This window comes from Acidimangrovimonas sediminis (assembly GCF_002871005.1).
Taxonomy (GTDB): Bacteria; Pseudomonadota; Alphaproteobacteria; order Rhodobacterales; family Rhodobacteraceae; genus Acidimangrovimonas; species Acidimangrovimonas sediminis.
The window spans coordinates 110,753-168,053 of record NZ_PHSN01000008.1 but is presented as its reverse complement, the minus strand read 5'-3'; the positions used below and the strand labels follow the sequence as shown (position 1 = coordinate 168,053).

The window sequence follows — 57,301 nt, the reverse complement described above, 5'->3', positions numbered from 1 at the left end:
CATCGCAACACGCGATTCCCCAGGCAAAACCTCCTTCGGTGTTCCGATCTTCACGACGTGCCTCCCGGCTTGACCGGCTGGAGGAAGGCGAAGTCGCACCCCTCGTCGGCCTGCAGCACCTCGGTCGCATAAAGCCGGTCGTAGCCGCGCCGTTCCTCGGGCGGGACGATGTCGGAGGTCCACCCGGCCCGGCGCCGGGCAAGTTCATCCTCCTCGACCAGAAGCTCCACCCGTTTCTCGGCGACGGAGAGACGAATGCGGTCGCCGGTCCGCACGAGGCCCAGCGTCCCGCCGATCGCGGCCTCCGGGGCGACATGGAGGATGATCGTGCCGAACGCCGTGCCCGACATCCGCGCGTCGGAGATGCGGATCATGTCCTTCACCCCCTTCGACGAAAGTTTCTTGGGGATCGGCAGGTAGCCCGCTTCGGGCATGCCCGAGGCAGAGCGGGGGCCCGCGTTCTGCAACACCATGATGTCGTCGGCGGCAATGTCCAGATCGGGGTCGTCGACCCGCGCCGCGAGATCCTCGAGCGAGGAGAAGACGACCGCCCTCCCCTCCGTCTCGAACAGCGTCTTGTCGGCGGCGGAGCGTTTCAGGATCGCGCCGCGCGGGGCGAGGTTGCCGAAGAGCGCGATGAGCCCCCCCACCGGCTCCAGCGGCGCGTCCGCCGCGGCAATCACCCGGCGATCGACATAGCCCGGATCGACCTCCAGCCGGTCGCCCAGACGCTCGCCCGTGACCGAGATCGTGTCGAGGTGCAAAAGAGGCTTCAGCTCGCGCAGGACGGCGCCCACGCCGCCGCCGTGGAAGAAATCCTCCATGTAGTTCTGGCCGACGGGCTTGAGGTTCACCAGCACCGGGGTGGTGTCGGAAAGTTCGTTCAGCCGCTCGAGGGAGATCGCGATACCCAGCCGCCCCGCCACTGCGGTCAGGTGGATGATCGCGTTGGTCGAGCCGCCGATCGCCAAGAGCACCCGCAGCGCATTCTCGACCGATTGCCCGGTAATCACCTCGCTCGGCCGGATCGGATTGTGGATCATCCGCGCCGCGGCCAGCCCCGAGGCCTCGGCCGCGCGCAGCCGGTCGGCATGGACCGCCGGAATCGCCGCCGTACCCGGCAGGGCCATACCCAAAGTCTCGGCGATGCAGGCCATGGTCGAGGCCGTGCCCATCACCGCGCAGGTGCCCGAGGTGGTGGCAAGCCGCCCCTCGACCACGTCGATCTCCTCGCGGTCGATCTCGGAGGCGCGAAACTTGCCCCAGAAACGGCGGCAGTCGGTGCAGGCGCCCAGCCGTTCCTCGCCGTGGCGCGAGGTCATCATCGGCCCGCCGATCAGCTGCACCGCCGGCAGGTCGACCGAGGCGGCCCCCATGAGCTGCGCGGGCACCGTCTTGTCGCAGCCGCCCATCAGCACCACGGCGTCCATCGGCTGGGCACGGATCATCTCCTCGGTGTCCATGGCCATCAGGTTGCGGAACTTCAGCGAAGTGGGCGAGAGGAACACCTCGCCCAGCGAGATCGTCGGAAACTCGATCGGCAGGCCGCCCCCCAGAAGGATCCCGCGCTTCACGTGCTCGACCATCTCCGGGAAATGGCGGTGGCAGTTGTTGAAACCGGAATAGGTGTTGGCGATGCCGACGATGGGCTTTTTCAGCATGTCCTGCGAATAGCCCATCGACGAGGCGAAGGAACGGCGCAGGTAGACGGAAAAGTCGTGATCGCCGTAATTGGTCAGGCCGCGGGAAAGCCCGCGCGGGTCATCTTGGGTCATCGGGTCTGTCCTGTCAGGCCGTGGGGGCCAGCTTCATCTTGACGTACTTGGGTTCAAGGTAATCGCGGATGCCGAACGACCCGCCCTCGCGGCCGGTGCCGCTTTCCTTGATCCCGCCGAAAGGGGCCTCGGCAGTGGCGAGAAGCATCTCGTTCACGCCGACCATGCCGACCTCGAGGTCCTCCCAAGCCCGGGTCGCCCGGCCAAGATCGTTGGAAAAGACATATCCGGCAAGGCCGAAGGGCAGCGCATTGGCCCGCGCGATCACCTCGTCGTAGTCGCGGAAGGTGGTGATCGGGGCGATCGGGCCGAAGGGTTCCTCGGACATCACCAGCGCCTCGTCGGGGACATGGCCCAGCACCGTCGGCTCGAAGAAATACCCCGCGTTGAGGTCCCGCGGACGGGATCCGCCGGCCAGAACCTCGGCACCACGGTCGACCGCATCGGCGACCATGCGCTCGATCGTCTCGATGCCGCGGCGATTGGCCATCGGGCCCATCTGCACGCCCTCCTCCAGCCCGTTGCCCAGCTTGAGGCCCCGCGCCACCTCGGCGAAGCGGTTGGCGAAAGCCTCGTAGCGGCTTTCGTGCACGTAGAAACGGGTGGGCGAGATGCAGACCTGCCCGCAATTGCGGAACTTCGTCGTGGCGCAGGTCTCGGCCGCGGCGACCGGGTCGACGTCGTCGAAGACGATGACCGGGCCGTGGCCGCCCAGCTCCATCGAGACCTTCTTCACCCCGTCGGCGGCCAGGTGAAGGATTTCCTTGCCCACAGGGACGGAGCCGGTCAGCGACACTTTGCGCACGACGGGGGAGGCGATCAGGTGGCGCGCGATGAGCGAGGAATTCCCCGTCACCATGTTCACCACCCCCTCGGGCAGGCCCGCCTCGGCGCAGGCGGCCACGAGGGCGGCGCAGGAGGCCGGCGTCTCGCCTGCGGGTTTCACGATCACGGAACAGCCCGCCCCCAGCGCCGCGGCGATCTTGCGCGCGGGCAGAAGCGCCGGGAAGTTCCAGGCCGAGAAAGCCGCGACCACGCCCACGGGCTGCAGGATCACCTGCATCCGGCTTTCCGGCGCGCGGCTTTCGATGGTCTGGCCGTAGATCCGCTTGGTCTCCTCGGCGTACCATTCGAACTGGTCCGCCGCACCGCCCACCTCGCCGCGCGATTCCGCCAGTGGCTTGCCGGTCTCCAGCGTCATCAGGCGGGCGATGTCATCGGTGCGCGCGCGGATGATCTCGGCCACCCGGCGCAGCTTGGCGCCGCGTTCCCATGGGCCGGTCCGGCGCCAGACCTCGAAGCCGCGCGCGGCTGCCGCCAGCGCCGCGTCCAGATCCTCGGCCGTCGCCACCGGGATCGTACCCAGCGCCGCCTCGGTCGCGGGATCCGTCACCTGCCGCGTCGCCCCGTCCGAGGCGGCGCGCCACTGGTTGGCGATGAAAAGATTGATGTCCTGGTACATGTCGCGTTCCCTCAGATCTTCTGGCGAAGGTAGTCGGCCTGGACCGCCTCGACCCAGTTGCCGACGTTCCAGCTGCCGTAGGCCCCCATCCCGGCAAAATCCTCATGGCTACCGTAGACGGGGATGTGAACGAGGCTCAGCCCGTCATGCGCGCGCGCCTCCTCCAGTGCCGCGTCCAGCGTTTCGGCATCGAAGCCGCCGTGGATCGCCCGCACCCCGGCGATCGCGTCGGCAAGCTGGACGTAATCCACCGCGACCCGGTCGTTGGTGCGGAACTCGCGCCCGTATTGCGCCAGCTGCAAGCCGGTGATCGCCGCCATCCGCCGGTTGTCGAACAGCGCGATCATCCCCTTCACCCCGTGCTCGACCGCATCGATCAGGACCTGCGGGTTCATCATGAAGGAGCCGTCGCCGGTGAAGGCGATGCCGTAGCGCGGGTTCTCCGCCCCCGCCGCGCCCAGGAGCGCCGAGGTGGCGAAGCCCATATAGGAGGCGCCGGTCTCGGTCACGCTCTGGTTCGGGGCGTCGTCGCGCACCACCTGAAAGCCGTTGGCCTGCACATCGCCCGCGTCGAAGAACTTCACCGCACCGATGCGGCGGGCGAAATCCGCCACCCGGTGGATCGCCGCGGGCTGGGTCAGCACCGGGCGGCCCCAGACGGCATCCTCGACCGGCGGATGCTCGACCCGGGCGCGCCAATGCGCCTTCCAGCGGTCCTTGGCCTCGGCGCAATCGCCCTGCCACGCGCCCGCCTTGCGCCGCGGCGTGGCCGAGATCAGACGGTCGATCACCGCGCCGATGTCGCCGGTCAGGGCCAAGGTGTGGGCGTAGTGGCTGACGTCGTCGATATCGCCGTTGATGTTGATCACCGCCCGCGCCGAGGGCCAGCCGGTGCCCGAACAATCCGCCTGACAGACCCCGCGGCTGCCAATGAAGATCGCCAGATCCGCGTGCTCCATCGCGTAATTCCCGCTGATCGAACCCTTGGAACCGCCGACATGCATGTTGAAAGGGTGGTCGTCCGGCAGGACCCCGGTCGAGCCGGGCGAAAGCACCGCCGGCGCCTGCAGATGCTCGACCAGCCGGCGCAGCGCATCGGCATGGCCCCGCGTCCCGCCGCCCGCCTTGATCGCGATGCGCTCGGCCGCCGCGATCCGCGCCGCAGCCTCGGCAAAGGCCGCCTCGCCCGCGGGCGACAGCGCCGGCAGGTCCAGCCGCCCGGGCAGCGTGTCGAGCGACAGGCGCATCTGTTGCGGTTGGGTGTTGATCGGCGCGAGGATGTAGAACGGCCCGGCCTTGTAGGGGTGGTGCACGCAGGCGGTGCCCCGGCGCAGGCATTCGCGCAGGGCTTCGGGCGTGTGCAGCACGTAGCTCTGCCCCATCAGCGCGGTGATCTGGCCGAACAGCCCCTGCCGGGGTTTCGGGATCTGCTGCATGTTGTAGCCCTCGCCCCGCGTCGTCTCGTCGCCGTAGATGTGGTAGACGCCGACCCCGTTCGACGCCGCCGCCAGCGACCCCGCCATCGCCTGCAATGCCCCCGGCCCGATCGAGGTGACGACCGCCGGCGTCTCGCCATAGACCCAGGCATGGGCGGTGGCGGCATGGGCCATCTCCACCTCGTTGCGGCAGTTCACGACGGTCACGGCCCCTGCCTCCTCGTAAAGGCGCAGTACCTCGCCCAGATCGGTGGAGCCATGGCCGAAGATCGCGAACCAGGTTCTCACCCCCTGCCCCAGCAGGCCGATCACCAGCCCCTCGCTCAGCGTGACCGACAGCGTGCCGCTGCCCAGCCCCGCGATGCCCTGACCTGCCACGAGGGCTGCCCGGGCCGCGATCTGGCGGGTCGTCTCGGTCGTCGCGGCGGGTGCGGTCTCTGCGGGGCTCTTGTCGGCGGTGCGTTCAAGCATTCTTGCTCTCCAGTCGTTTGGAAGCCCGCTCGCGCAGCGAGGTGGTCGCCTGCATCAGCACGACCAGCGCCGACAGTCCCAGGAAGAACATCGCGACGGGCGAGGTGTAGAAGATGTTCAGATGGCCGCCGGACAGCTGCATCGCGGTCCGGTATTCGCTTTCCATGGTCGGCCCCAGCACCATGCCGAGGATCACCGGCGTGATCGGGATGCCGGCCCGCACGAGGCCCCAGGCAAGAACCCCGATCACCCCCATCGAATAGACGTCGAAGGCCGAGTTGCGCACCGTGTAGGCGCCGATGACGCACAGCACGAGGATGATCACTGCCAAAAGCTGCTGCGGGATCTTAAGCACGTAGACGAAAAGCCGGATGCCCAGCAGCTGGAACACAAGGATGAAGACATAGGCCACGACCACGGCGATGTAGATCGCGTAGACCGTGGTCTCGGATGTCATGAACAGCGCGGGGCCCGGCGTGATGCCGTGGATCATCAGCCCCGCCAGCACGATCGCCGTCGCCGGATCCCCCGGCACGCCGAGCGACAGCAGCGGGATCAGCGTGCCGCCCGTCACCGCGTTGTTCGCGGTCTCGGGGGCGATCACCCCCTCGATGGCGCCGCGGCCAAAACGTTCGGGCGTCTTCGAAAAGCGCCGCGCGTGGGAATACGCAAGAAAGGCCGCGATCGCCCCGCCGGTGCCGGGAATGGCCCCGATGCCGGTCCCGATCGCCGCACAGCGCGCCATCAGCCACGCGTTGCGCCACATCAGCCCGAACGATGGCAGGTTCGCCTTGAGGCTGCCGGTCGCTGGCGCCTCAAGCCCGCCATGGCGGTGCTGCAGGAAGGTGTCGATGATGAAGGGCACCGCGAAGAGGCCGATCATCGCCACCAGCAGGTTGACGCCCTGCAGCAGGTTGACGGAGCCGAAGGTCATGCGGTTGTCGCCATCGATCTTGTCGATGCCCACCGTCATGATCAGAAGGCCCAGCACCCCGGCGATCAGCCCCTTCATCAGCGACCCCGACGAGAGGCCGCAGATCGTCGACATGCCGAAGAGGACGAGGGCGAAGATCTCGGCCGGGCCGAAGTCGATCGCCACCTTGCTCACGAGGTTGACCGAGACGATCATCACGATGAGCGAGAAGATCCCGCCCACCGTCGACACGATCACCGCCGTGCCCAATGCGATCGAGGCGCGGCCCTGTTTGGTCATCGGGTAGCCATCCAGCACCGTGGCCGCAGCCGAGGGGGTGCCGGGAATGCCCAGCAGGATGGCCGAGACGGATCCCCCGGTCATGCCGCCGATATAGGTGCCGAGCAGCAGCGCGATGGCGGGCACCGTATCCATGCCGAAGGTGACGGGCAGCGCCAGCGCCAGCGCCACGGTGAAGGTGAGGCCGGGGATCGAGCCGAAGATCAGCCCGATGATCGTGCCCAGACCCACCGCGCCGATCGCGTAGGGCGTCAGCGCCATCTGCAATGCTGTGAGGAAATGGTCCATGGTTCAGCCCAGATTGATCCAGCTGCCGGTGGCCAGCGGAATGCCGAGGATCACCTCGAAGATCAGCCAGGTCGCGGCGGTCACCCCCACCGCCATGCCGGCGACGACGACAGGACGGCGTTCGCGCAGCACCACCAGCGCCGCGAACAGCACCACCGCGAAGGTCGCCGTCAGGAAGCCCACCCGCGTCATCAGCCAGCCGTAGAGCAGGACGACGAACAGCGTCAGCGCCAGCGCGACGACCCTGGCCCGCGGTGTATCGCCCGCCTCGGGCGTGGCGTCCTCCTCCGTCGCGCCGGCAGCGGAGGAAGAGGGCTGTGCGGGACGCGGCGGCGGCGCCTCGGCCTCCTCCCCCGTCAGCAGCAGTCGCGACAGGGCCCAGCCTGCCGAAAGCACGATCAGAAGCACGCCGTAGAGCAGCGGAAAGGCCCTTGGCCCCACGTCGCCGCCCCCGGTTCCGGCCGGGATGGTCCGGACGACTTCCAGTGTCCAGGCGAGGCCGATCAATGCCAGCACGGTGCCGATCGCCACGTCCACCTTGCGCGAATGTTCCATCATCTTGAACTCCGTCGGGCTGGGGACCGGCCCGCCGGGGGCCGGCTGTCGGAAGGGGCGGTTACTGCTGCTTCAGACCAAGGTGGCCGAGCAGCTTGGCGTAGAAGGCGTCGTCCTTGGCGATCTCCTTGCCGAAGGCGGCGCTGTCCTCGTAGCTGATCTCGAAACCGAGGGTCTTCGCGGCCTTCTCGAAGGCGGGATCCTCGGTCGCCTTCTGCGCGGCCTCCTGCAGCGCCTTGACCACCTCGGGCGGGGTGCCCTTGGGGGCGGCCAGCCCGCGCCACATGGTGATGTCCACGTCATAGCCCTGCTCGATCGCGGTCTTGGCCTCGGGCAGCAGCGCCACGCGCTTCTTGCCGGTCACCGCCAGAACGTCGAGCTGCCCGGAATCGACATAGGACTTGTACTGCCCCGGCCATTGCACCGCGGCATCGATCCGCCCGGCCATGAGTTCGACCGGCGCCTTGCCGTCGCCATAGGAGATGTAGGCGATCTTGTCGCCGATCCCCATCGCGTCAAACAGCGCGGCCGAGACCAGCTGCGTGAACGATCCCTTGCCCGAGATCCCGACCTTGAGCTTGCCGGGCATCTTCTCGACCGCGGCCTTCAGGTCGTCGAGCGATGCCCAGCCCCGCCCCGCCTTCACCGCCAGCGCCGGCACCTCGGAGGAGACCATCGCGATCGGCGCGAACTTCTGGTAGTCGAACGCGATCTTGCCGGTGTGATAGGCCGTGTTGATGGAATTCGAGTTCCAGACGATGTTGTAGCCGTCGGGCCGGGTATCGGCGACATAGGAATAGCCTACCGCGCCCCCGCCGCCTGGGCGGCTGACCGGCACCACCGGCTTGCCCAGCGACTTGCCCATCTCGGTCGCCAGCACCTGCGCGATGGAGTTCGCGGTGCCGCCGAACAGCACGGTCATCTCGACCGGCTTGTCGGGAAACTGCGCCAGCGCCGGCAGTGCCACGAGGGGGGTCGCAAGCAGCCCCGCCGCGGCAACCAGCGCCCGGATCGTCCTTTTCGGTGTCATTTCGGTCCTCCCTGTGTGCGTACCCCGCTCCCCCGGGGCTTGGTCTTCGCGCGGCGCGGGCCGGGATCCTCCACCCCCGGCCCGCGCCCCGTCTGTCAGGCGGGCGCGGCCTCCTTCGCGGCCAGCGCGGCCAGCACCTTCTCGGGCGTTGCCGGAAGGCTTTTCATCCTGACGCCGATGGCGTCGTAGATCGCGTTCATGATGGCGGGTGCGGTGGGCACCAGCGCCGGCTCGCCGATCCCCTTGGCGCCCAGCGGCGAGTTCGGATCGCGGTCCTCGACGAGGACGGAGGTGATCTCGGGGATGTCCAGTGCGGTGGGAAGGATGTACTTGGCGAAACCATGGGTCACCGGGTGGCCCTTGTCGGTCTGCCATTCCTCCATCAGCGCCTGGCCCAGGCCCTGCACCACGCCGCCCTCGATCTGGCCCTCGACCCCGCGCGGGTTGATCACCCGGCCGATGTCGTGCGCGGCCCAGATGCCCAGCACCTGCACTTCGCCGGTGACGGTATCCACCTCGACCTCGGCGACCTGGGTGCCGAAGACATAAGCCTGCCAAGGGCTGCCAGAGCCATCGACGGGGTCGAGCCCGGTACCATGCGCGGTGAAGCTTGCCGCCCCCACCGGCACCACGCCGCGCCCCTTGCAGATCGCAACCGCCTCGGCCATCGACATCCGCTTGTTCGTGGCCTCCACCCAGATCTCGCCATTGAAGGCGCGAAGCTGGTCGACGGGCACGTCCCAGTGGTCCGCGATCTCGTGGAACAGCTTGCCCCGCGCCTCGCGCGAGGCAAGCGACACCGAGTTGCCGATCATGTAGGTCTGGCGCGTGGCGCCGGCATGGGCCGCCTCGGGCGACCGCGCGGTGTCATTATCGCCCACGGTCACGTCCTCGGGGCGCACGCCCAACTCCTCCGCCGCAACCTGCGCCAGCACCGTCAGGATACCCTCCCCGATCTCGGTCACGCCGGTCACCACCTTGGCGGTGCCGCCGTCGTCGATCTCGGCCCAGGCGCCGGCCCGGTCGATGGTCGCCGTCCGCGCGATGCCGTACCACGAGGCGGCGACGCCGCGTCCTCTCAGCTTGCGTTTCATGACGTCTCCTTCACGGTCGGAACCATCCCCGCGCCCCCGGCCCGGAAGCGCGCGCCCAGGGTGCAGGGCTTGCGCGTGCCCGGCCCGTCCAGATCGCCGCGGGTGGCACCCCGGCCATTCGGCACGCCCGCCTCCCAGCGGCTGGCGGCCTCGGCCGCGTCCAGCACGCGGTCGATCGCCGCCGAGGTCAGGGTCTGCTGCGTGTGGGTGCGCGAGCCGGCGCGCATCATGTTCACCCGCCGGATCTCGAACGGGTCCATGCCCAGCCGCTCCGCCGCCATGTCCATCATGCTTTCGGTCGCGAACTGCGCCTGCATGCCCCCGAAGGTGCGGAACGCGCCGGACGGCGTGTTGTTGGTATAGACCACCCGGGTGTCGACCTTGAGATTTTCGATCTCGTAAGGCCCGCAGGACAGGATCGCGGCCTTGCGCATCACCCCCTCCGACGACATGCCGTAGGCGCCCCCGTCCGAGAGCATCTCGAACTCGATCGCCGTGATGCGGCCGTCCTTCGTGAGACCCATGCGATACCTCGTACGCGAGGGGTGGCGCTTGGCCGAGGCGGCAAAGCTTTCCTCGCGGGTGAAGACCAGCTTCACCGGGCGGCCCGTCTTCATCGCCGCCAGCGCTAGCATGCCCTGGTAGATCATGTCCTCCTTGCCGCCGAAGCCGCCGCCCACGGGCGACATGATGAACCGCACCTTGTTGATGGGCTTCGCGATGATATGCGACAGCATGTGGCGGTGGTGGGTGATGTTCTGGCTGGGCGAGATCACCACCACCACGTCGTCGGGGTCGACATAGGCGATCCCCGCCTCGGGCTCGAGATAGGCGTGTTCCACCTGCTGGGTGGAAAAACTGTCCTCGAGGATAAGGTCGGCAGCGGCAAAGCCCCGGTCGGGGTCGCCCTTGCGGACGGGGATGTGCTTGACCACGTTGTCGGCCGCGTAATCATGGATCACCGGCGCGCCGGGCTTCAGCGCGTCCTCCGGATCGAAGAGACCCGGAAGCGCCTCATACTCCACCCGGATCAGTGCCATCGCCTCGCGCGCCGCGCGCACGCTGTCGGCGGCGACGGCCGCGACCGCCTCACCCACGTGGCGCACCTTGCCGCGCGCCATCACCGGCTGGTCGTGGACGAAGACGCCGAAGCCGTCCTTCCCCGGCACGTCGTCGCAGGTGAGCACGCAATGGACGCCCGGGCAGGCCTCGGCCTCGGAGGTGTCGATCGACACGATCGTCGCATGGGCATGGGGCGAGCGGAGCACCTGAAGGTGCAGCATGCCCGGCATCACCATGTCGCCCGCATATTGTAGCCGGCCGGAAACCTTCGACGGCGCATCCATCCGCCGCGTGTTGTGGCCGATGAAGCTGTTCCCCACCGCCTCGGGGTCGAGCGCGGTGTCGGGCAAGCGCCCGGCGATCACGTCGCGGGCGATCTCCACCGCCTCGAAGATCTTGGAATAGCCGGTGCAGCGGCAGATGTTGCCGCCCATGCGCTCCTTGATCTCCTCGATGTCTGCAGCCGGGTTGTCGCGCAGTGCCGCGGTGGCAGCCATCACCATGCCCGGGATGCAATAGCCGCACTGGCTGGCCCCGGTCTTGTGGAACGCCTTCTGCACCGGGGTCAGGTCGCCCATCCCGGCAAGCCCCTCGACCGTCTCGATCGCGACGCCCTGCGCCTTGGCGGCGGGCATCAGGCAGGACTTGATCAGCTTGCCGTCGACGAAGACCGAACAGGTGCCGCATTCGCCGGCGCCGCAGCCTTCCTTGGTGCCGGTCAGCATCATCTGGTCGCGCAGCACGTCGAGCAGGCGCGCCCCCGGATCGGCCTGAACGCGCTGGCGCCGGCCGTTGACGGTCAGATCCAGCTGGACCGGCGTGATGGTCGGGGGTGTGAGGGTGTCAGGCATGGACGGCCTCCCTTTCTGTCGCATGGGTCCGGGGTGCGCCGAGGGCGACCAGCGCCTCCTCGATCGCGGCCTCGACGAAGCCCTGCACCACGGCGCGGCGGTATTCGACGCGGCTCCGCGAGGCGACGTGGCGGGCGGGCAGGATGCTGGCCTCGGCGACCAGCTCCGGCGTCATCTCGCGCCCGCGCAGCATTTCCTCGATGTCGCGCAGGCGGACGGGGCGCGGGCCGACCCCGCCAAGGGCCAGCCGCACGTCCTCGAAAACCCTGCCGCTGGCGTCTGTCTTCACCAGCGCAGCGCAGCACACGGCCGAGATCACCAGCGACCGGCGCAGCCCGACCTTCTGGAACGAGCCGCCGTAGCCCTCCATCGCGTCGCAGGTGACGGCGGTGGCGATCTCTCCGGGCTGCATCAGCGTGCGGCCCGGGCCGGTGACGAACTCCTCCACGCTGACGGTCCGGGTCGCGACCCGGTCGCCCTCGAGGCGGGCAAGCTCTATCTCGGCATTCAGGGTCAGCACCGGGGGGAAGCCATCGCCCGCGGGCGAGGCGTTGACAATGTTGCCGATCAGCGTGGCCTGCCGCCGGATCTGGTCGTCGGCGAACCACGCCGCGCAGTGGGGCATGTTCGGCAGTAGCCGCACGAGGCCGTCATCCTCGAGAAACTCCTGATAGACCGTCCCGGCATTGAGCCGCACCCTGTCGCCCTCGCGGCGCCAGCCGGCAAAGCCCTCGACCCGGGTCACGTCGATCAGCTGCGGCACGCGGACGTCGCCGCCGCGGCCCTCGCGCGCCCAGGGCAGAAGGTCGGTCGCGCCGGCGACGATGCGGCTGCCCTCGGGGGCGGCCTGCAGCATCCGGAGCGCCTCCAACAGGGTCGCGGGCTGAAGATAGGTATCGCAATAGAGCATGGTCACGCATCTCCTGATGTCGCGGCGCCGGGCGAAACGGCCCGGCACCGCGGGCGGGTGGCGTTACTCGGCCGCCGCGCGCTGTTCGTTGGCGTGCTTGTTGCGCACCACCACCTTGATCGCATCCTCCACACGGTCGCGGGCGTAGCGCAGCGCCTCGGGCAGGTCCGTCATGTCGAAGGTGTGGGTATGGATCAGCGAAGCATCGAAGCGCTTCTGGCGCATGAAGGCCTCGGCCCGGTGGGTTGCGGCCTTGCCCTCGCCGCGGATGCCGTAGAGGTAGATGTTGTTGCGCACAAGGTAGGCGACATCGACCTCGGGCGAGGATGACGGGAAGGCGGCCAGGCAGATCCGCCCGCCCCGGTTCACCATCTGCGCCGCCTCGTTGAGCGCGTCCGGCGCGCCGGAACATTCGACGACGTAATCCGCGCCTTTGCCGCCGGTGTATTCGCGCACCTTCTCCACCACGTCCTCGTTGCGGACGTTGATCACGTGGTCGGCGCCCAGCTGGCGGCCGATCTCCAGCCGGTTGTCGCGGGTGCCGGTCAGGATCACCGGCTGCGCCCCCAGCGCCTTGGCCACCGCCGCCCCCAGAAGGCCGATCGGCCCCGGCCCGGTCACCACCACGCTTTCGCCCGCGACGAGGCCGCCAAGTTCGGTCAGCCCGTACATCGCGGTGCCGGCGGTGACGACCAGCGTCGCCTCCTCGTCGGTCATGCTGTCGGCCACGTGGACCAAGGTGTTGATGTTGTTGACCTGGTACTCGCAGAAGCCGCCGTCGGTGGTGAAGCCGTTGGCGCGGTGGCCCTTGTCGACGTCGCCGTAGTTCTTTCCGTAATTGTGGCACGAGGTGTACATGCCCTGCCGGCAGCGCTTGCACTGGCCGCAGCCGGCGTGGATCTCCACCGTCACGCGCTCGCCGATCTCGTATTCGTCGACCCCGGGTCCGAGGGCCACGACGGTGCCCATGTATTCATGGCCCGGGGTGAAGTTCTTGTTGAACGGCTCGCCGCCCTGGATGATCGCGGGCAGGCCGTGGTTGATGATCTCCAGATCCGTGGCGCAGATCGCCACCGCGTCGATGCGCACCAGCACCTCGGCCTTCTTCGGCTGCGGCACCGGCTTGTCGACCAGTGCAAGCTCTCCCGGGTCGCCCAGAACCCATGCCTTCATCGTTTCCGGAACTGGATAGTCCGGATGCGTCGTGACGCCAGCAGTCATGTATTTCTCCTCCCTGGTCCCGGCCTCCCCCGGGCATGGTCCTCAGTAGCGATTGGCCTTCAACTGGTCCGACAGGCGCCGCGCGGTTTCGGTCACGCCGGTGATGACGTGGGCGCGGTAGGCCTCGGAGTTCTTGTGCCCCGCATAGGTGGCCGAGATCGAGGCGATCACCGCCCCCTTCTCGTCCCGGATCGCGGCGCCCACGCAAACCACGCCTTCGCGCAGTTCCTCGTCGTCGATCGCGAAGCCGTGGCGCCGGACGTGGCGCAGCTCCTCGATCAGGCCGTGCAGCGTGGTGATCGTTTTGGGCGTGAAACGGTCCAGCCCGTTCTCGGCGATCACCCGCATGATTTCGGTGTCCGGCAGCCAGGCGAGGATCGCCTTGCCGGTGGCGGTGGCATGCAGCGCAGTCATCTTGCGGATCTCGTCCGCCTCGGCCACCGCGCTCGACCGGCCGACGCGCAGCTGCGTCACCAGCTTGGTGCCGTGCAGCACCGCCAGTTGCACCGCCTCGTTGAGCTGCTCCGCCAGCACCTCGATCTGCGGCCGCACGATGTCGGCGAGGTCGGCCTCACCGGCCTGAAGCTCCACCAGCTCGTTGAGCCGAGACGACAGCATGTAGCCGCGCTTGCGCCCGACCTGCAGGACATAGCCCCGCCCCACCAGCGTCTGCACCAGGTGGTGGCACGTCGAACTGTTCAGCCCGGTCCGCGCCGCCAGCTCGTTCAGGCCAAGCGCCTCTTTCGACCCGGCCAGGATCTCAAGGATCGTCAGCGCCCGGTCCACGGCCTGGATCGACTTGCCGCTTCGGGCCGTGCCGCTGGGGAAACGGGTCCCCGCCGCCACCTGTGCGGACAGGCTTGCCGTGCCACCGATGGTCGTCTGATCCGTCACACCATGTCCTCCCGATTGGGGCTCATGATGTGGCGATGGGGGGAAACCGTCAACGGATTTTCCCTATATTGTATGGTCTTTCACATGGTGAAATAAATGCCGTTGACCGGGTCGTTTCCTGCGGGTTAGCTGGCATCAGGGAGACTTCAGGGAGGAGACGTCGGGATGTCGGTGCACTACCTCGTCTACGTCAGCCAGGCGGCGCGCGGCACGACCGATGCGACGCTGGCCGAGATCATCGCCGCCAGCCAGCACAACAACCCGGCCGCGGAAATCACCGGGGTGCTGCTCTTCGTGCCGGGCCGCGACAGTCAGGTCGGCAGCTTCATGCAGATGCTGGAGGGCGAGACGGCAGCAGTCGAGGCGCTGTGCAAGAGGATCTTCGCCGATCCGCGGCACCACACCATGGTGGTCCTGGCCCGCGGCGACCGCGAAACGCGGTGCTTTCCCGACTGGGCGATGGCCCTCAAGCGGGCCGCGCGGGGCGAGGTCGACGACCACCCGGTGCTTGCCAATCTCGCCGATACGGATTTCGTCGACCGGCTGGCTTGTGGGCCGGGTGCGCGCGACTCGGTGCAGCTTCTGCGCGACTTCTGGGATGCGGCGCCGCTGGAATGAACGGCGCCGCCTTCAGGGCCGCCCTGCCCTATTTCTTCTTCGCGACTGCGGTCAGCTGAGCCGCCGGGATCGTCGTGCTGCCGACGACCGCCGCCCCCGCACCGATCGCGATCTGAAGCGTCGCCCATTCCTGCGCCGCGTCGTTGCGCGCCGAGGCCGCGCTGATCTGCGCCGACGTGGTGTCGAGGTCGACGGTCACCAGGTCGCTCAGCGTGATCGCACCGTTGCGGTAGTTCTCGCGCTCGAGGTTCAGCGCGGTGCCGTAGGACGAGGCGGAACGGGCCAGCGCGGCAGAGCGGTCGCGGTACTGGTGCAGGTTCGACAGCGCGACCTGCACGTCGCTGACCGCGCTCGTCACCGCCGAGCGCCAGGCGAGCTCGGCCTGTTTCGCCGACGAGATCTGCGCGTCGCGCTTGGCCGCCAGAACCCCCTGGTTCAGCAACGGCAGGCTGAGGCTCGGGCCGAAACCCCAGGTCGAGGTGCCCGCGGTGTCCTCGATCGTTCCGGCCAGCGACAGCGAGGGCAGCATGTCGGCATCGTCGACACCGACCTTGGCCACCTCTTCATGCAGCAGCGCCGACTGGTAGCGGATGTCGGGCCGGTTGCGCAGCAGGTCGGCGGGAATGCCGGATGGGAACGTGCCCGGCGTGCGCAGCTGGTGCGCGCTGCGGTCCATCGTGTGCAGGATCGGCCCGGCCGGCCGGTTCAGCAGCTTGGCGATCGCGTAGACGTTCGACTTGTAGAGCGCCATGTACTCCGGCAGGTCGCCCTCGGCCGATTGCAGCGTCGCGCGGGCCTCGGCCACCTCGTAATTGGTGCCGCTGCCACCCTTGAACTGGTTCTCCGAGATCGTCAGCGTCTGCTTGCGCGCCTTGATCGTCGCACGGGTCAGCCAGACCGCCTGCTGGTAGTAGCGCGCGTTGGAATAGGCCTCGATCATCGAGGCCAGCCATTGCAGCCGCACCACCTGGAGGTTGTCCTGGGCCGCCGCCACCGCCGCCTTCGCGCTTTCGCGATCCCGCCGGATGCCCCCGAAGATGTCGAGCACGAGCGAGGCGCTGAGGGTCGAATTGTTGGCATAATGCGGGTTCTCGCCGCTGCCGCCGACCTTTTCGCGCGCGCCGGTGGCGGTGCCGTCGGCGGCCTCGGCGACACCGGTCTCGCGTAGCGCGGCCTTGGCCTGGACGATCTCCTCCTGCGCCGTCTCGACGTCGAGGTTCCGGCTCAGCCCGGTCTCGATGTAGCTGGTCAGGAGATTGTCGTGATAATCGCGCCACCACGGCGTGTAGGCCACGTTCTTCGCCCGGGTGGCGGTGCCGCCGACATAGGCCGGCGGAAGTTGCGCCGAGGGGCTTTGGAAATTCGGCCCGACGGCGCACCCCGACACCATGAGAAGCGCGACAAGGGAAAGGGGTTTCATCATGCGGTGGTCTCCTTGCGGCGCAGGCGGTGGACGCGGTCCACGCCAGCCATCACCGCGACATAGAGGGCAGGACAGAGGAAGATGCCGAAGAGGGCGGTAAAGATGATGCCCCCCAGCATGCCGATGCCGATCGAGTGCTGGGAATTCGCCCCCGCGCCCGAGGCCAGCGCCAGCGGCGCGATCCCCAGGGTAAAGGCAAGCGACGTCATCAGGATCGGGCGCAGCCGCAGCCGCGACGCTGTCACCGTGGCCTCGAGCAGCGCCATCCCCTCGGCACGGAGCGTCTCGGCGAACTCCACGATAAGGATGGCGTTCCGGGCGCAGAGGCCGATCGTGGTGAGCAGGCCCACCTTGAAGTAGACATCGTTCGACTGCCCGAAGATCCACGAGGCCAGCACCGCCCCCAACACCCCCACCGGCACCGTCAGCATGACCGCGAAAGGCACGGTCCAGCTGTTGTAGAGCGCGGCAAGCGCAAGGAAGACGATCAGCGCCGACAGGGTGTAAAGCAGGGTCTGCTGGTTGCCCGCCAGCACTTGCTGATAGGACAGCCCGGTCCAGGCCACGCCGTAGTTCCCCGGCAGCTTCTTGGCGAGCTCGGTCATGTGGTTCATCGCGGTGCCCGAACTCTGGCCCGGGGCGGCATCGCCGCTGATCTGCACCGCGCCCACGCCGCCGTAACCGCCGATCTGCTTCTGCTCACGCTCCAGGTTCATCGTCACGAAGCTGTCGAATGGCACCATCTCGTCCGAGGAATTCTCGGTGTACCAATGGCCGATGTCATCGGGTTGCATCCGGTCCTTGGCGTCGCCCTCGACGATCACCTCGTGCAGCTTGGTGCCAAGGGTGAAGTCATTGACGTAATTGCCCGCGAAGATCGTTGACAATTCGCTGTTCACGTCGGACAGGGTCAGACCGAAGGCCTGCGCCTTGGCGCTGTTCACGTTGACCTGAAGCGCGCCGGTGGTGGTGTCGCCCGGCCCGCGCACGCCGCTGAGGATCGAATCCTTCTTCGCCTCGGCGATGAGCTTGTTGGCCGCGGCGTTGAGGGCGGTCGTGCCGTTGCCGGCCTGATCCAGCAGCTCCATCGTGAAGCCCGACGAAGACCCCATGCCGGGGATCGCCGGCGGCTGGACAAAGATCACCTGCCCGTACTGCCCCGTTCCGAACACCTTGTTCGCCTGGGCGGCAAGCTGGCCTGCGCTGACGCCCGGACGCTGCGCATAATCCTTGAGCTTGATGAACATCATCGCTTCGTTCTGGCCGCTGCCCCCGAAGCTGAAGCCCGCCACGCCGAAGGTCGCATCGGCGTATTTCGACCCCGGCCCCTTGAGCCAGTAATTGTCGATCTTCGTCAGCGTGCGGTTGGTGGCCTGAAGGGTCGAGCCTTCGGGAAGTTCGATCAGCGTCATCAGCACGCCCTGGTCTTCCTCGGGCAGGAACGACGACGGCAGCTTGCCGAAGCTCCAGGCTGCGGCGCCGAGGACGATCAGCATCACCAGCACCATCAGAAGCGGCCGGCGCACCAGCCGCGTCACGGTGGCGACAAAGCCGCGCTGGGTCGCGTCGAAGCCCTGGTTGAACTTGCGGGCGGGCCAGAACTTCGGATGCCCCACCCCGGGCTTCAGCAGGGCCGCGCACATCGTCGGCGTCAGGATCAGCGCGACGAACAGCGACAGAACCATGGCCGAGATGATGGTGACCGAGAACTGCCGGTAGATGATGCCGGTCGAACCGCTCATGAACGCCATCGGCAGGAATACCGCCGACAGCACCACGACGATGCCGACCAGCGCCCCCGAGATCTCGTGCATCGACCTCTTGGTCGCTTCGCGGGCCGGAAGGTTTTCCTCCTCCATCACCCGCTCGACGTTCTCGACCACGACGATGGCGTCGTCGACCAGCAGGCCGATCGCGAGCACCAGCGCGAACATCGTCAGCGTGTTGATCGACATCCCCACCACGGCCAGCACCCCGAAGGTGCCCAGAAGGACGATTGGCACGGCGATGGTCGGGATGATCGTCGCCCGCCAGCTTTGCAGGAAGACGAGGATCACGAGGAAGACCAGCACGATGGCGATGCCCAGCGTCTGGTAGACGTCGTCGATCGACTTCTGCACGAAGGGCGCGGTGTCGTAGGGATAGACGACCTGCACCCCTGCCGGCAGCGCGCTCTGAAGCTGCGAGATGGTCTTGTGCACCGCGGCCGAGGTGTTGACCGCATTGGCACCGGTGGCCAGCTCGATCGCGATCCCTGCGGCCGGGTGACCATTGTAGCGCGAGGCGATGTCGGTGCTTTCGGGCCCGAGGCCGACCTTGGCCACGTCGCCGAGATAGACGCTCGACCCGTCGGTCGCGGTTTTCAGGTAGATCTTGCGGAACTCGTCCGGCGACGAGAGCATCGAGCGTGCGACCAGCGGCATCTGCACCTGCTGGCCCTTCGTCACCGGCTGGTCGCCGATGTAGCCTGCGGATACATTGGTGTTCTGCGACGAGACCGCCGAGGTCACGTCCGACGCCGTCAGCCCGTACTTGTAGAGCTTGTCAGGGTCGAGCCAGATCCGCATCGCATAGGGCGAGGCGAAGACGTGCACGTCGCCCACCCCGTTGGTCCGCTCCAGCGCGTTCTCGAACTTGTTGTTCAGGATGTCGCCAAGCGCCGTGCTGTCGTACTTGCCGTCGTTCGACACCAGCGCCGCGACCATCAGGATCGAATCCGCACCCTGCCGCACGGTGACACCGGCCTGTTGCACGGTGTCGGGCAGCTTGGTCTCGACGTTCGACAGCTTGTTCTGCACCTCGACCTGGGCAATCGCCCCGGAGACGGAGTTGTCGAACACCAGCGAGATCGACGCGCTCCCCTCGGAGGAGGTGGAGGTCATGTAGGACAGGCCGTCGAGGCCGGTCATGGAATCGACGATCCGCTGGGTGACCGAGTTCTCGACGGTCTCGGCGGAGGCGCCGGAATACTTGGCCGAGACGCGGATCGTCGTGGGCGCGATGCTGGGATACTGCGACACCGCCAGCGTCTGCAGGCCGAGATAGCCGCAAAGCATGACGACGATCGCCAGCACCCAGGCGAAGACGGGCTTACGAAGGAAGAAGGAGGTCATCTGTCAGCCCGCCGGTCAGTTCGACGCCGCGGAGGAAGACGCGTCGGAAGAGGACGCGTCCGAAGACCCCTGCCGCGTCACCTGCCCATCGTCGCCGATGGTCGCCGGCACCGCCTTCACCGGACGGCCCGGCCCCATGTATTTCAGCGAATCAACGATCACCTGCGCGCCGTCGGACAGCCCCGAGGTGACGATCCAGTCATTCTTGTAGGTGCCGTCGGCGTTGATCTTCACCGCCTGCGACTTGCCGTCCTTGACGATGTAGAGGCTCAGCGATCCGTCGGTCTGGGTCTTGGTCGCAAGCTGCGGCACCAGCCAGGCCTGGACGGTGCCAAGCTGCACCTGCGCATGCAGGAACATGCCCGGCAGGATCTGCCCCTTGGGATTCTGGAAACGGAAGCGCACCGACACCGTCCCCGTTGTCGTCGACACGGTCGAGCTGGAGGTGACGAGCTGCCCGGTCCCGGTATAGGTCTGCCCGTCCTCGAGCTCCAGCTTGGCCTCGAGCTTGGTCGAGGGCGTCAGGGTGCCGTTGTCGATCAGCTTGTGGACCGACAGCAGGTTGGAGCTGGGCTCCAGCACGTCGACGTCGATCGGGTCGAGCCGGGTGACGGTGGTCAGCGCCGTGCTCTGCGCCGCGGTCACCACGTTGCCCACGGTCACGGCCGGCACTTCGGCATAGCCGTCGATCGGGCTGCGCACCGTGGTCCAGCCCAGCTGTACCTTGGCGAAGTTCAGCGCCGCCTCGGCCGACTGGACGCTGGCCTTGTCCTCCTCCAGCGAGGCTTTCAGCGTCGCCACCTCGGCTGCGGTATAGCCCTGCCCCTCCAGCTTCACGGCGCGCTTGTAGTTCGCCTCGTCGGTGGGCACCGCGGCCTGCGCCTTGGCCAGCGCCGCCGCGTCGGTGTCGACGGTCGCCTGATAGGTCGCCTGGTCAAGCTGGAACATCGGGTCGCCGGCCTTGAGCTTCTGCCCGGGGGTATAGAGCACCTTGGTGATGATGCCGCCCACCCGTGGCGTGATGCTGGCCTGCTGATAGGCCACCGCCCGGCCCGGAAGCGTCATGATCCGCGGCACCGCCTGTTTCTTCAGGGTGATGACACCGACCGGCGCCGCCTGCTGCGCCCCCTTGGATTGCTGCGCAAACGCCGCCCCGGGCACCGCGACCGCACCGATCATCGCCAGTGCGCCACATGTCGCAGTGACCAGCAGATCTTTCTTGTTCATTCTCATATCCCTCGGATGCGCCCATCGCGCGCCGTTCTCGCGGCGCCCGCGTCCCCGGCGCGGCGGTTAACCTCCGCGAAAGCTACGCCGCCTTCATTGAATGTAAAGTTTGCACGGTGTGCACTTTAATGTGACCATGTCCGGGCTGGCCGCCGGCCCGCGCTGCACCAGTTCTCTTGCCTTGCCGGGGCGCAGGCCGCATCAAGGACCCGGATGAGGAGTCCTGATCTGAGGGAGGCAGGGGAAATTTCGCTTCGTGAACGTCGACGGCTTCAGACCAGCCGGGAAATCCAGAACGCCGCGATCATGCTCTCGCTCGAACACGGCCTCGATGCGGTCACGACCGAGATGATCAGCCACGAGGCCGGGATCAGCCTGCGCACCTTCTTCAACTATTTCCACAACAAGACCGCCGCGATCTTCGGCGAGCCGCCGAAATTCGAGGGCGCCCATGTCGATGCCTTCCTCCGGTCCGGCGGGCCGCTTCCCGACGACCTCAGAACGCTTCTGAGCGATCACCTTCAGCACATCATGATCGAACCCGAGGTGATGAAGAGCTTTGCGATGCTGATGCGCGCCGAACCCAAGCTGCGCGAGGTGCACGATACGATCCTCGAAGGATTGCGCGACGATCTGACGGCGGTGATCGCGGCGCGCCTGCCCGCGGAAAAGGCCCGCGTCGCCGTGTTCCTCGCTGAGGCCCTGATCGGCTTTTGCAAGATCGTGGTGGACGAATGGGCAAACCGCCCGGCCGAGCCTCTGCAACGCTGGTTCGCGCAAAGCTGGCCCAGCTTCACCGCCGCCTGCGGGGCCCTGTCCGCCGACTGACAGCCCCCGAGAGGGCCGCCCCCGTCCGCGTTCAGGTCGGGCATGGCGGCGGCGGTGTGGCGGATGAGGTGGGATTCGAACCCACGGAAGGGTCTCCCCTTCGCTGGTTTTCAAGACCAGTGCCTTAAACCGCTCGGCCACTCATCCGCATCGGGCGCGTCGGCCGCATCGGGCACGATCCGTCACCCTGCCTTCGGCCGCGCTGCCGCGGACCCCGGCCTTAGCCCGCCTCACGCGATTCTGAAAGCGGTTCAGAGGGAATAGCCCCCCGATTGCGCGGTGTTTTCCGCCCATCGCGAGGCTGTGCCCTTTCCATGTGCCCCGCCTGTGTCATAAGATGCGCACGCCGTCACAGGCAGGCGGTACGAGGCACGACAAGCGACAGAACCCCGGCAAGGGGATCGGCAAAGCGACGTCCGAGGGCGCGCAAGAGGGGGCAAGTGATGGCAGGACCCAAGGTTTCGGCTCTGGTTCTGATGGCTTTCGCCGGTGTGGCGCTGGCCGGATGTCAGGACGGGCAGCAGCCCTTCGGATTTCTTAAGAAGAAGGACGGCGCGGCCACGGCCGACGCGGCCGGCACCGGCGACGCGGTGCCGCAGTCCAGCTCGGTCAAGCTCGTCGACCGCGATGTCGAGGCGCCCGACGTGTTCCAGGTCTCGACCAAGGGCCTGTGGGACGGGCGCCCCTCGCTCGGCGGTGTCTGGGTGGCCTACCCCGGCGTGAAGGACCCCGAGCGCGTCATCATCCGCAACCCCAAGAACGGCAAGTTCGTGATCGGCGCGCTGTTCCGGCGCGAGATCAACAACCCCGGTCCGAAACTGCAGCTCTCCTCGGATGCCGCCACCGCGCTCGGCCTCGTCGCGGGCGAACCCGCCAACGTCAGCGTCACCGCGCTCAGGCGCCAGGAGGCCCCGGTGCCTGCGCCGGACGCCAAGAACCCCGCGCTGGCCTCGAACGAGCAGATCAAGACGAAACCCCTCGGCGACGTCGCAGCCAAGGCCGGCGCCGCGATCGACCGGGCCGAGGCCAAGGGCATGGACAAGACCGCCAAGGCGCCCGCGATGAAACCCTCGGCCATGGCGGCGGGCAAGATGGCGGGCGCGACGGCAGGTACGGCGGCGAAGGCCGGCGCCAGGACCGAAGCCAAGGCCGCCCCTGCCACCTCCGGCCGGCGCGAATTTGTCCAGATCGGGATCTTCAGCGTCGAGGCCAACGCCAAACGCGCCGCCGGCATGGTCACGAAAGCCGGCGCAAACGCCCAGGTCACGACCGAGGAAAGCCAGGGCAAGACCTTCTGGCGCGTCCTCGCCGGACCCGCCACCAGCGCGTCGCAGCGTGCCTCGCTGCTCGACACCGTCAAGAAGCTCGGCTTCAAGGACGCCTTCTACATCAGCCGCTAGAACAGGGAACCGCACGCCCCCATGATCCGCAGCCTCGCAGCCATCCTGATCGTCCTCGCGGCCCTCGCCGCGGGCCGCCCAGCCGCCGCCTTCGACACGATCGCCCGGTCCGCCTATGTCGTCGACGTGACGACCGGCACCGTGCTCCTGTCGAAGAATGCGGACGCGCCGGAGCCGCCCGCCTCGATGTCCAAGCTGATGACGATCGACCTCCTGTTCCAGGCGCTGGCCGACGGACGCCTGAAGATGGACGATACCGCGACGGTCAGCCAGGAAGCGGTGGACCTGACCCGCAAGGGCGGCTCGACCATGTACCTCAAGATCGGCGACCGCCCGACGATCCAGCAGCTGATCCAGGGCATCATCGTGAACTCGGGCAACGATGCCTGCGTCGCGGTGGCGGAAAAGCTGGCGGGGACGGAGACTGCCTTTGCCAAGCTGATGAACGCCAAGGCCAAGGCCCTGGGGCTGGATCATTCCTCCTTCGCCAATGCCTCGGGCTGGCCCGATCCGCACCAGCTGATGTCGATGCACGACCTGGCGATGCTGGCGATTCACATCATCAAGACCTACCCGCAGTTTTACCACTTCTTCGGTGAGACCGAGTACGATTACGAGAACCGCGCGCCGGGGAACCGCTTCAACCGCAACCCGATCCTGACCCTCGGGATCGGTGCCGACGGGATGAAGACCGGACACACGGTGGAATCGGGCTACGGCCTCGTCGGGTCGGCCAAGCGCGGCGACCGCCGGGTGCTGGTGGTGCTGAACGGCCTGCCGACCGAGCAGAGCCGCGGTACCGAGGGCGAGAAGCTGATCAACTGGGCCTTCGGCCAGTTCACCGAGAAGACCATGGCCAAGAAGGGCGAGGTGATCGCCCGCGCCCCGGTCTGGATGGGCTCGGCCCCCGAGGTGGCCCTGGTGCCGACCGAGGACGTCAAGCTGCTGGTGCCGGCGATCGGCGCCGACCAGATGAGCGCCAAGGTGATCTACACCGGCCCCCTGAAGGCGCCGATCAAGGCCGGCACGCAGGAAGCCGACCTGGTGATCTCGGCCCCCGGGATGGAGGATCGCCATATCCCGCTCGTCGCCGCGGCCGAGGTGAAGCGCGGCGGCGTGGGCAAGCGCCTCGCCACCGCCGCGGCCGTCCTGCTGCGCGACATCGCGGGCAAGGCCGCAGGGTACTGACGGCGCAGGGTACCGAGGGCGCAGGCGGGGGCCAGCCCCCGCACCCCCGGGATATTTCCGCTCAGAAGAAGACCGGGGGGCTTTCTTGCCGTCCTGCGGCACGGGATCTGCCCCGCCCTGGGCGCGAGAGCCGCCTGCCCCTCCCGCAGGGTTCCGACCGCGCGGCAAACCAAGTATCCACGGTGTCAGGCATGATTCTGGTTTCGCGGGCCGCGCTTCGCCGGCCGCAGGAAGGGGCACCCGGGTGTTCATCAGCTTCGAGGGAATCGACGGCTCGGGCAAGTCCACCCAGGCCCGCCTGCTGGCCGAGACCCTGCGCGCCGAGGGTCACGAGGTCGTCCTGACGCGGGAACCCGGCGGCTCCCCCGGCGCCGAGGAGATCCGGCGCCTCGTCCTGGAGGGCGACCCCGACCGGTGGTCGGCAGAGACCGAGATCCTGCTGTTCACCGCCGCCCGCCGCGACCACCTCGAAAAGACCATCCGCCCCGCGCTGGCCGCCGGCAGGATCGTCATCACCGACCGCTTCGCCGATTCCACGCGGCTTTATCAGGGCATCACCCGCGGCGACCTGCGCGGCACGGTGGACGAGCTGCACCGCCTGATGATCGGGATCGAGCCGGACCTGACCCTGATCGTCGACCTTGACCCCGCTGAGGGGCTGGCGCGCGCGCTCGGGCGGCGGGGTACCGAGGAACGGTTCGAAAGCTTCGGCGAGGGGTTGCAGGCGCGGATGCGGGCGGGTTTCCACGCGCTCGCCGCCGAGTTCCCCGCCCGCTGCGTGCTGATCGACGGCGCCCGGGATCCCGCCGCTGTCGCCGCCGACATTGCCTGCACCGTCCGGTCCCGCCTGTCGGGGGGGCGTGCATGAGCGACGATCCCACCCCCGAGGCCGACCGCGTCGAGGGCGCGCCCCACCCGCGCGACACGCTCCGGCTGATCGGGCAAGAGGCGGCCGAGCGCGCGTTTCTCGACGCCTACATCGCCGGCCGGCTGCACCACGGCTGGCTGATCACCGGCCCGCGCGGGGTGGGCAAGGCCACGCTCGCCTGGCGCATCGCGCGGTTCCTGCTGGCCGGGGAGCCGGCCGGCGACGGCGGACTCTTCGGCGCGCCGTCCGAGCCCCAGGCCCCGCCCGCGACCCTCGATATCCCCGAGGACCACCCCGTGATGCGCCGCACCGCCGCGCTGTCCGAGGGGCGGCTGTTCCTGCTGCGCCGGGCGTGGGATGCCGACAAGAAGCGGCTGAAGGCGCAGATCACGGTGGACGAGGCACGCAAGCTCAAGGGCTTCTTCGGCCTCTCCTCGGCCGATGGCGGCCGCCGGGTGGTGATCGTCGATGCCGCCGACGAGATGAACGTCTCGGCCGCCAACGCGCTTCTGAAGCTGCTCGAGGAGCCGCCCGCGCGCACCACGCTCTTGCTGGTCAGCCACCAGCCCTCGCGCCTGTTGCCCACGATCCGTTCGCGCTGCCGCGAGCTGCGCCTTCAGCCGCTGTCGCCCGAGCAGATGGAGGCGGCCCTGACCCAGGCCGGCTGTGCGCCCGACGGCGACCCCGCCGCGCTGGCCGAGCTTTCGGCCGGGTCGGTGGGAGAGGCGGTGCGGCTGGCGAACCTTGGCGGCCTTGACGGCTATGCCGGGCTCGTGGGCCTGTTCCACGGCTTGCCCGGCGTCGACCGTGCCCGGGCGATCGCCCTGGCCGACGCCTGCGCCCAGCGGGGGCAGGAGGAACGGCTGGACCTGACGATCGGGCTGATCGAGACCTTCCTGGCCCGCCTCGCCCGCGCCGGCGCGATCCGGCAGACCCCGCCCGAGGCGGCCCCGGGCGAGGCACGGCTCTTCGCCCGCCTCGCGCCCAGCGACCACGCGGCGCGGATCTGGGCCGACCTGCACCAGTCGCTGGGGTCGGAGGCGCGCCACGCGCGGGCCGTCAACCTTGACCCTGCCGCGCTGGTGCTCGATATGGTTCTGAAGATGGATACGACAGCGGCCCCGATCGCCGCACCGCGGGGAATGGATGACCGCTGAAATCACGGCCGAAATCGTCGACAGCCACTGCCACCTCGACTTCCCCGATTTCGAGGGGGAACTGGACGCGGTGATCGCCCGCGCCGCTGCGGCCGGCGTCACCCGCATGGTGACGATCTGCACCCGCCTGCGCAACGAACCCGCCGTACGCGCCATCGCCGAGGCCCACGCCCCCGTCTTCTACGCCGCCGGCACCCACCCGATGAGCGCGGGCGAGGAGCCGCTGACAAGCGTCGAGGAGCTGGTCGCCCTGGCCCGGCATCCGAAGTTCGTCGGACTGGGCGAAACCGGCCTCGATTACCACTACACGGCCGAGACGAAGGCGATCCAGCAGGAGAGCCTGCGCATCCACATCGCCGCCGCGCGCGAAACCCAGCTGCCGCTGATCATCCACGCCCGCGACGCCGACGAGGACATGGCCCGCATCCTGACCGAGGAACATGCCCACGGCGCCTACCCCTGTGTCCTGCATTGCTTTTCGTCCGGGCCGGCCCTGGCCGAGGCAGCGCTCGACCTTGGGTTCTACCTCTCGATGTCGGGCATCGCGACCTTTCCGAAATCGGCCGAACTGCGCGAGATCTTCGCGCGCGCGCCGCTCGACCGGATCCTGGTCGAGACCGACAGCCCCTATCTTGCCCCGCCGCCCAACCGCGGCAAGCGTAACGAACCGGCCTATACCGCGCTGACTGCGAAGGTCGGCGCCGAGGTCTTCGACTTGCCCTATGCCGAGTTCGCGGCCCGGACCTCGGAGAACTTCGACCGGTTGTTTTCCAAGGCCGCCGCGTGGAAGGCCGCCTGATGGCACGGCTCCGGTTCACCATCCTGGGCTGCGGGTCCTCCGGCGGGGTGCCGCGGCTTGGCGGCCACTGGGGCGAATGCGACCCGGAAAACCCCAAGAACCACCGCCGCCGTTGCTCCCTGCTGGTCGAGCGCACCACCGCGGACGGCACCACGCGGGTGCTGATCGACACCACGCCCGACATGCGCGCCCAGCTCCTCGACGCCGGGGTGGGAGAGCTTGACGCCGTGGTCTACACCCATTCCCACGCCGATCACGTCCACGGCATCGACGACCTGCGCCAGATCGTCTTCAACATGCGCCGGCGGCTGCCGGTCTGGGCCGACGGCGATACCCAGGAATCGCTGATCGCGCGGTTCGGCTACGCCTTCGTTCAGCCCGAGGGCAGCCCCTACCCGCCGATCCTCGATCTGCACACGATCAAGGGCCCGTTCGACATCACGGGCGACGGCGGCACGCTGACCTTCCATCCTTTCAAGGTGGGCCATGGTTCGATCGACGCGCTGGGGTTCCGGGTCGCGGGCCTTGCCTACCTGCCCGATGTGGTCGAGATCTACGACGACGCGTGGGAGGTGCTCGAGGATCTCGACTGCTGGATCCTCGACGCGCTGCGCCGCAAGCCGCACCCGACGCATGCCCATCTCGACCTGGCGCTGGAATGGATCGCCAAGGTCAAACCGAAGCGGGCGGTCCTGACCAACATGCACCTCGACCTCGATTACGAGGACGTGGGCCGCGAGACCCCGGACCACGTGATCGCGGCCTACGACGGCCTCAGCCTCGACTACGAGGTCTGACGCGTGGAAGCGCTGATCGAGGTCGTCCTGCCCGTCTTTCTGGTCATCGGCTTCGGTTATGCGGTCGCATGGAAGGGCTGGTTCGACGAGAGCCACGTTGACGGGCTGATGAAGTTCGCCCAGCAATTCGCGATCCCCTGCCTGTTGTTCCGCGCGATCTCGACCCTCGACCTCGGCCAGGAATTCAGCCTGCCGCTGATGGTCAGCTTCTATGCCGGTGCGGTTTCGGGCTTTGCCGCGGCCCTGCTCGGCGCGCGCTACATCTTCCGCCGGGAATGGGAAGACAGCGTCGCGATCGGCTTTTGCGGGCTCTTCTCCAACTCGCTCCTCCTCGGCATCCCGATCACCGAGCGGGCCTATGGCGAGGGTGCGCTGGCCGCGAACTATGCCATCGTCGCGATCCACTCGCCGTTCTGCTACGGTCTCGGGATCACGGCGATGGAGATCGCGCGCAACACAGGCGGCGGCATCGCCGTGACTGCCGCGCGGGTGCTCAAGGCGATGTTCCGCAACGCCATGGTGATCGGCATCCTGCTTGGCTTCGTGGTGAATCTTGGCCACATCCCGATGCCGCAGGTGCTGACCGACGGGATCGACCTGATCAAGCGCGCGGCGCTGCCGGCGGCGCTGTTCGGGCTTGGCGGCATCCTCTATCGCTACCGGCCCGAGGGCGACTTGCGCACCATCCTCTTCGTCTGCGTCTGCACGCTGGTCGTGCACCCGGTGGTGACGTGGGTGCTGGGTTCGGGCTTCGGCCTGGGGCAGAGCACCTTCCGCTCGGCGGTGGTGACGGCGGCGATGCCGCCGGGTGTCAACGCCTATGTCTTCGCGAACATGTACGGGGTGGCCAAGCGCGTCGCCGCCTCGACCGTGCTGCTGGCCACCGCCTTCGCGATCGTCACCGCCTGGGTCTGGCTCAGCCTGCTGGGCTGAGCCGCCGCCCCCACCGTCACTTCGCGTCCTGGCCCGACGGGCGGATCACCACGCTTGCAGTCGCGCCGTTGAACAGCGGCACGCGTTTCGGCGGGGTGTCGATCGCGATCTCGACGGGCACGCGCTGCGCCTGCCGAATCCACTGGAACGTCGGTTGCGGCGCCTGCAGCAGCGAGGCGGAGGTATCCTCGGAATAGGAGATGCCCGAGGCGATGCCGATCACCCGGCCCGACAGCCGCTCTCCATCCGACATCAGCTTGATCACCGCCGGGTCGCCGATACGGATCCGCGACAGCTTGGTCTCGAGGAAATAGGCGTCGACCCGGAACGAATTGTGATCGACCATCGCCAGCATCGCCTTGCCCGCCGCCGCCATGTCGCCGACGCTGAGCGACAGGTTGACCACCCGCCCCGACACCGGCGCCTTCACCTTGGTCCGGTCGAGCGCGATCTGCGCCTGCTTCAGCGCGACCTCCCCCAAGGTGACGGCGGCCTGCGCGGCATTGGCGGCAAGCACCGCGTTCTCGACATCCACGGACGAAACCGTGCCGTTGTCACGCTCCTGCAGGGCGCGGTCGCGGTCGGCGGTGCGCTGCTGGATCGCCGCCTTCGCCTTGTCCTGGTCCAGCGACGCCTTGGCCTGGTCGACGGCGATCTTGTAGTCGGTCGGGTCGATCTGGAACAGCACCTGCCCGGCCGCGACCTCCTGGTTGTTCTTGACGCCGATACTGATGAGCGGGCCCGACACGCGGGGCGCGACCTGCACGATATTGGCCCGGACGTGGGCGTCCCGTGTCCAGGGGTTGGTGAACATCATGTTCCAGACGTAGATGCCGCAAAACACCGCCGCGAGGGCGATCAGAGCTGACAGGAAGATTCTCAGGATGATCATGGACGGCCTCAGAGGTCGGGGAACAGGAAGACGACGAGCGCGAGGCTCAGGAAATAGAGGGCAAGCCGCGCGATCGGCGGGTGCCAGAAGAACTGCCAGCCACCGCTGCGCAGCATGAGCGAGTCGACCAGAAGCCAGATCACCCCGGCAATGAGGGCGCAGATCAGCAGGCTGGGGACGAAAAGGCCGAAGGCCGCGAATTCCTGTCGCATCAGTGCCTCTCGAAGTCGGGGGCAAGCTCTCCGCTTGCGATGATGGAGGCGAGCAGGTTCGCAAGCCCGCCGAAGCGGAGCGCGGCGATCCGTGCCTCGCGGGAAAGGTCGTGGCGCCCGGCGTGGCGGCGCACGTAAGCGTCGAGCTCGTCGAAGAAATCGTTGCCGTCGGCCGGCGCCCCGCCCCTGGCCGCCCGCAACGCCTCGCGCCGGAGACGTTCGACGAAGGGGGCAAGGTCATCCGGTGTCTCGGGCGCCGCCGCCAGTTCGCGCAGGCGGTAGAGGCACAGCCCCGTCGCCTGCACCGCCCGGATGCGAAGGATCAGGTGCTGGCCCTCGGCCTCTTCCGGATCGAGGCCCGACCCGTATTCGCCCATGATATCGATCGAGGCGGACAGGAACTCGGCCTGCCTGAGCGACGGGCGCCGCCGCGCGGCCAGTTTCAGCAACCCGTCGGCCGCCCCCTGCGCGCGGCGCTTGAGCCAGGCCGCATTTTCGGGGAACAGCAGCGCCTGGGCGATCAGATAGGTCAGCGGAAAGAGGACGAGGGTGACGGCATAGTTGATCGCGTTGACCGGATCGTAAAGCGGCTGGTCGGTCGGCGACAGCTCCAGCGCAATCGCGACCACGGCCCCGATCGCCAGCGTCGGTGGCCCCTTGGCAGTGTAGAAGATGGTGAAGATCACCACGCCGAGGAGCAGCGCGAAGGCGGGGAACCCCTCGACCAGCGCCAGCGCCGCCATCAGCGGCAGCGTCAGCGCGGATCCCAGGAGCACGCCATAGACCATGAACTTGCCCGCAAGCGGCCGGACCGGGCGCGGCGCGATCGCCGCGATCACCATGGTGAAGAAGCTTGCCACCAGGGAAATGATCTGCCCCGCCTGCCAGCGGGTCGTGATCCAGACCACCGACAGGATCAACAGGATCAGTGCCGGCCGCAGCCCCGATTCCAGGGCCGCGACATGGTCGTGGTAGCGGTGGCGGGTGCGTTTCGGCGTGGTCACCGGCGTGCTGCGGTCGATCAGCGCCGCCTCGGCCTCGAAATACGCCTCGAGCGCCTGGGTCAGGGCCAGGAGCCGCCAGAGCGCGGTACCACGCTTGAAGGTCGTGTGCGTCGGCGTCTTGCCCTCGATCAGCAGGTTGCCGGGGGAGGCCCCCTCGGCCACGGCACGGGCGGCGGCGGCGTTGGCGCGCTGCGCCTCGGCGTCGAGGCCCGGTGCCTCCGCCCGCTCCAGCAGGCCGAAGACCGCCTCCTCGGCCTGCGCGACCCGGCCCTCCCGCTCTTCCGCGCTCAGCCGGTCGAGGCTGTAGCGCGCAAGATCGGACAGCGCGATGATCCGGTTGAGCGCATTGCACACGCCGGTCAGCCGCGGGTACAGCCAGCGCCGTCGCCCACGTTCGAAGATCAGCGCGTCGAGGTCGGTATGCACCCCCTGCAGCGCCGCATCCGCCCCCATCCGCGCCGCGGCCCGGCCCGGCGCGTCGCTGAGCATCGCGCGCGCCGCCTCGAAGGTCTTGGCGCGCGCACCCTTGAGCTTGGCCATCGCATCCTCGGAAACCGAACGCGGGAACAGGATGAGCAGAAGCGCGAAGCAGCAGACGATCGGGATCGCCGTTTCAGTGCCGCGCTGCAGCGCGAGGTCGTAGGCCCCTGCGGGGGCCTGCCCGCCCTCGACCCCCACCAGCATCGCCGTCACCGCCGCGGTGGCGTAGGCATAGGCGTCGATCGCGCGATAAAGCCGGCTGAGATAGCCGAGCAGGAACACCAGGATCACCAGGGCGGCGATCATCGCGACGCGGCTGTCGTTGAATGCCGCGACGAACACAAGCCCGACGATCGCACCGAGGATCGTGGCGGCAAGACGCGCAACCCCGCGCCAGACCATGTTCCCCGCGCTGGGGTTGGTGACGATCGGCGGCACCGTCAGCAGGGCCCAGTAGGTGTGGCTGAGGTCGAACAGGAAGGCCACCCAGAGCGAGAGCACGATCGCCAGCGTCACCTTGAGCGCATTGATCGCCTGCGCCCGGTCGAAACTGACCGCGGCCGGCAAGCGGAGGATGGCGCTCGACTTCGTCATGGCGGTGGCTTGCCCCCGGTCCTGCTTCGGTTCGTGCCTCTCCTAACGGAGCGCACGGCTTCGGCAACGCTAAACCGTACCGTTCAGTTCGCGCTCGCACAGACGTTACCTCCGTCCGGCCGGGCACACCCTGTCGGGCCGTGCGGCCGGACGGGGCCGGGCACGCATCTGTTCGCGTCAGGTTCGGAGTATATTGCATTTACGTCAAAATTCAGCGTCTGCGACGAGAGCACGCAGCCCGGGGCAAAAGCCGTCCCCGGAAAGCGGGGGCGACCACACCGCCGACAGGGGCCGTTACAAGGGTCGCTACAAGGGCCGGAGCGGAGGGCGCGCGGCCTTCTGTGCCCGTCAGGACTCACTTCCCCGAATTCCATCGGCTTCCCGGCGCGCTGGCGTTGACAGGGCTTTTGAAATATCGGGCGCAGGTTCAGAAAGTTAACGCAGCCCGCCTCGTCCGCGCGCTGAAGGACACAGGCAGAGGCGCCGAGATGATGAGCATGACCGCAGGGCTGTCGCGCGACGAAAGTCGCCGCACCGTGCTTGGCTGGACCCTCACGCTGGCGTGCTACCTGGCGCTCTGCTGCGGCGGGCTGGTGCTCAAGCCGTCCTATGCCGATGCCCTTGCCCTGCCCCGCGGCGCGGGCTTTGCGCTGGCCATCCTGATGATCTACGGGCGCAACCGCTGGCCCGCCGTCCTGGCGGTCTCGATCCTGGCCCGCCTGATTGTCACCACCGTCGCGGGCGAACCTTTGGCTTTGCCACAGCTCGAGGTCGCGCTGGCGATCGGCGCGCTGCAGGCGCTGCGCGCCTGGCTCAGCGCCACGATCATCCTGCGGATGTTCGGCACGCCGCTGAAGATTGCCGGAACGGGCCACTTGCTGCGCTGCCTTGCCCTTGTCGGGCCCGTTCTGGGCATGGCGACGGCGGCGATCGGCATCGCGCTTTACATCGCGCTCGGGCAGAGCACCGGTGCGGGCATCCTGGGAAACTGGCTGGTCTGGTGGGTCGGCGACACGCTGGGGATCATCACCGTCACCGGCGTCGTGTTCTTCTGGCCCTCGCGCGCCTCGCCGCAGGTCTACTGGCGCGGCACCCCGATGCCGCGGTTCCGAAGCGCCTCCTTCGCCTATGTCCTCGTGTCGCTGGCGATGACGCTGACGGCCTGGCAGGCGATGAACAGCCTCATGGTGCATTTCCAACGCAAGCAGTTCGAGATGCTGGTGCGCGACAACGGCCGCACCGTCGAGGACCGGCTCAACGCCTATGCCGTCAGCCTGCTGGGCGCCCGCGGCTTTCTCGATAGCTCGGCACAGGTGACGGCCTCGCAGTGGCGGAATTTCGTGCAGGGCCTCGACCTGCCGCTCCGGGTGCCCGGCCTTCGCGGCCTGGGTTTCGCCGCGCCCGACGGGAAGGCGATCCCGGTCAGGCTGATCGAGGCTCACGACGGCGCGCTCGAAACCCCGGGTTTCGACCTCGGCGCCGTCGAGGCCTGGCGCGCGGCGGCGGACGCCGCCCGCGACACCGGCCAGATCCGGATCTCGGATCGCGGCACCGGCCCCGGCACCGGCCCCGGCGGCATCTCGGGCATGATGCTGTTCGTGCCGGTCTACGGCCGCGATCCCACCACCGGCCGGCCCCCGGCGACGGTCGCGGCACGCCGCGCGACGCTGCGCGGCTGGGTCTTCGCCCCGATCGCCACCGCGGCGTTCTTCTCAGACATCGCGTCGAACCAGCCCCGCGACATCGAGGTTTCGCTCTACGCGAGCGGCGGCCTCAGCCCCGGCTCCCTGATCTACAGCGATGCGGAACCGAACCCGAACCGCCGACCGGTCTACAGCACGACGCACCGGATCGAAGCCTTCGGGCAATCGTGGCCGCTGGTGTCCGAAAGCGCCCCGTCCTTCGAGAACGGCATGAACCGGGCGGCGCCCGCCGTCACGCTCGCTGCGGGCATGGCGTTCACCGTGGTACTGACGATCTATCTGCTGTCGCTCGGCCGCCGGGAGGTTCTGATCAACCAGAAGGTCGCGAACCGCACCCGCGAGCTTGCCGCCCAGATCGAGGAGAACCGCTCGATCATCCAGACCCCGAACGCCAACATCGCGCTGCTGGACGAGGAAGGCTCGGTCCTCTTCGTCAACGACTCGGTCAAGGCGCTGCTCGGCCGCACGCAGGATGACCTGTTCGCCCGCCCCTTGTCCGAGATCCTGGGGCGCGAGGCGCGCGATTATTTCGCAATGGCACGGCTGAGCCAGGAGCCGCCGAACTTCCGGCGTGAATTGCGCGCTGCCGACGGCCGGGGCGGCACGCTGATCCTCGACGTCCAGATCAACCCCTGGTCCACCGCCGAAGGCTACCGCCGCTTCACCACGCTGATCACCGACGTCACCGACAAGCGCCGGGTCGAGACCGAGCTGCGCGACGCCCGCAACCGCCTCGACGTGGCGTTGACCGGCGCCAAGATCGGCGTCTTCGAGGTCGACCTGGCCACCCGTCTCGCCATCGTCTCGCCGACCTGGAAGGAGCTTTTCGGCTTTGCCCCGGACGCCCCGATCGACGGCCAGGCCGAGTTCCGCCAGCGCATCCATCCCGAGGATTTCCCCGGTTTCCGCGCCAACGACCGGGCCTGCATCGAGGGCCGCGCGGAGCGCTCGATCAACGAATTCCGGATGCTGCGGGTCGATGGCTCGTGGCGCTGGCTCAGGTCCGAGGCCGTGGCCGGCGAACGCGATGGCCGCGGCGTGGCGACCCGGCTGATCGGGGCGACCACCGACATCACGGAACTGGTCGAAAGCAAGGAGGCCCTGCGCCAGAGCGAGGAACGCTTCCGCTCCGCCTTCGAGGCGGCACCGGTGGGCATGGCGATCATCATGCCCGAGGGGCGGTTCGCCAAGGTGAACGACGCACTGACCCGCCTCGTCGGGATCAGCGCGGAAGACGCCCTCAGAACCCCGTTCCACGCCTTCATCCACCCCGAGGAACGGCCCCGTATCCGCGCGCTCGTCGGCATGCTCCTGACCGGCGAACAGCAAAGCTTCGAGACCGACATGCGCTGCCTGCACGCCGATGGCAGCGACGTCTGGGGACGGCTGAGCCTGGCCATCGTCCGCAGCAAAGAGGGTCAGCCCGAGACCTTCGTGATCCAGGTCCACGACCTGACCGAGCAGCACAGGGCCGAGCGCGTGAAGAACGAGTTCATCGCCACAGTGAGCCACGAGCTGCGCACGCCGCTGACCTCGATCAACGGCTCCCTCGGGCTGCTGCTGAACGGCGTGGCGGGCGCGATACCCGACCGCGCGCGCTCGATGCTGACGATCGCGCAGAAGAACTGCAGCCGGCTGATCCTGCTGGTCAACGACATTCTCGACATGGAAAAGCTTGTCTCGCGCAAGATGAGCTTCGAGATGACCCGCGCCTCGATCCCCCGGCTCGTTCAGCAGGCCATCGCCAACACCCAGCCCTTCGCCGACCAATCCGCTGTGCGCTTTATCTTCACCCCGCCGCGCGGCCGACTTGTCGCCCAGGTCGACGTGAACCGGTTCCAGCAGGTCATGGCGAACCTGTTGTCGAATGCGGTGAAGTTTTCGCAGCCCGGCGCGACGGTCGAGATCGCGACGGAGGCGGAGGACGGCATGATCCGCGTATCGGTCACCGACCACGGCGCCGGCGTGCCCGCCTCGTTCCACGGCAAGATCTTCACCGCTTTCAGCCAGGCCGATTCCTCCTCGACCCGGGCCAAGGCGGGCACCGGCCTCGGCCTCTCGATCTCGCGCGAGATCGTCGAGCAGATGGGCGGCACGATCGGCTTCGACTCGGTCCCCGACGTGGCCACGACCTTCTGGTTCACCCTCCCGCGGGAGGCGCCCCTCGCCGCGCCCGGCATCGCGCCCCGTCCCGCCGCGCCCGCGGCGCCGGACCGTGGACCGAGGATCCTGCACATCGAGCCCGACGGCGATTTCGCGCAGATCGTCGGCGCCTCCTTCGGCACGCGGGCCGCGCTTTTCCAGGCCCGCGACTGGACCGAGGCACTGAACCGTGCCGCGGGGGAAAGCTTCGACCTCGTGCTGATAGACGAGATCGACCCGCCGGGCGGCCTTTCCCCCTTCCTCGACGCGATCGAGGCCCAGCTGGGAACGGTTCCGATGATCGCCCTGGCCGCCGACGACGCGACCGTCACCGACCCGCGGATCCGGCGCCTTTTCGTCAAGACCCGCGCCGGCGAGGAACAGGTCGTCGCCGCCTGCCTTGCGGCTATCGGCACGCCCCCGTCGCGGGCCTGACACCCCCGTGACGTCGCTCCCGGTGCGCCGAACCGGCGCCGCCGGGACATCCTCGCAGCCTCTCGTTGCGCGTCCTCTGCCCCGGCAGGCGCCCTGCCCCATATGGCCCGATTTCGCCTGCGCTTCATTGTTGACTTTTTTTGTAGGAATTGTCACTCCGCTCCGGAGAGACACAGGAGAGCCCCCATGACCCTTGCAGACCTGACCGCGGCAGTGCCGGGCACCCTTGGCCGGATGCGCGACTTCGTCACCATGGGGGGCCCCGCGATGACCGCGATCGCGGTGCTCTCGGTCGTCACCCTTGCGCTGATCCTGTGGAAGCTGTGGCGCCTCGTGCGGTTCGGCGCCTGGTCCGGCGGGCGGCACAGCGAGACGGCGCTGTCGCTTTGGTCGGCGGGGCGCCGGGCCGAGGCGCAGGCGGTGCTGGCCGGGCGCCGGTCGCTGCGCGCGCGACTGGTCGCGACGGCGATGGCGGCGGCGGACGATGCCGCGCTGACCCAGGACGAAGCGCAGGCCGAAACCACCCGCGTCGCCCGCCAGCTGCTGGCGCGGGCCCGGGCCGGGCTGCGCGGGATCGAACTGGCCGCGACCATCGGGCCGCTGCTGGGCCTGTTCGGCACCGTCACCGGCATGATCGCGGCGTTCCAGGCGCTGCAGGAAGCCGGCGCGCGCGCTGACCCCGCCACCCTTGCGGGCGGCATCTGGGAGGCGCTTCTGACCACCGCGGCAGGCATGGCCGTGGCGATCCCCGCGCAGATCGCGCTGACCTGGTTCGAGGCGGTGATCGAGCGGCTGCGCCATGACATGGAAGACACCGCCACCCGCGTCTTCGTGCCCCGCCCCGCAAGGGAAACGGCCCGACAGCAGCGCAAGAGCACCCCCGCCAAGGCATTGTCGGTCGCGGAATGAAGATGGATTTCGGCGCCCCCCGGCGCCCCCGGCGCCCCAACCTCACGCCGATGATCGACGTGGTGTTCCTGCTTCTGGTGTTCTTCATGCTGGCCTCGCGCTTCGCCAACGACACCACCATTCCGCTGGCCACTGCGACCGCCGCGGGGGGAGAGGCCGCCGCGCCGCTGCGTCTGGTCGAGGTGGCGGCCGGCGGTGCGCTGACGCTGAACGGCGCACCGGTGACGCAAGAGGGCCTGCCCGCCGCCCTTGGCGCGATCGACAAGGACAGCGACGCCCCGGTGGTGCTGCGCGGACGCGGCGCGGGGCTGCAGGCGCTGGTCTCGGTGATGGACGCGCTGCGCGCCGCCGGATTCCGGAAACTCGTGCTGGTGAAGTGACGATGGACATTCTGCCCCCCGACCCGCCGCGCGGCCCGAGCGACGGCAACCTGCTGCCGATGATCAACGTGGTCTTCCTGCTGCTGATCTTCTTCCTGATCTCGGCCGAGCTGGCGCCCCCCGAACCCTTTCCCGTCACCCCGCCCGAGGCCCGTCCGCAGGATGCGCGGCAGGGCGATTTCGCGCTCTACCTCGGCGCCGACGGCGCGCTGGGGTTCGAAGGAGCGACAAGCCCCGGCGCCGATGGCGACCCGACGGTGCTTGCCGCGCTGAAGGCCGCGCATGACACATTCTGCGACGCGCATGATTGCGCCGCGGCGCCGCCGCAACTCTTCCTGCGCGCCGATGCCGGGGCCCCCGTCGACCGGCTTGCCGCGCTGCTGCCGGAACTCGGCGGTGCCGGGTTTCCGCAGGCGGACCTCGTGATCCGCAGCACCGGCGACGACGCGGACGGCGCCCCCGCCGGGACGGCCACGCCATGACCGCCCGGCAGATCCTGGAAGGGGGCGTCTTCGGCACGCTGGCGCTGGCGCTTCACCTCGTCCTCTTCGCGGCGGCGCCGGAGGAACAGGCGGGGATCTCGTCCTCCGGCGCGGGCGGCACCGACGTGGCCAGCCTTCAGGCCGCCAGCGCCTCCGTCGCCGAGCAGGTCACACAATACGACCGGATCCCGGAACCCGCGCCCAAGGTCGACGCTCCGGCCGCGCCGCCGCAGGTCCAGATGCCGCAAATGGACGCGCCCGACCTGCCCCGTCTGGCCGAGGCGGCGCCAGAGGCGCCCCCGACACCGGCCCAGCCCGCCGCGCCGACCGCAACGGCCGAGGCGCCGCCCCCCAGCCCCGAGGCCCCGCCCCCGCCGCCGGAACCAACCCCGCCGCCCAAGCCCCGCCCGAAACCCGAACCGCCCCCCAAGGCCAAGCCGAAGCCCGCCGCGAAGGTGCACAGGGCGCAGGATCACGACAGCGCCGCCGAACGCGCGGCGGGTGCCGGCGGCGGTGCCAGCGCGGGGGACCGCAGCAACGCCCGTGTCTCGACCCTTTCGGCCGGGCAGGAGCGCAGCCTGCGCGCCCAGTGGGGTGCGGCGATCCGCGCGCGGATCGAACGCGCCAAGCGCTATCCTTCCGCCGCGGGCTGGGCGAGTGGCAGCGCCACGGTGCAGCTCAGCATCGCGCGCAACGGGCAACTGGCCGGCGTTCGGCTGATCCGGTCGTCGGGCAACCCGGCGCTGGATCAGGCGGCGGTCGAGGCGGTGCAGCGGGCCGGGCATTTCCCCAACGCCCCCGACGGACTGACCGACCGCGCCTATGCGTTCTCCCTGACGATACGCTTTTCGCGCTGAAGACGCCGCCCTCCCTGACGGGGGCGGCCATGCGCCGGGGAAGGATGCCCCGGGGGACGACAGAGGCCCGCCGGGGATCAGGCCTGCCAGGGATCAGGCCTGCCAGTAACCTGCGAAATAGCCCTCGCCACGGCCCAGATTGCGATGGTCGCGGAAATGCGCCTTGGCCCGGCGCGCCAGCGCCTGTTCGCCCGCGACCCAGACGAAGCGGCCCGGGCCCGGCGGCGGAAGCGGCGCATCGGCCAGCCGGTCCCACAGCGCCTCCTCCCCGCGCGTCACCCATTCGACCGCCATTCCCGCCGGCGCGGCCAGCGGCAGGCGGTCGCCCGGATCGGCGGTCTCGAGGATGGCAAGACCGCGGCGACCGGGATCTGACAGTGCAAGGATCCGCCGGATCGCGGGCAGCGCCGTTTCGTCCCCTGCGATCAGCAGATGATCCCCCGGGGGAAAATCGCCGCCCCCGGGCCCGGTCACCCCCAGCACGTCGCCGGGACACGCCGCCTCGACCCAGCCGCAGCAGCGCCCGCCCGCGTGGCGGTAAACGTCGAAGCTGAAGCGCCCCGCCTGCGGATCAAGATCGACGAAGGTATAGGCCGCGCGGTGCAGCGTGTCCGCACCTTCTGGCCAGACGGTACGGCCATCGCCATCCAGCACCGGCCAGACCGGGGCCCGGCCCGCGGGCGGCAGGCAGAGACCGAAGTGCATCCCCCCCTCGCACAGCCGCGCGGTGCCGGGACAGTCGACCTCGACCCGCAGGAAGCTTGCACCGACGGGGCGGACTTCGCGCAGGGTGGCGTGGTGAAAGTTCGCCGGGCGCGCATTGCGGGGCACATCGCCGCTCCAGCGCAGCCGCGCCGCCGTGCCAGGCGCCAGACGGTCCAGCGTGAACACCAGCCCCTCACGCGCCTGCTGAAGCTGGGCCGCGTTGCGCGCGGCGACCCGAGCCTGCAGCCCGAGCCCGTCGCACAGGATCTCCAGCCGCGCCAGCGGCAGGTCGACGACCAGCGCCTGAGCGCCATGGGTCACGGGAAAGTCGTACTCGGCGAAGGCCTCGGCGATCGCCGGCAGCAGCCCCTCGGGCAGACCGCCGGGCACCTGCCCCTCCAGCCGGGCGACGGCTTCCTTTTCGCAGGTCGTGGTCATGTCTCTGGTTCCGTCTTGGTGGCCGTCTGGGTGGCCTTCTCGATGGTCGTCTCGATGGTCGCGTTCCGCGCCGTCTTCCGGGCCGGTCCGCAGGGTACCACCATCGGCGTGCCAGACACCGGATCGGGGATCACCTGTGCAGCAAGACCGAAGGCCAGCTGCAGGGTGTCCGGGGTGATCACCGCCTCCGGCGCCCCCTCCGCCACCAGCCCGCGGGGCCCCAACAGCACCAGGTGATCGGCGTAGCGCGCAGCAAGGTTGAGATCGTGCAGGACGCTGATCACCGTGGTCCCGGTCTGCCGGTTCCTCTGCCGCAGCAGCTCCAGCAGGTCGATCTGGTGGGCGAGGTCGAGAAAGGTCGTCGGCTCGTCCAGCAGCAGGTGCGGCGTCGCCTGCGCCAGCACGAGCGCAAGCCACGCCCGCTGACGCTGGCCGCCCGACAGCTCGCCCAGCGGACGCGCAGCCAGATCGCCCAGCCCGACCGCGTCGAGCGCCGCGGCACAGGCGGCGGCATCCTCGGCCCGCCAGGGGGTCAGCGCGCCGCGCCACGGCGTCCGGCCCCGACGCACGAGGTCGGCCACGGTGATCCCCTCGGGAGCAAGCGGGGCTTGCGGCAGGATCGCCACCTCGCGGGCAAGCTGGCGCGTGTCGTGACGGTGAATATCGCGCCCCGCCAGCGTCACCCGCCCGGCCTGCGGACGGATCAGCCGCGCCATCGCCTTGAGCAGGGTCGACTTGCCGCATCCGTTCGGTCCGAGGATCGCGCTGACCCGCCCCAGCGGCAGCGCGAGGTCGAGGCCCGAGATCACCTCGCGTCCCGGATAGCCAAGGCTCAGCCGCTCGGCGCGCAGGGCGTGGGGCGCGGTGGACGGGTCCGGGGGCCTTCCGGCTAAGGCGAGGGTCATCGGCTTGCTCCTTCGTGTCGTTCGGGGGCTGCGCTCATAGCGCGCCCCGTGCCATGCCGCGCGCCAGCAGCCACAGCAGGTAGGGCGCGCCCAGAAGGCCGGTGGTCACCCCGGCGGGCAGCTGGATCCCCGGCAGCGCCGCGCGGGCGGCAAGGTCGGCCAGCACGACGATCGCGGCCCCGGTCGCGCCCGCGGCCAGCATCTGCGCCAGCGGGCTGCGCGCACCGGTGACCCGCGCGCCCAGCGGCCCGGCCATCAGGGCGACGAATGGCAGCGGCCCGGCCACCGCCACCCCGGTCGCGGCCAGCAGCACGGCGGTGGCGACCAACGCCCACCGCGCGCGACCCGCTCGCAGGCCCAGCCCGGCCGCCATCGCCTCGCCCAGTTCCAGCACCGCAAGCGCGCGCATCTGAACCGCCGCCACCAGCCCGAGGACCGCACTGATGCCCCAGACCTGCGCGGCCTGTCCCCAGTCACGCGCGGCCAGCGACCCGGTCAGCCAGCGCTGCGCCTCCGCCGCCTCGGCTTGTGGCAGCCGGGTCATCGCGAAGGATCCCAGCGCGCCGGCGGTGAACCCGATGCCAAGCCCCACGAGGATGAGCGTGAGCGGCGGCGTATCGTGCCGGGGCGACCACGACAGGGCCGCGACCAGCCCCGCGGTGGCAAGGCCGCCCGCGGCGGCGACCGGCGGCAGCGGCAGGCCGAGACCCAGCGCGATCGCCGCGACCACGGCCAGCCCCGCCCCGGCGGTGAAGCCCATGACGTCGGGCGCGGCCAGAGGGTTGCGAAACAGCATCTGGCAGATCGCCCCCGCCATTCCCAGCGCGGCCCCGGCGCCCAGACCGGTGACCACACGTGGCGCCCGGATCAGCCGGAGGGTCAGCGCCCCCGGCCCCTCGCCGGTCAACGCCCCGTGCCACAGCATCGCCGGGCCGATATCGACCTGCCCCACAGCCAGCCCTGCCAGCGCGGCCAGCAGGATGACGACTGCAAGCAGCACCCACCCGCTCTTCATGCCGGTGCCCCCGGGCGGACACGGCGGGCCAGCGCGATGAACACCGGCCCGCCGATCACCGCCGTCATGATGCCCGCGCGCACCTCGGCCGGGGCCAGCACCAGCCGCCCGGCGGTGTCGGCCAGCAGCAGGATCGTGGCCCCCAGCGCGGCCGACACGGCCAGCTCGGCCCTGAGGCGGTGGCCCGCGATGGCGCGCGCAAGCGGCGGCACCATCAGCCCGAGGAAGGCGATCGGCCCGGCCACCGCGACGGCGGCCCCGGTGCACAGCGTGATGACTACCAGCGCACCGGCCTGCACCCGGCCCGGGCGCGTCCCCAGCCCCCGCGACAGCGCGGCACCCAGCGACAGCGCCTCGATCGCCGGGGCAAGGAACAGCGCCAGCGCCCCTCCGAGCCCAGCGGCCATCGCCATCTCTCCAAGCGGGCGGCGTGTCGCCTCGCTCAGCGAGCCGGCGACCCAGAAGCGCAGGATGTCGAGGCTCTCGCGCTGGATCAGCACGATGGCACTGACCAGCGACAGCAGAAGCGCGTTGACCGCCGCGCCCGCCAGCGTCAGCCGCACCGGCCCGGCGTCGCCCCGCAGCCCTCCGCCCAAGGCGAACACCGCCGCCGCGGCCAGCGCCGCGCCTGGAAACGACAGGAACGCTATCGCCCCTGCCCCCTGCGCGCCCAGCAGGACCGCGCCCAGAACGATGGCGAAGGCAGCGCCGGCGTTGACGCCCAGAAGGCCCGGATCGGCCAGCGGATTGCGGGTCAGGGCCTGCATCACCGTGCCCGCGACCCCCAGTGCACCGCCCGCGATCAGCCCGGCGCAAAGCCGCGGCAGGCGGATGGTGATCAGCGTGATATGGTTGGGATCGGTCGGGTCGTAGGCCACCAGCGCCGGCCACCAGGCTGCCACCGGCACGTCGCGCACGCCCACCCCCAGCGACAGCCCCATCGCCAGCGCGAGAAGCGCCACAACCCCGACGAAACGCAGGCTGCCGCTCATGGCGCCAGCCCCGCCGCCACGGCCGACGGCACCCGCGTTTCGGGATCGCCGTCAAGGGCCAGGGCCATCTCGCCCTCCAGCCGCCGGAGCGCGAAGGGCAGCGACAGGACGCTGCCGAAGGACAGCGCGCCCGAGGTCAGCGCATCGGCATAGACCTCGCGCCCCTGCCGCCAGGCCCGCAGGGTGTGACGCATCGGCAGCGCGGCAAGATCCGCGGCCCCCCCGAAGGTCGAGATCCACAACAGGAGGTCGGCATCCAGCGGCGACAGATCCTCGGGCGAGAGCTGGGCGTAGAAGCCATCGGGCGAGGTCAGGTGCCGGATCTTCTCGGGCGGGCGGAACCCCAGCGCGTCAAGGAACTGCGCGCGATTGTCCATGCCGGTAAAGACACCGGTCTCGCCCGCGCTGTGATAGGCCGCCACGGCGGTCTGCCCGGCCCAGCCAGGGCGGCGTGCCCGCGCATCGGCGAACCGGGCCTTGACGTCGGCGACCAGGCGGTGCGCCAGCGGTTCGTGCCCGGTGGCACGGCCCAGCGTCACCGTCACCTCGTCCCACGGCATGCCGTAGGTGCCATAGCCCCGGCCCTGCATCAGCACCGGGGCGATCTGCGACAGGATCCGGTATTCGTTCCGGCTCAGCCCCGCGCCGATGCCGACAATCAGATCGGGGCGCAGCGCCGCGACCTTCTCCATCGACACCTCGCCGACGATCAGCGCGGGCGCGGCACTTCCCAGCCGGTCCTGCGCCCAGGGCCAGACGCCGTGCGGGTAGCTGCCGTACCAGTAGCGGATCGCCACCGGCACGACCCCCAGCGCCAGGAGCGCGTCCTGCGTGTCGTAGCCCAGCGACACCACCCGCCGTGCCGGGCGCGGCAGTACCGTCTCGCCATAGGCATGGGCAAAACGCAGAGGGCCCTCCCCGTCGGCGTCGTCGCCCGGGGCCGCGGCGGACAGCAGGGCGGGCGCGGCCGTGCCTGCCCCGGCCCCGAACCCCGCCGCTGCCCCCGCCCCGACCGAGGCGACGGCCGCCAACAGCAGGCCGCGCCGTGTCACCACGAGTAGCGCACGGTCGCCGAGATCGACCGACGGGGACCGTAGTATTCCATGCCGCCGTAGGTGGTCGCGATATACTTCTTGTCGAACAGGTTCGACACGTTCACCGACAGGTCGACATTCTGCGTCAGCCCGTAACGGTAGAGCGCATCGACGACCGTGTGCGCCTTGTTGCGCAGCGTGTTGGCATCGTCGGCATAGCTGGTGCCGACGAACCGCACCCCCAGGCCGAAGGTCATGTCGCCGCGCCGCGCATTGCCCGGCAGCGTGTAGTCGGCCCAGAGCGAGGCCACCTGCGTGGGCACAAGCGCCGGACGGTTGCCCAGGTTGGAACCGCTGCCACCGGTGCCGTAGCTGCCATCCGCCGTGATCTTCGCATCCCACCAGGAATAGGCCGCGGTCAGGTTGATCCGGTCGGTAAGCGCGGTCTTGCCCTCCAGCTCGACCCCGCGGACGCGGACCTTGCCGATCTGTTCCTGCACCGTAGGGCTGACATACGTGCTGACGTTGCTCTGCGTCAGGTCGAAGGCCGAGACGCCGAACTGGCCGTTGAAGTTCTGCGGCCGGAACTTCATCCCCACCTCGACCTGCCGGCCTTCCTTGGGACCCGCGTCGACGTCCCAGAAGTTGGGCTGGAAGGATTGCGAGTAATTGGCATAGGCCGACAGCTCGGGCGTGATCTTGTAGGTCACGCCCAGCCGCTTGGAGATGTTGTTGTCGCGCCGGCTCGTCATGCCGCCGTCGGCGCCAAGCCCCTCAGTCGTGACATGGTCGTAGCGGGCGCCCAGCGTGACGATCCAGCGGTTCTGGAAGGTAAGCTCCTGCTGCAGGTAAAGCGCCTTGCTGGTCTGCGAGGGCGTCCAGTCCATGTAGGGGCCCAGCGTGATGCACGACAGGCCGCAATAGGTGGGATCGGTGAAGCTGCCGGTGCCCGGCGCGCTGCCGTAGAGGTCGACCTCCTGCTCGCTGAACCAGTCATATTCGACGCCCGCCAGCGTGCGGCTGCGCACGTTGCCGATCATGGTGTCGTATTGCAGCCGGGTGTCGATGGCGAACTGGCGGTTGCGGCCCTGGGTGGAAAAGGCGTCGCGGTCCGCCGTCGGGTCCGAACTGCTCGGATAGACCTGCCGGTCCTCCAGCTCGAACCAGGTGTAGCGCGCGGTCTGGTGCAGGCTCAGCCCACCGCCGAACTCATGGTCGAAGCGGTAGCCGAGGCTGCGCGACTGGCCCTTGTTGTAGTTGAAATCCGGCTCGCCCAGGAACGTCTCGGGGCTGATGCCCGACCCCAGCGGCACCGGGTACGACAACGAGGTATTGTAGGAGGAATAATCCGCCATGAAGGTCAGCCGGGTCGTGCTGTCGGGCTGGTAGCGCAGCGCAAGGCCGACATAGCGCTGGTCATCGCGCGAGTCGGAGGCGCCGGTGTCGCCATTCTGCACCTTGGCGGTGACGCGGTAGCTCCAGACGTCGCTCTTGCCCAGGGGGCCGCCGAAATCGACGCCCGCGCCGCGCAGGTGGTTGCCGGCGGTGACATAGGCATGACCGAAGCTGTGATCCTTGGGCATCTTGGTCGTCGCGTTCACCAGCCCGCCCGGCGCATTCAGTCCGAACAGCGACGAGTTGGAGCCCTTGACCACGTCGAACCGGTCGAAGGCGTAGGGTTGCAGGCGCATGAACGTCCAGCCCGCGCCGCGCACTGGCAGGCCATCGCGGTAGGTGCCCAGCTCCATCTCGCTGAAACCGCGGATGCGGAAGTAGTCATAGCGAGAATCCGAACCGTATTCGTTGACGTTGACGCCAGCGGTGTAGGATAGAACCTGCTGCATGTTGGTGGCGTCGCGGTCCTGCACCGACTTGGCCGTCACCACCGAGACCGCCGCCGGCGTATCCAGCAGTGAGGTCGGCATCTTGGTGCTGCTGTCGGTCTCATGCGCGACGATGCTGGTGTCGGCATCGTCTCCGCCCTTCACGTTGATCGCCTGAAGCACCGTGCTCTTGGCCGTGTCGTCGGCATCCTGCGCGCGGGCCGGCAGCGCCGCGAACGCGGTGGAGCCCGACAACAACGCCAACGCCCCGAGGCGCAGGGCAAAGGGGAAACGGCGGGACGGTTCGGTCATGGCAATACTCTTTCCATCGGATCGGTTTGGCGCTTGGCGTTCCCGCGCCCACCCCGGATGCCGGGGCGGCAGGATGGCTGAGTAATTTAGTCAGTTATTAGGCGTGCCTGGCGATGTCCAGAGGATTCTTCAAGGATATTGCGATGTTCCAACGTGAGCGGCGCCCGGTGCACCGGCGGCCGGGCAAGGGCAAGGATAAGCGCAAGGCGCCCTCGCCCCTTGCACCGGGGAATCTTCCCACCTGACGCTCCCACCCCGCAGGACGGGGAGCGCGCGCGGTGTGTCAGGCGGCGTGCAGGGCGGCATAAGCGCCGCCGCGGGCCAGCAGGTCGTCATGACGGCCGCTTTCGACCACCCTGCCCTCCTGCATCACCACGATTCGGTCGGCATTGCGGATCGTCGCCAGCCGGTGCGCGATGACCAGCGTGGTGCGCCCTTCCGAAAGCCGCTCCAGCGCCGACTGGATCTCGCGCTCGGTCGCGCTGTCGAGGGCCGAGGTCGCTTCGTCGAGGATCAGCACCGGCGGATTGCGCAGGAAGGCCCGCGCGATCGCCACCCGCTGGCGCTGGCCGCCCGAAAGCGTCACCCCGCGTTCGCCGACGATGGTATCCAGCCCCTCGGGCAGGCGCGCGATCAGGCTGCCCAGCTGGGCATGGTCCGCCGCCTCGCGGATCTCGGTCTCGGTCGCGTCGAGGCGGCCATAGGCGATGTTCTCGCGCAGCGTGCCCCCGAACAGGAACACGTCCTGCGCGACGATGCCGATCTGCCGGCGCAGGCTTTCCAGCGTCACCTCGCGCAGGTCGCGCCCGTCGAGGGTAATGCGCCCCTCCGAGGGTTCGTAGAACCGCGGCAGCAGCGACAGAAGCGAGGTCTTCCCCGCCCCCGACGGGCCGACGAAGGCCACCGTCTCGCCCGGGTGGATGGTCAGGTCGATGCCGTGCAGCACCCCCGGCCCCTCGTCATAGCCGAACGTGACCCCCTCGAAGCGCACCTCGCCCGCGAAGGGCGGCGCGGGCACCGCGCCGGGGGCGTCGGCGATATCGGGACGGACCGCCAGAAGCTCCTGGAAGCGGCGAAAGCCGGCCATGCCCTTTGGATAGGTCTCGATCACCGCGGCAATCTTTTCCAGCGGGCGGAAGAAGACGCCGGCCAGCAGCAGAAAGCCCACGAAGGCCCCGGCCGACAGCTGCCCCGCGATGACATAGCCCGCGCCCGCCACCATGATCAGCACCTGCACGCCGCGCATGCCGATGTAGTTCAGCGCCTGGCTCGCGGCCATGATGCGGTAGGCGTCCAGCTTGGTGCGCCGGTACATGGCGTTGTCGCGGGCGAAACGGTCGCGCTCGTGGTCCTCGTTGGCGAAGGCCTGGACCACGCGGATGCCGCCCACGTTCTCCTCCAGCCGCACGTTGAAATCGGCGACACGCGCGTAAATGGACCGCCACGTCGCCGCCATCCGCCCGCCGAACACCGACACGATCGCCACCGCCATCGGCACGATGATTGCGGTCATCAGCGCCAGCGGCGGGTGCAGCCAGAACATCAGCACGAACGCGCCGGCGAACGTCATCACCGCGATGAATAGGTCTTCCGGCCCGTGGTGCGCCAGCTCACCGATCTCTTCGAGGTCATGAGTGACGCGGGAGACCATGTGCCCGGTGCGCTGGCGGTCGAAATAGCTCCACGACAGCTTCTGCACGTGGTCGAAGGCCTGGCGGCGCATCTCGGTCTCGATGTTGATGCCCAGCATGTGGCCCCAGTAGGTCACGATCGCCAGAAGCCCCGCGTTCAGCAGGTACAGAAGCCCCAGCCCCGCAGCCGCCAGCACCGTCACCCCCCATTCGCCGCGCGGCAGCAGCACGTCGATGAAGCCGCGCACCGCCACGGGAAAGGCAAGCTCAAGCAGGCCGAACGCGACGGCACAGGAGAAATCCAGCCAGAACAGCCTCTTCCATGAGGCATAATAGGCCAGGAAACGTCGAAGCAGGGGCATTCGGGAAATCCGGAATCAGAAGGTCTTGGTAATCGAGAGGCTCGCGTTGCGGCGCTCTCCATAATAGCACCAGTAGGCGGTCTGGCACGAGGCCACGTAGGTCTTGTCGGTCACGTTGCGGATCGCGAGGTTCGCGCTCCAGCCGTCGCCGAAGGCGTGGCTGACGCCGATGTCGTAGACCGCGCGCGGCGGCACCCGCAGGGTATCCGCGTTGTCGGCCCAGCTGCCGCCCGTCCAGCGCACGCCGCCCGAGAAGGTCCAGTCCGGCAGGGCGCCCGGTGTCCAGTCCAGCTTCAGCGCAGCCATCTCCTCGGGCATGGAATAGGGCGTCTTGCCGATGAGCGTGGGGTCGATGTCGTCCTGCACCTCGATGTTCATCTTGGTCAGCGCCAGCGTCATCTTCAGCCCCTCGGCGATCCGGCCCTGCGCCTCGATCTCGGCCCCGCGAGAGCGGACCTCGCCGATCTGGCTGTAGACATAGCCGCCGGTGCCGCTATCATAGGCCGATTGCGAGACCCCCTTGCGCCGGATGTCGAACACCGCCGCGGTCAGCAGGAAGTCGCGGTTCGGCGCCCATTTCACCCCGGCCTCGACCTGCCGCCCCGTCTCGGGCGAGGTTTTCGCGCCGTTGGAATCGTTGACGATCTGCGGGTTGAAGCAGGACGAGGCCGAGACATAGGGCGTCCAGCCGCCGGGCAGGTTGCGCGCAAGGCCCAGGCGGTACGAGGCCTTGGTGTCGGTGCGCGTACTCCCCGCCGCACCGGTCGCGGCATTCGTGCCCGCCTCGGTCCGGATCCAGTCGTAGCGCGCGTTCAGCGTGGCAATCCAGCCCGCGCCCCAGCGAATCTGGTCCTGCGCGTAGACCCCCAGCTGGTTCTGCGTCAGCGGCTGGTCGATATAGGGCACCGCGGCGGGCTGGGCGGCGCCGTATTGCGGGTCGACGACCGTCAGCGCGGTGCCGGTCGCACTCGCCTGGACCTGGTCGAGGCGGAAGTACTTGTAGGCCGCGCCGAAGGTCAGGCTGTGCTCGGCACCGGCCCATTGCACGGTCCGCGTCGCGTGCAGGTCGTCGGCGAATTCGGTGGTCTTGCTATGCTGGTCGAACACCAGCCGCGACAGCGTTCCGGCGGCATCGGTCGGGGTCAGCGCATATCCCGCGTAGCCGTAGGCATAGACCGAATCCTCGCTGACGTCGGACCGGGCCAGCCGCGCCTTGTTCTCGACCTGCCAGGCACCGATCTGCTGTTTCCAGCCGAAGCGCAGCATAAGCTGGTTGCGGCTGTAGCTGTCGTGCCCCGGCTCACCGGTGTTGAAATCGCGCGGGATGGATCCGAAGTCCGTCGCCGCGACCGTGCCGTAATAGGGCAGCCACGCGCTGCCCGCGTGGCTTTCGTCCACCCGGGTGTAATCTATGCCGAAGCTCAGCTCCGCCCCGCTGTCGAGCCGCTTGCGCAGGCTGCCCGAAAGCACGCCGTGAAAGCCCGCATCGAACATGCCGTGGCCGTCGACCCGCTCGGACTTGGCGATCAGGCGGTAATCGGTGGTGTCGTCAAGGTGGCCGGTCTTGTCCAGTGTGGCCCAGACCCGCCCTTCGCTGTCGAGCCCGAAGGTCGCCGATCCCCGGTCGCTCCCGTCAGGGGCCTTGGTCACGTAGTTCACGATGCCGCCCGGGTTCGCGCCCCCGTACAGCACCGAAGCCGCGCCCTTGAGCACCTCGATCCGCTCGACCAGCACCGGGTCGATGTAGAAGCCCCCGAAGGCGTAGGAATAATTCGGCAGGCCGTCCTGGAAGCTGCCCGTCGCCGTGGCCTGGAACCCGCGCACGAAGATCCAGTTGGTATCGCTGTCGTAGCCGTAGGGCTGGCCGACCACCCCCGCGACATAGCCCAGCGCCCCGTCAAGCTTGTCGGCATTGCTGGCCTTGAGCGTGGCATCGGAAACGACGCTCACCGATTGCGGGATCTCGGTCACCGGCATCGGGTTGGCAGAGCCGGTCGCGGTGACCGGGTCGGCGCTGGTGACCGGGCCCGTGCCGTCGCCCGCGCCCTTGACGGTGATCGGCGCCAGCGCGGTCGTGCCGGTGTCGGCGTCCGTGGTCTTGGCGGCGGTCTCGGCGGTTTGGGCAAGGCCGGCGACAGGCACGCCGAGCGCAAGGCAGGTCAGCGCCGTGCGGCCCAGAAGCCGGGCGCGGCGGGAGAGGAAGGGAAGGAACATGTCAACTCCGGAAAAGGAACGTCTGCGGCGCGGCGGTCTCGGCCTCCGGCGCCGTCTCGGTCGCCACAGCCGCGACGCGTTGCAGCGCGACCAGCAGGGGCGCGCAGGGATTGGCCTCGCACAGCAGCATCGCCGCGCCCGCCATCTCGGCCTCACGCCCGTGGAGCGCATGGCCGAGACACTGGAGCAGCAGCTCTTCGTGCGGTGTCGGGCTCCGGCCGCAATGGGCGCAGTCGGGATTGGCGTAGAGATAGGGAGAGCGCCGCGCCCGGCGCATCGCGTCGAGGCAGCGGGCCAGTTCGGCGAAAACGCGTGCACCCCGGGCCGGCCCCCAGGCAGCCTCGGCCAGCGCGAGGCCGCGCATCCAGCCGTCGCGCGCCGGGCAATCGTAGCTTTGCAGCATGAGACGCACGATATCGAGCATGACCATCCGCGCCTGCGCGGGCGGCGGCCCCATGTGGGCGGGAGGCGTCGCCTCGGGCGTGTCGGAAGAGCGCGCAGCGTGGAAGAATCGGGACATCGGCGACATGGATCGGCTTCCTTCGCGAGGGGAGAGGACAAAGGGAGAGCCGGGCAATCGGGCTGGGCTTTGCATTTCCTGACTTAATCAGTCGGATATGTCAACAGGCCCCGCAAGGTGCTCTCGCGCCCGCCATTTCCCGGGCACGGCTTGCTCAGGGTCGCGCCGTCTTGCCATGCGCGGGGCACGGCGCCGTCGCGCCAGGACCGGCCTCCCGCTCCGCCGGGATGCGCGTTATCCGCGCCAGGCGGGAAGACTGCGCGTCACCGCCTGTCGGCCCGGATGGAGAACAGGCACAAGCGCGCCGCCGGGGCGACGCGCCAACCTGGCGTTCGGGGATAGGCCCCGCCCCGCTGCATGCCGTTGCAGCGGGGGGAGAGGGGTCAGTCGCCGACCAGCGCCTGCACGATCGCGTCGAGGCCGATCCGGCTCTTGACCAGGTTGCGCACGACGCGCGGATCGGCGGGGATCTCGCGGGCGCTCATGCCGAAGACCGGCGCATGCGGCTGCAGATCGCTGACGATGTCGAGCAGCCGGCGCGTCTTGCCGTTTACCCCCTCCCAATCGGCGACGATCAGGTCGAAGCGGGTGCGATGCAGATCCGCAACCGCCTCGGCCATGGTCGCCACATGGCGCACCTCGGCCCGGCCCTCGAAGGCGGACCGGAAGATCTCGGCGAAATCGCGGTCGTGCTCGAGGTGCAGGATCACCGGCAACAGGCCCGGCCTGCCGATGCGCGGCAGGGCCGGCGCCGAGGCCTGCGCGGGGGCTGCCTGGGGAAAGGTCACCCAGAACTCGCAGCCGCCACCGGGGCGGTTGTGATAGCCGATCTCGCCATCCATGCGCTCGACGATCTGGCGGGTGATGTTCAGCCCCAGACCGGTGCCGCCCTTCTTGCGGGTGGCCGAGTTGTCCGCCTGGCTGAAGGGGGTGAAGATCTGTTCGCCGAATTCCTCGGGGATGCCCGGCCCGCTGTCGATCACCCGCAGCCAGACCTTGCCGTTCTTCGCCTCGCTTTCCACCCGCACCACGCTGCCGGGGGGTGAGAACTTGGCGGCGTTCGACATCAGGTTCGACATCACCTGCTGGAACCGGTCGACATCGACACGCACCCAGGCCGCGGTGACCGGCGGGGTGAGTTCGAAATGCACGCCGTGTTCCTGGCCATATGCCTGGTTGATCGCCGCCGCCTGCTCCAGCAGGTCGGCCAGCGGCACGTCGGTCGCGCTGAAGCGCGCCTGCCCGGACGAGATCTTTTCCATGTCGAGGATGTCGTTGACCAGCTTGGTCAGCTGGTCGCAGTTCTTCAGCGCGATCGACAGCAGGCGCTCCGCCCGCTGGTCGAGCTTGTCGGACATCATGCCCAGGGCCAGCGACAGCCCGCCCTTGATCGAGGTCAGCGGTGTGCGCAGCTCATGGCTGACGGTGGCGACGAAGTTCGACTTCATCTGCTCGACCTGTCGCCGCTCGGTGATGTCCTGAACCTGGACGATGAATTCCACCGCCTCGCTGCGCGACGAGCTCTGCTGCGAGATATGCAGGAGCGCCCAGGCCTCGGTCCCGTTCCTGCGGATCATCCGCCGCTCGAGCTGCAGCACCCTCAGCTCACCCGAGCGCATCCGCGCACGGTCTTCATCCGAGATGACCCTGCGGTTCGGCGGGATCAGCTCGGCCAGCCGCATCTCCAGCAGATCCTCGGCGACATAGCCGGTGAATTGGCACAAGGCGTCATTGACGTGCAGCAGGTGGCAATCCTCGTCCATCAGCGCCATGCCCACCGGGGCATGGTCGATGGTGGCGCGAAACAGCGCCTCAGTCGCCTCGAGCGCGTCCTGGGTCGAGCGCAGCTCGATCAGCTCCTGGTCCGACAAAGCGGCGAGCGCGCGCTTGCGGTCGGTGATGTCGGTGGCGAACTTGACCACCTTGAACGGCTTGCCGGTGGAATCGAGGATCGGGTTGTAGCTGGCCTGTATCCAGACGTCGCGCCCGCCCTTGCCGATCCGGCGGTATTCGGCCGCCTGGAACCGCCCTTCCGCCAGCTTGCGCCAGAACTCGGCATAGGCGGCGCTCCCCGCCTCCCCCGGCGGGACGAACATGCGGTGATGCTGGCCCTGAATCTCGCCAAGCTCATAGCCGAAGGCCGCGAGAAAGTTCTCGTTGGCGGTCAGCACGGTGCCGTCCAGCGCGAACTCGATCACCGCCTGCGCCTTGGACAATGCGCTGAGCTGGCCATTGTGATCGACCGCGCGCAGCTTGGCCTCGGTCACATCGCTGGCGTACTTGATGATCTTCACGGGGCGACCCGCCTCGTCCAGCACGGGGCTGTAGCTGGCCTGGAACCAGACGTCGCGGCGGTTCTTGCCGAAGCGATGGAATTCGCCGGTCTCGGAGCGTCCTTCGCGCAGGCGCTCCCAGAAGCGGGCGTAGAAGTCGCTCCCGGCCTCGCCGGGCTTGAGGAAGATGCTGTGATGTTCGCCGATGATTTCCTTCCGGGTGTAGCCGGTCGCGCGCAGGAAGTTCTCGTTGGCGTCGCGGATCGTGCCGTCGAGGTCGAACTCGACGATGGCGTGGGATTCCGAGATCGCCGCGATCTGGCCGGCCTGGTCGGCGGCGGCGATGCGCTGCGCGGTGATGTCGAAGGCGAACTTGGCGATCCGCGCCGGGCGGCCGTCGGGACCGGGAAGCGGGATGTAGCTCGCCTCGAGCCAGACCGGGCGGCCGTCCTTGCCGCGGCGCAGGAAGGTGCCGCGCTGAGGCCGCCCCTCGGACAGCGCCTTCCAGAACGCGCGGTAATCTTCGGAGCGGGCGTGTTCCTCGGAGACGAAAAGCCGGTGGTGACGTCCGCGGATCTCGTCGATCTTGTAGCCGGTGGAGCGCAGGAAGTTGCTGTTGGCGTCGCGGATCGTTCCGTCCACTTCGAACCAGATCACGGCCTGCGCAGTGTCGATCGCCGCCATAAGCAGCCCAAGATCGACCGAAGCGTCATCGCCCGGACCGCTCACCTGTTGAATGTACATACGTTACTGGACCCTACTGCCTGCCCGCGGCACCAACGCGCCGCAGGAATGTTTCCTGCCAGGGTCGAGTTTGAGGAGGACCCAGGAATGATTGCAGGATTCCCGGGAACAATGGGGAAAATGCGGTCCATTTGGGGCAAAATTGGACAAGCCGCGACAAGGCCCGCCGAAAACTCCTGCAATCACGCAACCTTGGGACGACACCGACGTCCCCGCGAACCGGTCGCCACCGGCGCGGGATCCGCCTCGCCCACTGGAATTGAGGTCCGGACGGCCACGTCGTCGCCCCCTCCGGTTGCACCGGGGTCTCAGGCCTGTATGCTTCCGGCCGACCCGAAATAATCTGAGAGGTACACGCATGCTGGCCCGCAAGATGGCGCCGAGCCGGGAAGAACCGATCGAAACCGCAGAGGACCTGTCGTCGATCGCCTTCAGCTTCATGGCCTCCAAGGCGCTTTTCGCGGGGCTGCATATCGACCTTTTCACCGCGCTTGCGGATGGGCCCAGAACGACCGCGGCGCTGGCCGAGGCGACGGGGATCCCGCTCAACCGCATCGTCATGCTGACCACCGCGCTGGCCAGCATCGGGCTGCTGACCCTCGCCGACGACGGCCGGGTCGAGAATTCGCCGGCCGCGCAGACCTTCCTCTCGCGCCAGTCGAAATACGATTTCGGCGATTACCTGCGCTACCAGATCGACCAGCAGATGTACCCGTTCCTGCTGCAGCTCAACGCGGTAATGAAGGGTGACCTTTCGGACGATGCGATCGCTTCGTACAAGCACTGGATGGCGGACGAGGAACAGGCCTCGGTCTATTCCGAAAGCCAGCACGCCGGATCGCTCGGCCCTGGCCGCTCGCTGGCCCGCAAGGTCGACCTCAGCCAGGCGAAAAGCCTGCTGGACGTGGGTGGCGGCACCGGGGCGATGACGATCAGCCTGTGCCGCGAATATCCCGATCTGCATGCCACGATCATCGACTTCCCGAACGTGGCCGAGATCGGCTGGCGCTTCGTCTCCGAGGCGGGGCTGGTCGACCGGGTGCGCTACATTCCGGGGAACGCGGTGGCGGTCGCGTGGCCCGGCAACCAGGACGCGATCCTGATGTCCTACCTGATGAGCGGCGTGCCCGGCGACGATGTCGAGGGGCTGATGCGCAAGGCCTTCGAGGCGCTGGCCCCGGGCGGCAAGCTGATGGTGCACGACTTCATGGTCGAGGAAGACCGCCGCGGCCCTGCGCTGGCCGCGCTCTGGCAACTCCAGCACATGGCATTCACCCCCGACGCGCGCTCGCTCTCCGTCGGCTGGCTGAGCGCGAAGGGCCGAGAGATCGGGTTCGAGGCGTCCGGCGCCGACAACCTGATCCCCGCCATGACCAAGCTGGTGGTCTTCACGAAACCGGGCTGAGGGGCGCGCGCATGACGATCCTGCATCTGCACGAGGAACCGCTGCAAGATAGCTGGCTTGACGCCTACGGCCACCTGAACGAGGCCTATTACCTTGTCCCGTTCAGCAACGCGACCTGGAAGCTGCAGGATCATTTCGGCATCGGCCCGGCCTATTTCGACGCCACCGGCCTCGCGCTCTACACGCTCGAGACGCACCTGCGCTACACCGGCGAGGTGCGCGCGCCGGCGGTTTTGAAGGTCGAAACGATGGTGCTGGGCGTCGATGCGAAACGCCTGCACATCGCCCATGTGATGCACGCGGGCGATGGCGAAAGCGCCACCTTCGAATGCATGCTGCTGCACTATGACACCCGCGCGGGGCGCGCCGCACCGTTCGACGACACCACCGCCGAAAAGCTGGCCCGCGCCGTCCATGCCCCGGCACCGGACTGGGCCGGACGCGCCGTGCGGCGGCTGGGGTGAAAGGGTTGGGGTGACGCGGCTGGGGTGAAGGGGCCGGAGCAACGCGCGCGGACTGCCCTGGCGGCCCCACGGCCCCGCGCCATGCTGACGCCCGATATTGTGGCTCCAGCCGCCCTACGGTTTCAACCGGTCACTTTTTCAGGCCAAGTGCCGGTTCCTTCGGCATCGGGACGGACTTCCCGGCCCAAACCCGTGTCAAGACCGTTATTCCCGGCCACAGGGGTTTAACAGAAGCTTTTCCCGGGTCACACTGCACAGACGGGCGCCACCGCGACACTCCGGCGCTCCGTCACTGACACCCCATCAATGCGCACATGCGCGCGGGGGTTCCGTCAGGGCCGGTCGCCCATCCCGGGCGACAAGCGCATTCCGGGTTCGCGGCCCGACGATCAGGCGCTGTTCCGGCCATTCTCCAGCCTGGCCCCACCGGGGCCGAACGCAGGCTCTGACAGACTGCCGCGCGGGTGCTGACCCGCGCGAAACCGAAAGGGCACGTCACGCGATGGACACACTTGCCGATTCCCACGCCGATACCGGCACCGCCGACGGCACCCACCCCGGCAAGGGGCACAACGCCCCCACCCTGACCGAGGCCGACGCCCGCCATGTCCTGCACGCCTGGGCCGACCTCAGCACGCTGGGCGAAGAGGGCGCGCTGGTGGTGAACGAGGCCAAGGGCGTGCGGGTGCGCGACCGCGAGGGCAAGAGCTATCTCGACGCGATCGGCGGCATGTGGTGCATGACCGTGGGCTACGGCAATGAGGAACTGGCCGAGGCGATCGGTAACCAGGCCCGCAAGATGGCCTATTACACCCCGTTCGGAGACGTCACGAGCGCGCCGGCCGCACGGCTGTCGCAGAAGCTGGCGGAACTGGCGCCGGGCGACCTGAACCGGGTGCATTTCACCACCGGCGGCTCGACCGCCGTGGAATCCGCCGTGCGGATCGCGCATTACCACTTCTCGGCCCAGGGCCAGCCGGAAAAGCGCCACGTGCTCTCGCGCGTCAATGCCTACCATGGCGGCACCTACCTGGCGCAGTCGCTGTCGGGCAAGGCGGCGGACCGGACGCATTTCCACTATGAAAGCGATTTCGTCCATCACCTTTCCAGCCCCGGCCACGACCCCGACCGCAGCAGCCTGAGCGCGCGGGAAAGGCTGGCCGAGCTGACCGCCGAGATGGAGGCGAAGATCGCCGAGCTCGGCCCCGAAAACATCGCCTGCTTCATCGCCGAGCCGATCCTGGCCTCGGGCGGCGTGCTGACCCCGCCGGAGGGCTACCAGAAGGCGACGTGGGAGATCTGCCGCAAGCACGGCATCCTCTACATCTCGGACGAGGTGGTGACGGGCTTCGGCCGGCTGGGGCACTTCTTCGCCTCCGAGGCGCGGTTCGGCATCCAGCCCGACATGATCGTCACCGCGAAGGGGATCACCTCGGGGTACCAGCCACTGGGCGCGGTGATCATCTCGGACCGGATCATGGAGGCGATGTCGCAGGCCGCGCCCGAGGACAAGCCCGTCTTCTCCAACGGCTTCACCTATTCCGGCCATCCGGTGGCCTGTGCCGCGGCGCTCAAGAACATCGAGATCATGGAACGCGAGGGGATCTGCGCCCATGTGCGCGAGATCGGCCCCTATTTCAACGAGCGGCTGCGCGCCCTGCGCGACCTGCCGATCGTCTACACGGTGCGGGGCGATCACCTGATGGCCTGCGTCGAATGCTGGACCGGCGAGGCGCCGGGCCCCAACGCCGCCAACATGGC

44 protein-coding genes and 1 tRNA gene (1 of these 45 only partly in view) are annotated in these 57,301 nt (G+C 68.8%); 17 read left to right on the top strand and 28 right to left on the bottom strand.

The window, feature by feature from the left end:
- Nucleotides 1-50: 50 nt before the first annotated feature.
- The 11 genes from CVV76_RS09815 to CVV76_RS09765 form a co-directional block, all read right to left on the bottom strand.
- Nucleotides 51-1,775 carry a dihydroxy-acid dehydratase gene (locus tag CVV76_RS09815; RefSeq protein WP_102224461.1) on the bottom strand — a complete coding sequence of 575 codons (1,725 nt, stop codon included), beginning with the start codon at nt 1,773-1,775 and terminating at the stop codon, nt 51-53.
- Nucleotides 1,776-1,788: 13 nt separating this feature from the next.
- Nucleotides 1,789-3,237 (bottom strand): NAD-dependent succinate-semialdehyde dehydrogenase, encoded by a 1,449-nt coding sequence (locus tag CVV76_RS09810; RefSeq protein WP_102224460.1) that lies wholly within the window; start codon nt 3,235-3,237, stop codon nt 1,789-1,791.
- Between the two features lie 11 nt (nt 3,238-3,248).
- Entirely contained in the window at nt 3,249-5,144 is a 1,896-nt protein-coding gene (locus CVV76_RS09805) for a thiamine pyrophosphate-dependent enzyme (protein ID WP_102224459.1), read from the bottom strand.
- Nucleotides 5,137-6,645, bottom strand: a complete 1,509-nt coding sequence (locus CVV76_RS09800; RefSeq protein WP_102224458.1) for a tripartite tricarboxylate transporter permease — start codon at nt 6,643-6,645, stop codon at nt 5,137-5,139. Before CVV76_RS09800 ends, CVV76_RS09805 begins: the two co-directional genes overlap by 8 nt.
- Before the next feature lie 3 nt (nt 6,646-6,648).
- The gene (locus tag CVV76_RS09795; RefSeq protein ID WP_102224457.1) at nt 6,649-7,203 is read right to left on the bottom strand and encodes a tripartite tricarboxylate transporter TctB family protein; all 555 of its coding nucleotides are present in this window, start codon (nt 7,201-7,203) and stop codon (nt 6,649-6,651) included.
- Nucleotides 7,204-7,261: 58 nt separating this feature from the next.
- Nucleotides 7,262-8,230, bottom strand: coding sequence for a Bug family tripartite tricarboxylate transporter substrate binding protein (locus tag CVV76_RS09790; protein WP_102224456.1), 969 nt, complete (start codon nt 8,228-8,230; stop codon nt 7,262-7,264).
- Between the two features lie 95 nt (nt 8,231-8,325).
- Nucleotides 8,326-9,324: a xanthine dehydrogenase family protein molybdopterin-binding subunit gene (locus CVV76_RS25595; RefSeq protein WP_102224455.1), complete on the bottom strand. Its 999-nt coding sequence runs from the start codon at nt 9,322-9,324 to the stop codon at nt 8,326-8,328.
- Nucleotides 9,321-11,237: a molybdopterin-dependent oxidoreductase gene (locus CVV76_RS09780; protein ID WP_102224454.1), complete on the bottom strand. Its 1,917-nt coding sequence runs from the start codon at nt 11,235-11,237 to the stop codon at nt 9,321-9,323. Before CVV76_RS09780 ends, CVV76_RS25595 begins: the two co-directional genes overlap by 4 nt.
- Nucleotides 11,230-12,147 carry an FAD binding domain-containing protein gene (locus tag CVV76_RS09775; RefSeq protein WP_102224453.1) on the bottom strand — a complete coding sequence of 306 codons (918 nt, stop codon included), beginning with the start codon at nt 12,145-12,147 and terminating at the stop codon, nt 11,230-11,232. The genes CVV76_RS09780 and CVV76_RS09775 overlap by 8 nt, the downstream gene beginning before the upstream one ends.
- A gap of 63 nt (nt 12,148-12,210) precedes the next feature.
- Complete coding sequence (locus CVV76_RS09770) at nt 12,211-13,368, bottom strand: zinc-dependent alcohol dehydrogenase (RefSeq protein ID WP_102224452.1); 1,158 nt, start codon at nt 13,366-13,368, stop codon at nt 12,211-12,213.
- Between the two features lie 42 nt (nt 13,369-13,410).
- Nucleotides 13,411-14,262, bottom strand: coding sequence for an IclR family transcriptional regulator (locus CVV76_RS09765; RefSeq protein ID WP_102224451.1), 852 nt, complete (start codon nt 14,260-14,262; stop codon nt 13,411-13,413).
- Nucleotides 14,263-14,427: 165 nt separating this feature from the next.
- Here CVV76_RS09765 and CVV76_RS09760 point away from each other — a divergent pair, with 165 nt between their 5' ends.
- On the top strand, nt 14,428-14,880 hold the full coding sequence (locus CVV76_RS09760) for a BLUF domain-containing protein (RefSeq protein ID WP_102224450.1): 453 nt from the start codon (nt 14,428-14,430) through the stop codon (nt 14,878-14,880).
- Between the two features lie 28 nt (nt 14,881-14,908).
- On the opposite strand, the gene CVV76_RS09755 is transcribed toward CVV76_RS09760, so the two are convergent.
- Genes CVV76_RS09755 through CVV76_RS09745 form a run of 3 tightly spaced genes read right to left on the bottom strand, consistent with a single transcriptional unit; the run spans nt 14,909 to nt 20,643 of the window.
- Complete coding sequence (locus CVV76_RS09755; protein WP_233192795.1) at nt 14,909-16,303, bottom strand: efflux transporter outer membrane subunit; 1,395 nt, start codon at nt 16,301-16,303, stop codon at nt 14,909-14,911.
- Nucleotides 16,300-19,416: a multidrug efflux RND transporter permease subunit gene (locus tag CVV76_RS09750; protein ID WP_102224449.1), complete on the bottom strand. Its 3,117-nt coding sequence runs from the start codon at nt 19,414-19,416 to the stop codon at nt 16,300-16,302. Before CVV76_RS09750 ends, CVV76_RS09755 begins: the two co-directional genes overlap by 4 nt.
- A 15-nt stretch (nt 19,417-19,431) precedes the next feature.
- Nucleotides 19,432-20,643 (bottom strand): efflux RND transporter periplasmic adaptor subunit, encoded by a 1,212-nt coding sequence (locus CVV76_RS09745; protein ID WP_158243128.1) that lies wholly within the window; start codon nt 20,641-20,643, stop codon nt 19,432-19,434.
- Between the two features lie 306 nt (nt 20,644-20,949).
- Here CVV76_RS09745 and CVV76_RS09740 point away from each other — a divergent pair, with 306 nt between their 5' ends.
- Nucleotides 20,950-21,471 carry a TetR/AcrR family transcriptional regulator gene (locus tag CVV76_RS09740; protein WP_199178555.1) on the top strand — a complete coding sequence of 174 codons (522 nt, stop codon included), beginning with the start codon at nt 20,950-20,952 and terminating at the stop codon, nt 21,469-21,471.
- A gap of 57 nt (nt 21,472-21,528) precedes the next feature.
- Here CVV76_RS09740 and CVV76_RS09735 read toward each other — a convergent pair.
- Nucleotides 21,529-21,618, bottom strand: a tRNA-Ser gene (locus tag CVV76_RS09735).
- Between the two features lie 296 nt (nt 21,619-21,914).
- Between CVV76_RS09735 and CVV76_RS09730 the strand changes: the two genes are divergently transcribed.
- From CVV76_RS09730 to CVV76_RS09700, 7 genes are all read left to right on the top strand, one after another.
- A complete protein-coding gene (locus CVV76_RS09730; protein WP_102224446.1) occupies nt 21,915-22,871 on the top strand; it encodes an SPOR domain-containing protein in 957 nt (318 codons plus the stop codon).
- A 21-nt stretch (nt 22,872-22,892) separates the two neighbouring features.
- Complete coding sequence (locus CVV76_RS09725; RefSeq protein WP_102224445.1) at nt 22,893-24,059, top strand: D-alanyl-D-alanine carboxypeptidase family protein; 1,167 nt, start codon at nt 22,893-22,895, stop codon at nt 24,057-24,059.
- Nucleotides 24,060-24,303: 244 nt separating this feature from the next.
- Nucleotides 24,304-24,927, top strand: coding sequence for a dTMP kinase (gene tmk, locus CVV76_RS09720; protein WP_233192794.1), 624 nt, complete (start codon nt 24,304-24,306; stop codon nt 24,925-24,927).
- Entirely contained in the window at nt 24,924-26,084 is a 1,161-nt protein-coding gene (locus CVV76_RS09715) for a DNA polymerase III subunit delta' (RefSeq protein WP_102224444.1), read from the top strand. Before tmk ends, CVV76_RS09715 begins: the two co-directional genes overlap by 4 nt.
- Nucleotides 26,074-26,883: a TatD family hydrolase gene (locus CVV76_RS09710; RefSeq protein WP_102224443.1), complete on the top strand. Its 810-nt coding sequence runs from the start codon at nt 26,074-26,076 to the stop codon at nt 26,881-26,883. Before CVV76_RS09715 ends, CVV76_RS09710 begins: the two co-directional genes overlap by 11 nt.
- Nucleotides 26,883-27,680, top strand: a complete 798-nt coding sequence (locus CVV76_RS09705; RefSeq protein ID WP_102224474.1) for an MBL fold metallo-hydrolase — start codon at nt 26,883-26,885, stop codon at nt 27,678-27,680. The genes CVV76_RS09710 and CVV76_RS09705 overlap by 1 nt, the downstream gene beginning before the upstream one ends.
- A gap of 3 nt (nt 27,681-27,683) precedes the next feature.
- The gene (locus CVV76_RS09700) at nt 27,684-28,613 is read left to right on the top strand and encodes an AEC family transporter (protein WP_102224442.1); all 930 of its coding nucleotides are present in this window, start codon (nt 27,684-27,686) and stop codon (nt 28,611-28,613) included.
- Between the two features lie 16 nt (nt 28,614-28,629).
- Here CVV76_RS09700 and CVV76_RS09695 read toward each other — a convergent pair whose 3' ends face one another.
- Genes CVV76_RS09695 through CVV76_RS09685 form a run of 3 tightly spaced genes read right to left on the bottom strand, consistent with a single transcriptional unit; the run spans nt 28,630 to nt 31,795 of the window.
- Nucleotides 28,630-29,505 carry an HlyD family secretion protein gene (locus tag CVV76_RS09695; RefSeq protein ID WP_102224441.1) on the bottom strand — a complete coding sequence of 292 codons (876 nt, stop codon included), beginning with the start codon at nt 29,503-29,505 and terminating at the stop codon, nt 28,630-28,632.
- Nucleotides 29,506-29,513: 8 nt separating this feature from the next.
- A complete protein-coding gene (locus tag CVV76_RS09690; RefSeq protein ID WP_102224440.1) occupies nt 29,514-29,717 on the bottom strand; it encodes a DUF1656 domain-containing protein in 204 nt (67 codons plus the stop codon).
- The gene (locus CVV76_RS09685) at nt 29,717-31,795 is read right to left on the bottom strand and encodes an FUSC family protein (RefSeq protein ID WP_102224439.1); all 2,079 of its coding nucleotides are present in this window, start codon (nt 31,793-31,795) and stop codon (nt 29,717-29,719) included. The genes CVV76_RS09690 and CVV76_RS09685 overlap by 1 nt, the downstream gene beginning before the upstream one ends.
- 491 nt (nt 31,796-32,286) lie before the next feature.
- On the opposite strand from CVV76_RS09685, the gene CVV76_RS09680 reads away from it, so the two are divergent.
- From CVV76_RS09680 to CVV76_RS09660, 5 genes are all read left to right on the top strand, one after another.
- Complete coding sequence (locus tag CVV76_RS09680) at nt 32,287-36,075, top strand: PAS domain S-box protein (RefSeq protein WP_158243127.1); 3,789 nt, start codon at nt 32,287-32,289, stop codon at nt 36,073-36,075.
- Nucleotides 36,076-36,261: 186 nt separating this feature from the next.
- Nucleotides 36,262-36,984: a MotA/TolQ/ExbB proton channel family protein gene (locus CVV76_RS09675; RefSeq protein ID WP_233192793.1), complete on the top strand. Its 723-nt coding sequence runs from the start codon at nt 36,262-36,264 to the stop codon at nt 36,982-36,984.
- A 2-nt stretch (nt 36,985-36,986) separates the two neighbouring features.
- Nucleotides 36,987-37,364, top strand: coding sequence for an ExbD/TolR family protein (locus tag CVV76_RS09670; protein WP_199178554.1), 378 nt, complete (start codon nt 36,987-36,989; stop codon nt 37,362-37,364).
- A 2-nt stretch (nt 37,365-37,366) separates the two neighbouring features.
- The gene (locus CVV76_RS09665; protein WP_102224435.1) at nt 37,367-37,846 is read left to right on the top strand and encodes an ExbD/TolR family protein; all 480 of its coding nucleotides are present in this window, start codon (nt 37,367-37,369) and stop codon (nt 37,844-37,846) included.
- Complete coding sequence (locus CVV76_RS09660; protein WP_102224434.1) at nt 37,843-38,703, top strand: energy transducer TonB; 861 nt, start codon at nt 37,843-37,845, stop codon at nt 38,701-38,703. Before CVV76_RS09665 ends, CVV76_RS09660 begins: the two co-directional genes overlap by 4 nt.
- A 93-nt stretch (nt 38,704-38,796) precedes the next feature.
- On the opposite strand, the gene CVV76_RS09655 is transcribed toward CVV76_RS09660, so the two are convergent.
- The 10 genes from CVV76_RS09655 to CVV76_RS09615 form a co-directional block, all read right to left on the bottom strand.
- Nucleotides 38,797-39,846 (bottom strand): siderophore-interacting protein, encoded by a 1,050-nt coding sequence (locus tag CVV76_RS09655; RefSeq protein ID WP_102224433.1) that lies wholly within the window; start codon nt 39,844-39,846, stop codon nt 38,797-38,799.
- Nucleotides 39,843-40,751, bottom strand: coding sequence for an ABC transporter ATP-binding protein (locus CVV76_RS09650; protein ID WP_102224432.1), 909 nt, complete (start codon nt 40,749-40,751; stop codon nt 39,843-39,845). The genes CVV76_RS09655 and CVV76_RS09650 overlap by 4 nt, the downstream gene beginning before the upstream one ends.
- A 34-nt stretch (nt 40,752-40,785) precedes the next feature.
- Nucleotides 40,786-41,766: a FecCD family ABC transporter permease gene (locus CVV76_RS09645; protein ID WP_102224431.1), complete on the bottom strand. Its 981-nt coding sequence runs from the start codon at nt 41,764-41,766 to the stop codon at nt 40,786-40,788.
- On the bottom strand, nt 41,763-42,758 hold the full coding sequence (locus CVV76_RS09640) for a FecCD family ABC transporter permease (RefSeq protein ID WP_102224430.1): 996 nt from the start codon (nt 42,756-42,758) through the stop codon (nt 41,763-41,765). The genes CVV76_RS09645 and CVV76_RS09640 overlap by 4 nt, the downstream gene beginning before the upstream one ends.
- The gene (locus tag CVV76_RS09635; protein WP_233192792.1) at nt 42,755-43,813 is read right to left on the bottom strand and encodes an ABC transporter substrate-binding protein; all 1,059 of its coding nucleotides are present in this window, start codon (nt 43,811-43,813) and stop codon (nt 42,755-42,757) included. Before CVV76_RS09635 ends, CVV76_RS09640 begins: the two co-directional genes overlap by 4 nt.
- Nucleotides 43,807-45,927, bottom strand: coding sequence for a TonB-dependent siderophore receptor (locus tag CVV76_RS09630; protein ID WP_102224429.1), 2,121 nt, complete (start codon nt 45,925-45,927; stop codon nt 43,807-43,809). Before CVV76_RS09630 ends, CVV76_RS09635 begins: the two co-directional genes overlap by 7 nt.
- 283 nt (nt 45,928-46,210) lie before the next feature.
- Nucleotides 46,211-47,914, bottom strand: a complete 1,704-nt coding sequence (locus tag CVV76_RS09625) for an ABC transporter ATP-binding protein (RefSeq protein ID WP_102224472.1) — start codon at nt 47,912-47,914, stop codon at nt 46,211-46,213.
- 21 nt (nt 47,915-47,935) lie between these two features.
- Complete coding sequence (locus CVV76_RS09620; RefSeq protein WP_158243126.1) at nt 47,936-50,134, bottom strand: TonB-dependent siderophore receptor; 2,199 nt, start codon at nt 50,132-50,134, stop codon at nt 47,936-47,938.
- 1 nt (nt 50,135) lies between these two features.
- A complete protein-coding gene (locus CVV76_RS24955; RefSeq protein ID WP_158243125.1) occupies nt 50,136-50,663 on the bottom strand; it encodes a hypothetical protein in 528 nt (175 codons plus the stop codon).
- Nucleotides 50,664-51,037: 374 nt separating this feature from the next.
- The gene (locus CVV76_RS09615; RefSeq protein ID WP_102224427.1) at nt 51,038-53,671 is read right to left on the bottom strand and encodes a PAS domain S-box protein; all 2,634 of its coding nucleotides are present in this window, start codon (nt 53,669-53,671) and stop codon (nt 51,038-51,040) included.
- Nucleotides 53,672-54,029: 358 nt separating this feature from the next.
- Here CVV76_RS09615 and CVV76_RS09610 point away from each other — a divergent pair, with 358 nt between their 5' ends.
- From CVV76_RS09610 to CVV76_RS09600, 3 genes are all read left to right on the top strand, one after another.
- A complete protein-coding gene (locus CVV76_RS09610) occupies nt 54,030-55,076 on the top strand; it encodes a methyltransferase (RefSeq protein ID WP_233192791.1) in 1,047 nt (348 codons plus the stop codon).
- Between the two features lie 11 nt (nt 55,077-55,087).
- Nucleotides 55,088-55,540, top strand: a complete 453-nt coding sequence (locus tag CVV76_RS09605; protein WP_102224426.1) for a thioesterase family protein — start codon at nt 55,088-55,090, stop codon at nt 55,538-55,540.
- 502 nt (nt 55,541-56,042) lie between these two features.
- Nucleotides 56,043-57,301, top strand: the 5' portion of a protein-coding gene (locus CVV76_RS09600; RefSeq protein ID WP_102224425.1) for an aminotransferase. The gene runs 181 nt beyond the window's last position; only the first 1,259 of its 1,440 coding nucleotides appear in the window; it begins with the start codon at nt 56,043-56,045; its stop codon lies beyond the right edge, outside the window.

What these genes read in the sequence shown, in the direction of transcription:
- CVV76_RS09750 (WP_102224449.1), bottom strand. Translation starts at nt 19,416, where the DNA reads ATGACCTCCTTCTTCCTTCGTAAGCCCGTCTTCGCCTGGGTGCTGGCG.
- CVV76_RS09770 (WP_102224452.1), bottom strand. Translation starts at nt 13,368, where the DNA reads ATGACTGCTGGCGTCACGACGCATCCGGACTATCCAGTTCCGGAAACG.
- CVV76_RS09660 (WP_102224434.1), top strand. Translation starts at nt 37,843, where the DNA reads ATGACCGCCCGGCAGATCCTGGAAGGGGGCGTCTTCGGCACGCTGGCG.
- CVV76_RS09745 (WP_158243128.1), bottom strand. Translation starts at nt 20,643, where the DNA reads ATGAACAAGAAAGATCTGCTGGTCACTGCGACATGTGGCGCACTGGCG.
- CVV76_RS09740 (WP_199178555.1), top strand. Translation starts at nt 20,950, where the DNA reads ATGCTCTCGCTCGAACACGGCCTCGATGCGGTCACGACCGAGATGATC.
- CVV76_RS09610 (WP_233192791.1), top strand. Translation starts at nt 54,030, where the DNA reads ATGCTGGCCCGCAAGATGGCGCCGAGCCGGGAAGAACCGATCGAAACC.
- CVV76_RS09645 (WP_102224431.1), bottom strand. Translation starts at nt 41,766, where the DNA reads ATGAAGAGCGGGTGGGTGCTGCTTGCAGTCGTCATCCTGCTGGCCGCG.
- CVV76_RS09780 (WP_102224454.1), bottom strand. Translation starts at nt 11,237, where the DNA reads ATGCCTGACACCCTCACACCCCCGACCATCACGCCGGTCCAGCTGGAT.
- CVV76_RS09670 (WP_199178554.1), top strand. Translation starts at nt 36,987, where the DNA reads ATGGATTTCGGCGCCCCCCGGCGCCCCCGGCGCCCCAACCTCACGCCG.
- CVV76_RS09650 (WP_102224432.1), bottom strand. Translation starts at nt 40,751, where the DNA reads ATGACCCTCGCCTTAGCCGGAAGGCCCCCGGACCCGTCCACCGCGCCC.
- CVV76_RS09715 (WP_102224444.1), top strand. Translation starts at nt 24,924, where the DNA reads ATGAGCGACGATCCCACCCCCGAGGCCGACCGCGTCGAGGGCGCGCCC.
- CVV76_RS09655 (WP_102224433.1), bottom strand. Translation starts at nt 39,846, where the DNA reads ATGACCACGACCTGCGAAAAGGAAGCCGTCGCCCGGCTGGAGGGGCAG.
- CVV76_RS09620 (WP_158243126.1), bottom strand. Translation starts at nt 50,134, where the DNA reads ATGTTCCTTCCCTTCCTCTCCCGCCGCGCCCGGCTTCTGGGCCGCACG.
- CVV76_RS09675 (WP_233192793.1), top strand. Translation starts at nt 36,262, where the DNA reads ATGACCCTTGCAGACCTGACCGCGGCAGTGCCGGGCACCCTTGGCCGG.
- CVV76_RS25595 (WP_102224455.1), bottom strand. Translation starts at nt 9,324, where the DNA reads ATGAAACGCAAGCTGAGAGGACGCGGCGTCGCCGCCTCGTGGTACGGC.
- CVV76_RS09615 (WP_102224427.1), bottom strand. Translation starts at nt 53,671, where the DNA reads ATGTACATTCAACAGGTGAGCGGTCCGGGCGATGACGCTTCGGTCGAT.
- CVV76_RS09710 (WP_102224443.1), top strand. Translation starts at nt 26,074, where the DNA reads ATGACCGCTGAAATCACGGCCGAAATCGTCGACAGCCACTGCCACCTC.
- CVV76_RS09755 (WP_233192795.1), bottom strand. Translation starts at nt 16,303, where the DNA reads ATGATGAAACCCCTTTCCCTTGTCGCGCTTCTCATGGTGTCGGGGTGC.
- CVV76_RS09695 (WP_102224441.1), bottom strand. Translation starts at nt 29,505, where the DNA reads ATGATCATCCTGAGAATCTTCCTGTCAGCTCTGATCGCCCTCGCGGCG.
- CVV76_RS09690 (WP_102224440.1), bottom strand. Translation starts at nt 29,717, where the DNA reads ATGCGACAGGAATTCGCGGCCTTCGGCCTTTTCGTCCCCAGCCTGCTG.
- CVV76_RS09760 (WP_102224450.1), top strand. Translation starts at nt 14,428, where the DNA reads ATGTCGGTGCACTACCTCGTCTACGTCAGCCAGGCGGCGCGCGGCACG.
- CVV76_RS09790 (WP_102224456.1), bottom strand. Translation starts at nt 8,230, where the DNA reads ATGACACCGAAAAGGACGATCCGGGCGCTGGTTGCCGCGGCGGGGCTG.
- CVV76_RS09730 (WP_102224446.1), top strand. Translation starts at nt 21,915, where the DNA reads ATGGCAGGACCCAAGGTTTCGGCTCTGGTTCTGATGGCTTTCGCCGGT.
- CVV76_RS09795 (WP_102224457.1), bottom strand. Translation starts at nt 7,203, where the DNA reads ATGATGGAACATTCGCGCAAGGTGGACGTGGCGATCGGCACCGTGCTG.
- CVV76_RS09630 (WP_102224429.1), bottom strand. Translation starts at nt 45,927, where the DNA reads ATGACCGAACCGTCCCGCCGTTTCCCCTTTGCCCTGCGCCTCGGGGCG.
- CVV76_RS09775 (WP_102224453.1), bottom strand. Translation starts at nt 12,147, where the DNA reads ATGCTCTATTGCGATACCTATCTTCAGCCCGCGACCCTGTTGGAGGCG.
- CVV76_RS09805 (WP_102224459.1), bottom strand. Translation starts at nt 5,144, where the DNA reads ATGCTTGAACGCACCGCCGACAAGAGCCCCGCAGAGACCGCACCCGCC.
- CVV76_RS09705 (WP_102224474.1), top strand. Translation starts at nt 26,883, where the DNA reads ATGGCACGGCTCCGGTTCACCATCCTGGGCTGCGGGTCCTCCGGCGGG.
- CVV76_RS09640 (WP_102224430.1), bottom strand. Translation starts at nt 42,758, where the DNA reads ATGAGCGGCAGCCTGCGTTTCGTCGGGGTTGTGGCGCTTCTCGCGCTG.
- CVV76_RS24955 (WP_158243125.1), bottom strand. Translation starts at nt 50,663, where the DNA reads ATGTCGCCGATGTCCCGATTCTTCCACGCTGCGCGCTCTTCCGACACG.
- CVV76_RS09815 (WP_102224461.1), bottom strand. Translation starts at nt 1,775, where the DNA reads ATGACCCAAGATGACCCGCGCGGGCTTTCCCGCGGCCTGACCAATTAC.
- CVV76_RS09810 (WP_102224460.1), bottom strand. Translation starts at nt 3,237, where the DNA reads ATGTACCAGGACATCAATCTTTTCATCGCCAACCAGTGGCGCGCCGCC.
- CVV76_RS09605 (WP_102224426.1), top strand. Translation starts at nt 55,088, where the DNA reads ATGACGATCCTGCATCTGCACGAGGAACCGCTGCAAGATAGCTGGCTT.
- CVV76_RS09680 (WP_158243127.1), top strand. Translation starts at nt 32,287, where the DNA reads ATGAGCATGACCGCAGGGCTGTCGCGCGACGAAAGTCGCCGCACCGTG.
- CVV76_RS09685 (WP_102224439.1), bottom strand. Translation starts at nt 31,795, where the DNA reads ATGACGAAGTCGAGCGCCATCCTCCGCTTGCCGGCCGCGGTCAGTTTC.
- CVV76_RS09725 (WP_102224445.1), top strand. Translation starts at nt 22,893, where the DNA reads ATGATCCGCAGCCTCGCAGCCATCCTGATCGTCCTCGCGGCCCTCGCC.
- CVV76_RS09800 (WP_102224458.1), bottom strand. Translation starts at nt 6,645, where the DNA reads ATGGACCATTTCCTCACAGCATTGCAGATGGCGCTGACGCCCTACGCG.
- CVV76_RS09665 (WP_102224435.1), top strand. Translation starts at nt 37,367, where the DNA reads ATGGACATTCTGCCCCCCGACCCGCCGCGCGGCCCGAGCGACGGCAAC.